Annotated in this window: 53 protein-coding genes and 3 tRNA genes (2 of these 56 cut by a window edge); 15 read left to right on the top strand and 41 right to left on the bottom strand. The window is 65.6% G+C overall.

The genetic code is table 11. The features are described 5' to 3' along the window. The 4 genes in view from msbA to F595_RS13405 are tightly spaced (at most 27 nt apart) and all read right to left on the bottom strand, a layout consistent with a single transcriptional unit that may run on beyond the window. A protein-coding gene (msbA, locus tag F595_RS0107995) for a lipid A export permease/ATP-binding protein MsbA (protein WP_022956348.1) crosses the window boundary here: on the bottom strand, positions 1-1,105 show its 5' portion. The gene continues 665 nt to the left of window position 1, outside the view; the window shows 1,105 of its 1,770 coding nt (coding positions 1-1,105); the start codon lies at positions 1,103-1,105; its stop codon lies off the left edge, out of view. Between the two features lie 10 nt (positions 1,106-1,115). Next, positions 1,116-1,541, bottom strand: a complete 426-nt coding sequence (locus F595_RS0107990) for an ExbD/TolR family protein (RefSeq protein WP_022956347.1) — start codon at positions 1,539-1,541, stop codon at positions 1,116-1,118. Then, positions 1,538-2,170 (bottom strand): MotA/TolQ/ExbB proton channel family protein, encoded by a 633-nt coding sequence (locus F595_RS0107985; RefSeq protein ID WP_022956346.1) that lies wholly within the window; start codon positions 2,168-2,170, stop codon positions 1,538-1,540. Before F595_RS0107985 ends, F595_RS0107990 begins: the two co-directional genes overlap by 4 nt. A gap of 27 nt (positions 2,171-2,197) precedes the next feature. Then, a complete protein-coding gene (locus tag F595_RS13405) occupies positions 2,198-4,567 on the bottom strand; it encodes a DNA internalization-related competence protein ComEC/Rec2 (RefSeq protein WP_022956345.1) in 2,370 nt (789 codons plus the stop codon). An 83-nt stretch (positions 4,568-4,650) separates the two neighbouring features. Here F595_RS13405 and F595_RS0107975 point away from each other — a divergent pair, with 83 nt between their 5' ends. Beyond that, positions 4,651-5,226 (top strand): DUF2062 domain-containing protein, encoded by a 576-nt coding sequence (locus tag F595_RS0107975; protein WP_022956344.1) that lies wholly within the window; start codon positions 4,651-4,653, stop codon positions 5,224-5,226. Here the strand turns inward: F595_RS0107975 and F595_RS0107970 are convergent. Both F595_RS0107970 and F595_RS0107965 read right to left on the bottom strand, forming a co-directional pair. Further along, positions 5,216-5,896 (bottom strand): ABC transporter ATP-binding protein, encoded by a 681-nt coding sequence (locus F595_RS0107970; protein WP_022956343.1) that lies wholly within the window; start codon positions 5,894-5,896, stop codon positions 5,216-5,218. The genes F595_RS0107975 and F595_RS0107970 overlap by 11 nt on opposite strands. After that, entirely contained in the window at positions 5,889-7,124 is a 1,236-nt protein-coding gene (locus F595_RS0107965) for a lipoprotein-releasing ABC transporter permease subunit (RefSeq protein ID WP_040568403.1), read from the bottom strand. Before F595_RS0107965 ends, F595_RS0107970 begins: the two co-directional genes overlap by 8 nt. A gap of 118 nt (positions 7,125-7,242) precedes the next feature. Here F595_RS0107965 and F595_RS0107960 point away from each other — a divergent pair, with 118 nt between their 5' ends. Further along, positions 7,243-7,962 (top strand): glycerophosphodiester phosphodiesterase, encoded by a 720-nt coding sequence (locus tag F595_RS0107960; protein ID WP_022956341.1) that lies wholly within the window; start codon positions 7,243-7,245, stop codon positions 7,960-7,962. A gap of 42 nt (positions 7,963-8,004) precedes the next feature. Here F595_RS0107960 and F595_RS13400 read toward each other — a convergent pair whose 3' ends face one another. From F595_RS13400 to F595_RS0107925, 7 genes are all read right to left on the bottom strand, one after another. Continuing rightward, a complete protein-coding gene (locus tag F595_RS13400) occupies positions 8,005-8,850 on the bottom strand; it encodes a M48 family metallopeptidase (protein WP_022956340.1) in 846 nt (281 codons plus the stop codon). 22 nt (positions 8,851-8,872) lie between these two features. Beyond that, positions 8,873-10,495, bottom strand: a complete 1,623-nt coding sequence (locus F595_RS0107950) for a glycerol-3-phosphate dehydrogenase/oxidase (protein WP_022956339.1) — start codon at positions 10,493-10,495, stop codon at positions 8,873-8,875. Between the two features lie 95 nt (positions 10,496-10,590). Next, on the bottom strand, positions 10,591-11,412 hold the full coding sequence (gene murI, locus F595_RS0107945) for a glutamate racemase (RefSeq protein WP_022956338.1): 822 nt from the start codon (positions 11,410-11,412) through the stop codon (positions 10,591-10,593). Between the two features lie 101 nt (positions 11,413-11,513). Next, positions 11,514-11,589 (bottom strand) — tRNA-Gly (locus F595_RS0107940). Positions 11,590-11,703: 114 nt separating this feature from the next. Further along, positions 11,704-12,264 (bottom strand): CDP-diacylglycerol--glycerol-3-phosphate 3-phosphatidyltransferase, encoded by a 561-nt coding sequence (gene pgsA / locus F595_RS0107935; protein WP_022956337.1) that lies wholly within the window; start codon positions 12,262-12,264, stop codon positions 11,704-11,706. Between the two features lie 43 nt (positions 12,265-12,307). Next, positions 12,308-14,149: an excinuclease ABC subunit UvrC gene (uvrC, locus tag F595_RS0107930; RefSeq protein WP_022956336.1), complete on the bottom strand. Its 1,842-nt coding sequence runs from the start codon at positions 14,147-14,149 to the stop codon at positions 12,308-12,310. A gap of 5 nt (positions 14,150-14,154) precedes the next feature. After that, the gene (locus F595_RS0107925) at positions 14,155-14,793 is read right to left on the bottom strand and encodes a response regulator (RefSeq protein WP_022956335.1); all 639 of its coding nucleotides are present in this window, start codon (positions 14,791-14,793) and stop codon (positions 14,155-14,157) included. 193 nt (positions 14,794-14,986) lie between these two features. Between F595_RS0107925 and F595_RS0107920 the strand changes: the two genes are divergently transcribed. Then, a complete protein-coding gene (locus F595_RS0107920; RefSeq protein WP_022956334.1) occupies positions 14,987-15,928 on the top strand; it encodes a serine hydrolase in 942 nt (313 codons plus the stop codon). On the opposite strand, the gene F595_RS14230 is transcribed toward F595_RS0107920, so the two are convergent. Further along, complete coding sequence (locus F595_RS14230; RefSeq protein ID WP_022956333.1) at positions 15,916-16,677, bottom strand: M48 family metallopeptidase; 762 nt, start codon at positions 16,675-16,677, stop codon at positions 15,916-15,918. The two genes, F595_RS0107920 and F595_RS14230, sit on opposite strands and share 13 nt — an antisense overlap. Positions 16,678-16,680: 3 nt before the next feature. Continuing rightward, positions 16,681-18,501, bottom strand: coding sequence for a DNA helicase RecQ (gene recQ / locus F595_RS0107910; protein ID WP_084682918.1), 1,821 nt, complete (start codon positions 18,499-18,501; stop codon positions 16,681-16,683). Positions 18,502-18,587: 86 nt separating this feature from the next. On the opposite strand from recQ, the gene F595_RS0107905 reads away from it, so the two are divergent. Further along, on the top strand, positions 18,588-19,154 hold the full coding sequence (locus F595_RS0107905; RefSeq protein ID WP_022956331.1) for a YecA/YgfB family protein: 567 nt from the start codon (positions 18,588-18,590) through the stop codon (positions 19,152-19,154). 42 nt (positions 19,155-19,196) lie between these two features. On the opposite strand, the gene trhO is transcribed toward F595_RS0107905, so the two are convergent. Then, entirely contained in the window at positions 19,197-20,141 is a 945-nt protein-coding gene (gene trhO, locus F595_RS0107900) for an oxygen-dependent tRNA uridine(34) hydroxylase TrhO (RefSeq protein WP_022956330.1), read from the bottom strand. Beyond that, complete coding sequence (locus F595_RS0107895; RefSeq protein WP_228126949.1) at positions 20,134-20,463, bottom strand: BolA family protein; 330 nt, start codon at positions 20,461-20,463, stop codon at positions 20,134-20,136. The genes trhO and F595_RS0107895 overlap by 8 nt, the downstream gene beginning before the upstream one ends. A 131-nt stretch (positions 20,464-20,594) precedes the next feature. Between F595_RS0107895 and F595_RS13390 the strand changes: the two genes are divergently transcribed. Then, on the top strand, positions 20,595-21,548 hold the full coding sequence (locus F595_RS13390; RefSeq protein ID WP_022956328.1) for a fatty acid desaturase family protein: 954 nt from the start codon (positions 20,595-20,597) through the stop codon (positions 21,546-21,548). 36 nt (positions 21,549-21,584) lie between these two features. On the opposite strand, the gene F595_RS0107885 is transcribed toward F595_RS13390, so the two are convergent. Both F595_RS0107885 and F595_RS0107880 read right to left on the bottom strand, forming a co-directional pair. Then, entirely contained in the window at positions 21,585-22,997 is a 1,413-nt protein-coding gene (locus F595_RS0107885; protein ID WP_022956327.1) for a sodium:solute symporter family protein, read from the bottom strand. A 47-nt stretch (positions 22,998-23,044) separates the two neighbouring features. Further along, the gene (locus F595_RS0107880) at positions 23,045-24,097 is read right to left on the bottom strand and encodes a 4-phosphoerythronate dehydrogenase (RefSeq protein WP_407635951.1); all 1,053 of its coding nucleotides are present in this window, start codon (positions 24,095-24,097) and stop codon (positions 23,045-23,047) included. Between the two features lie 219 nt (positions 24,098-24,316). Here F595_RS0107880 and F595_RS14225 point away from each other — a divergent pair, with 219 nt between their 5' ends. Further along, positions 24,317-25,177, top strand: a complete 861-nt coding sequence (locus F595_RS14225) for an NUDIX hydrolase (RefSeq protein ID WP_022956325.1) — start codon at positions 24,317-24,319, stop codon at positions 25,175-25,177. Continuing rightward, positions 25,174-26,595, top strand: coding sequence for an MATE family efflux transporter (locus tag F595_RS13380; RefSeq protein ID WP_022956324.1), 1,422 nt, complete (start codon positions 25,174-25,176; stop codon positions 26,593-26,595). The genes F595_RS14225 and F595_RS13380 overlap by 4 nt, the downstream gene beginning before the upstream one ends. Before the next feature lie 120 nt (positions 26,596-26,715). On the opposite strand, the gene tusA is transcribed toward F595_RS13380, so the two are convergent. Genes tusA through F595_RS0107850 form a run of 4 tightly spaced genes read right to left on the bottom strand, consistent with a single transcriptional unit; the run spans position 26,716 to position 30,150 of the window. Beyond that, on the bottom strand, positions 26,716-26,970 hold the full coding sequence (tusA, locus tag F595_RS0107865; RefSeq protein WP_022956323.1) for a sulfurtransferase TusA: 255 nt from the start codon (positions 26,968-26,970) through the stop codon (positions 26,716-26,718). Between the two features lie 2 nt (positions 26,971-26,972). After that, positions 26,973-28,226, bottom strand: coding sequence for an MFS transporter (locus F595_RS0107860; RefSeq protein WP_022956322.1), 1,254 nt, complete (start codon positions 28,224-28,226; stop codon positions 26,973-26,975). Between the two features lie 44 nt (positions 28,227-28,270). Continuing rightward, the gene (purU, locus tag F595_RS0107855; protein WP_022956321.1) at positions 28,271-29,128 is read right to left on the bottom strand and encodes a formyltetrahydrofolate deformylase; all 858 of its coding nucleotides are present in this window, start codon (positions 29,126-29,128) and stop codon (positions 28,271-28,273) included. Further along, entirely contained in the window at positions 29,125-30,150 is a 1,026-nt protein-coding gene (locus F595_RS0107850) for an AraC family transcriptional regulator (protein WP_022956320.1), read from the bottom strand. The genes purU and F595_RS0107850 overlap by 4 nt, the downstream gene beginning before the upstream one ends. Positions 30,151-30,320: 170 nt before the next feature. Here F595_RS0107850 and F595_RS13375 point away from each other — a divergent pair, with 170 nt between their 5' ends. Both F595_RS13375 and F595_RS0107840 read left to right on the top strand, forming a co-directional pair. Then, positions 30,321-30,755 carry an HIT domain-containing protein gene (locus tag F595_RS13375; protein ID WP_022956319.1) on the top strand — a complete coding sequence of 145 codons (435 nt, stop codon included), beginning with the start codon at positions 30,321-30,323 and terminating at the stop codon, positions 30,753-30,755. Continuing rightward, on the top strand, positions 30,756-31,526 hold the full coding sequence (locus F595_RS0107840; RefSeq protein ID WP_022956318.1) for a sulfite exporter TauE/SafE family protein: 771 nt from the start codon (positions 30,756-30,758) through the stop codon (positions 31,524-31,526). Between the two features lie 39 nt (positions 31,527-31,565). On the opposite strand, the gene F595_RS0107835 is transcribed toward F595_RS0107840, so the two are convergent. From F595_RS0107835 to F595_RS0107820, 4 genes are all read right to left on the bottom strand, one after another. Continuing rightward, positions 31,566-32,324, bottom strand: coding sequence for a class II aldolase/adducin family protein (locus F595_RS0107835; RefSeq protein ID WP_022956317.1), 759 nt, complete (start codon positions 32,322-32,324; stop codon positions 31,566-31,568). 151 nt (positions 32,325-32,475) lie between these two features. Continuing rightward, positions 32,476-33,384, bottom strand: coding sequence for a 3-hydroxyisobutyrate dehydrogenase (gene mmsB, locus F595_RS0107830; protein WP_022956316.1), 909 nt, complete (start codon positions 33,382-33,384; stop codon positions 32,476-32,478). A 69-nt stretch (positions 33,385-33,453) separates the two neighbouring features. Next, the gene (locus tag F595_RS0107825) at positions 33,454-34,614 is read right to left on the bottom strand and encodes an acyl-CoA dehydrogenase family protein (protein ID WP_022956315.1); all 1,161 of its coding nucleotides are present in this window, start codon (positions 34,612-34,614) and stop codon (positions 33,454-33,456) included. Between the two features lie 17 nt (positions 34,615-34,631). Further along, positions 34,632-36,137 (bottom strand): CoA-acylating methylmalonate-semialdehyde dehydrogenase, encoded by a 1,506-nt coding sequence (locus tag F595_RS0107820; RefSeq protein ID WP_022956314.1) that lies wholly within the window; start codon positions 36,135-36,137, stop codon positions 34,632-34,634. Positions 36,138-36,253: 116 nt separating this feature from the next. Here F595_RS0107820 and F595_RS13370 point away from each other — a divergent pair, with 116 nt between their 5' ends. The 4 genes from F595_RS13370 to F595_RS13365 all read left to right on the top strand — a co-directional run bounded on the left by F595_RS13370 (position 36,254) and on the right by F595_RS13365 (position 40,826). Next, positions 36,254-37,150, top strand: a complete 897-nt coding sequence (locus F595_RS13370) for a LysR family transcriptional regulator (protein ID WP_407635950.1) — start codon at positions 36,254-36,256, stop codon at positions 37,148-37,150. A 107-nt stretch (positions 37,151-37,257) separates the two neighbouring features. Continuing rightward, positions 37,258-38,376 (top strand): S-(hydroxymethyl)glutathione dehydrogenase/class III alcohol dehydrogenase, encoded by a 1,119-nt coding sequence (locus F595_RS0107810; RefSeq protein ID WP_022956312.1) that lies wholly within the window; start codon positions 37,258-37,260, stop codon positions 38,374-38,376. 1 nt (position 38,377) lies between these two features. Next, the gene (fghA, locus tag F595_RS0107805) at positions 38,378-39,229 is read left to right on the top strand and encodes an S-formylglutathione hydrolase (protein ID WP_022956311.1); all 852 of its coding nucleotides are present in this window, start codon (positions 38,378-38,380) and stop codon (positions 39,227-39,229) included. A 16-nt stretch (positions 39,230-39,245) separates the two neighbouring features. Then, positions 39,246-40,826 (top strand): DUF4394 domain-containing protein, encoded by a 1,581-nt coding sequence (locus tag F595_RS13365; protein ID WP_022956310.1) that lies wholly within the window; start codon positions 39,246-39,248, stop codon positions 40,824-40,826. Positions 40,827-40,867: 41 nt separating this feature from the next. Here F595_RS13365 and F595_RS13360 read toward each other — a convergent pair whose 3' ends face one another. Further along, the gene (locus tag F595_RS13360; protein WP_022956309.1) at positions 40,868-41,944 is read right to left on the bottom strand and encodes a mechanosensitive ion channel family protein; all 1,077 of its coding nucleotides are present in this window, start codon (positions 41,942-41,944) and stop codon (positions 40,868-40,870) included. Positions 41,945-42,090: 146 nt separating this feature from the next. On the opposite strand from F595_RS13360, the gene F595_RS0107790 reads away from it, so the two are divergent. Both F595_RS0107790 and F595_RS0107785 read left to right on the top strand, forming a co-directional pair. Then, positions 42,091-42,181, top strand: a tRNA-Ser gene (locus F595_RS0107790). A 95-nt stretch (positions 42,182-42,276) separates the two neighbouring features. Further along, positions 42,277-42,353 (top strand) — tRNA-Arg (locus tag F595_RS0107785). A gap of 67 nt (positions 42,354-42,420) precedes the next feature. Here F595_RS0107785 and F595_RS13355 read toward each other — a convergent pair. From F595_RS13355 to kdsA, 13 genes are all read right to left on the bottom strand, one after another. Further along, positions 42,421-44,835 (bottom strand): TonB-dependent receptor, encoded by a 2,415-nt coding sequence (locus F595_RS13355; protein WP_084682891.1) that lies wholly within the window; start codon positions 44,833-44,835, stop codon positions 42,421-42,423. Further along, positions 44,832-46,721, bottom strand: coding sequence for a sensor histidine kinase (locus F595_RS0107775; protein ID WP_022956307.1), 1,890 nt, complete (start codon positions 46,719-46,721; stop codon positions 44,832-44,834). Before F595_RS0107775 ends, F595_RS13355 begins: the two co-directional genes overlap by 4 nt. Positions 46,722-46,724: 3 nt before the next feature. After that, the gene (locus F595_RS0107770) at positions 46,725-47,414 is read right to left on the bottom strand and encodes a response regulator transcription factor (RefSeq protein WP_169446988.1); all 690 of its coding nucleotides are present in this window, start codon (positions 47,412-47,414) and stop codon (positions 46,725-46,727) included. A 94-nt stretch (positions 47,415-47,508) separates the two neighbouring features. Continuing rightward, positions 47,509-48,198 carry a response regulator transcription factor gene (locus F595_RS0107765; RefSeq protein ID WP_022956305.1) on the bottom strand — a complete coding sequence of 230 codons (690 nt, stop codon included), beginning with the start codon at positions 48,196-48,198 and terminating at the stop codon, positions 47,509-47,511. Then, entirely contained in the window at positions 48,183-50,060 is a 1,878-nt protein-coding gene (locus tag F595_RS0107760; RefSeq protein ID WP_022956304.1) for a sensor histidine kinase, read from the bottom strand. Before F595_RS0107760 ends, F595_RS0107765 begins: the two co-directional genes overlap by 16 nt. Positions 50,061-50,243: 183 nt before the next feature. After that, complete coding sequence (locus F595_RS0107755) at positions 50,244-50,915, bottom strand: protein-L-isoaspartate(D-aspartate) O-methyltransferase (RefSeq protein ID WP_022956303.1); 672 nt, start codon at positions 50,913-50,915, stop codon at positions 50,244-50,246. Positions 50,916-50,953: 38 nt separating this feature from the next. Then, on the bottom strand, positions 50,954-51,730 hold the full coding sequence (gene surE / locus F595_RS0107750; RefSeq protein WP_026913366.1) for a 5'/3'-nucleotidase SurE: 777 nt from the start codon (positions 51,728-51,730) through the stop codon (positions 50,954-50,956). Further along, positions 51,708-52,844, bottom strand: a complete 1,137-nt coding sequence (gene truD, locus F595_RS13350) for a tRNA pseudouridine(13) synthase TruD (RefSeq protein ID WP_022956301.1) — start codon at positions 52,842-52,844, stop codon at positions 51,708-51,710. Before truD ends, surE begins: the two co-directional genes overlap by 23 nt. Then, on the bottom strand, positions 52,832-53,332 hold the full coding sequence (ispF, locus tag F595_RS0107740; RefSeq protein ID WP_022956300.1) for a 2-C-methyl-D-erythritol 2,4-cyclodiphosphate synthase: 501 nt from the start codon (positions 53,330-53,332) through the stop codon (positions 52,832-52,834). The genes truD and ispF overlap by 13 nt, the downstream gene beginning before the upstream one ends. Further along, positions 53,329-54,039 (bottom strand): 2-C-methyl-D-erythritol 4-phosphate cytidylyltransferase, encoded by a 711-nt coding sequence (ispD, locus tag F595_RS13345; RefSeq protein ID WP_022956299.1) that lies wholly within the window; start codon positions 54,037-54,039, stop codon positions 53,329-53,331. The genes ispF and ispD overlap by 4 nt, the downstream gene beginning before the upstream one ends. Positions 54,040-54,042: 3 nt before the next feature. Next, positions 54,043-54,462, bottom strand: coding sequence for a cell division protein FtsB (gene ftsB, locus F595_RS13340; RefSeq protein WP_022956298.1), 420 nt, complete (start codon positions 54,460-54,462; stop codon positions 54,043-54,045). 2 nt (positions 54,463-54,464) lie between these two features. Continuing rightward, the gene (gene eno / locus F595_RS0107725; protein ID WP_022956297.1) at positions 54,465-55,760 is read right to left on the bottom strand and encodes a phosphopyruvate hydratase; all 1,296 of its coding nucleotides are present in this window, start codon (positions 55,758-55,760) and stop codon (positions 54,465-54,467) included. Between the two features lie 58 nt (positions 55,761-55,818). Further along, positions 55,819-56,480: the 3' portion of a 3-deoxy-8-phosphooctulonate synthase gene (gene kdsA / locus F595_RS0107720; protein WP_022956296.1), read on the bottom strand. It continues 187 nt past the right edge of the window; only the last 662 of its 849 coding nucleotides appear in the window; the start codon falls outside the window, past its right edge; it ends in the stop codon at positions 55,819-55,821.

The raw sequence follows: 56,480 nt of genomic DNA, 5'->3' as shown, positions 1-56,480 counted from the left end.
TCTTGCCGGCCGGGACCGTCAGCGAGAAATCCTTCAGCACCGGCTGCGCGGCGTCATAGCCGAACGAGACCTGGCGGAACTCGATGTCGCCCTGCAGGCGACCGATGTGGCGCTGACCGGTATCGCGCTCGTTGTCGAGATCCAGCACCTCGAATACCGACTGGGCGGCGGCGATGCCGCGCTGTAGCTTCTCGTTGACCTCGGTCAGCGACTTGATGGGCTTGGCAAGCAGGCCGGCGGCGGTGATGTAGGCGACAAACTCGCCTGGCGATGTCTCGCCGGAAATGCCGGGCTGCAGGGCCACCCACACCACCACGGCCATGGCCACCGCCATCAGCAGCTGCACCAGCGGGGTGTTGATGGCGCCGGTGACCACCATCTTCATGCCGTTCTTGAGGTTTTTCAGCGAGGCCTGGTCAAAGCGGTTGCGCTCGTAGGCCTCGCCGCCGTAGGTCTTGACCACCTGGAAGCCGCTGATGGTCTCGCTGGCGATGTGGTTCACATCCCCCATGGTCCGTTGCATGCGCTTGGCCAGCTTGCGGAAGCGCTTGCTCGCCGTGCGCACCAGCAAGGCAGCAAACGGGCCGACCAGCAGCAGCGACAGGGACAGCTTCCAGTTGGTCCAGAACAGGTAGGCGAACAGGCCGATGGCGATGGTGCCCTCGCGGATGATGGTCTTGAGTGCCTCGGTGGCGGCGGCGGTGACCTGCTCGACGTTGTAGATCAGCTTGGCGGCAATGTGTCCCGGGCTGTTGCTGTGGTAGTAGCTCGCTGGCAGCACCAACAGCTTGTCAAAGAGGTCCATGCGCAACGCATAGACGACATGACGTGCGACCATGGACATGAAGTAGGTGCCCATGAACGAACCGACGCCGCGAAAGAAGAACAGCACCACGATCAGTACCGGGAACAGGTTCTTGGCGCTCTGATCCTTTTCCTGGATGGCCTCGATGATGTACTTGAGCAGCTGCGCCGCAGCCCACTCGGTCTGGGCATTGATCAGGAAGCCGACCACGGCCAGCAGGAACAGTTTCCAGTAGCGCCGGGTATAGCCCAGCAGCCGCTTGTAGGCCTGCCAGCTGGTCAGCGGAGATGCGGTCATCATGAGTCCTGGGTCAGGGCTTGGCGGTCGCCGCGCTGCGGGTACCGATGCCTAGGTTGCGGAAGCCGAGCTGGCCGGCGAGATCCATCACCGTGACCACGGCCTGATGGGGTGCGTTGCCATCGGCAGTGATCACGAACGGCATGTCACGCTGCGTGCCGGCAGCAGCCTCGATGGCGGCGCGCAGATCTGCCGGGGCGGAGGTTGCCAGGGCCTTGCCATTGACCGCGAACTGGCCGCTGCCATTCACGGACACTTCCAGCGGTCTGGCCTTGACCACGGGGGCCTGGCTGTCCGCCTGGGGCAGCTGGATCTGCAGCTTGCCGGTCTTGGTGAAGCTGGTCGTGAGCATGAAGAAGATGATCAGGAACAGCAGACAGTCGATGAGCGGCGTCAGGTTGAGCTCGAGGCTGTCCTCGACCGGACGGCGCAGCTTCACTCCGCGACTCCGGTCAGGTCGACCTCGCGATCGCCATGCATCATGTCGACCAGACGCACGGCCTGCTGTTCCATGGCCACCATCAGGCTGGCAATGTGACGCTGGTAGTAGCGATGCATGATCATTGCCGGAATCGCCACGAAGATGCCGCCAGCCGTGGTCACCAGCGCCTTGGAAATGCCGGCGGCGAGCGCCGTCGGATCGCCGAGACCACCGGAGCTGGCGACCAGGAAGGCGTCGATGATGCCGACCACCGTGCCCAGCAGACCCAGCAGCGGCGCAATCAGTGCCAGCGTGCCGAGCAGCGTCAGGTAGCGTTCGAGTTCATGCACGACACCGCTGGAGGCATCCTCGATGGCCTCCTTCATGATGGCGCGACCATGATGGGCATTGGCAATGCCGGCAGACAGCAGCACGCCCAGCGGCGAGGAGTCATGCACCGACTGCAGGGCGGCCTGGTCAAGCTTGCCGGCCTCGACCTGGGTCCAGACATTGGCCAGCAGGTCAGGAGGTGCCACCCGCGTGCGCCGCAGCGTCCAGGATCGCTCCAGAATGATGGCCAGCGCCAGCACCGACGCGACGATCAGCGGCAGCATCAGCAAACCGCCGGATTTCACCAGTTCCCACACGGAGACATCTCCCTCAGATCAGGCCTGCTACTCTACGGGAAAGGCCGTCAGTGCGCCAAGCGCCGATCCGCTGTCCGGTCCGTTTCTCCGCCAGTAGCCACCTTCATCGACACGCCAGACCTGCGGTCGCGCATCGGGCCATGACTCCGCCGCACCGAAACGGTAGCGCAAGGCACCACTGGCATCGCTGCGCCAGCCTGGAATGCCGGCCTGTCGCAGGCGCGCCATCACCACCGGCGCCGGGTGCCGATAGCGGTTGCGGTAGCCCAGGGTCGCCACGACCTCGCGCGGACGGATGGCAGCAAGAAACGCCGGCGTGGTCGACGTCCTGCTGCCGTGATGACCCAGCACCAGCAGATCCGCCTTCAGCTTCTCGCCGGGCATGGCAGCCAGCAGACCTCGCTCACCCGCCGCCTCCAGATCTCCGGGCAGCAGCAGCACCTGCCCTGCCACCGTGATGCGCAGCACGCAGGAGTTGTCGTTGTCCGATGCCATGGGGCTGTTCGGCAACGGCCACAGCACCTCGAAACGCACACCGTCCCAGAGCCAGTACTGGCCGGCGACACAGTCCAGCCGTTGCCCGGGTGGCGCCAGACCGGCATCCTGCACCGCCTGCGGCCACGGGCCCAGCCAGGCAGCCACCGGCAATGCCGTCAGCACGGAACGCGCGCCGCCACTGTGATCGGAATCGTCATGGCTGAGGATCAGCCGGTGCAGGCTGGCAACACCGGCCCAGGCCAGATAGGGCACGATGACACGGCTGCCGGCATCGGCACGCGTCCCCTGCGGCGGCCCGGTGTCCAGCAGGGCATGGTGGCTGCGCGTCTGCAGGTGAATGGCAAGGCCCTGGCCGACATCCAGCACCGTCATCTGCAGCTCGCCCTCGCGCAGGGCCGGGCGGGCAAAGACCACCGGCAGCATGAACACCAGTGCCAGCAGCCTGCCGGGCAGGCGCCGGGGCAGCAAGGCACATGCCACCGCCAGCAGCAGCCAGAAACCGGACAGCCCGGGCAGGCTCCAGCGCGACGCGGCAAGTGGCCAGTCGGCAACCTGCTGCAGGAAGGCATCCAGCCAGACCGTCAGCTGCACCGACAGCGCCCACAGTGCCAGCCCGGCTTCCGGCCACAGGGCATGCAGCAGCAGACCGAGCATGGCGGTCGGGACCACCGCGAAGGTCACCCAGGGAATGGCCAGCAGGTTGACCGGCAGACTGACCCAGGAGATGCGCGCGAACACCACCAGCGACAGCGGCAGCAGGCCCCAGGTTGCCAGCCACTGCGCCCGCAGCGCGGCACGCCAGCCCGCCTCCTCGCCCGGCGCCATGCCGCCCAGCATGAGCAGGGCCACGGCCGCAAAGGACAGCCACAGCCCCACGGCATGAACACCCAGCGGATCGCAGGCAAGCACCACGGCCAGCGCCGTCAGAAGCATCTGCCAGCCACTCCACTCCCCCGGCCACCAGCGCATCCAGGTGATGATGCCCAGCATCAGCAAGGTACGTTGCGCCGGAAGCTCGAGCCCCGCGAGGACACCATAGGCGAATGCGGCGAGCAATCCGGCCAGACCTGCCACACGGGGTACCGGCTGCCAGTTCACCAGCCGGCGGCTGCGCGCCCAGCCCGCGGCGGCGATACGGCCGACCAGCCATGCCACCATGGTGATGTGCACGCCGGAAATCGCCACCAGATGCGTGACCCCGGTGCGCGCATAGCGCTCCCAGGCCGCATCGGACATGCCCGCTCTGTCTCCGGTGAGCAAGGCAAGCACCGTGCCTGCCGCATCCGGCTGCTCCGGAAACGCCGCCAGCAGGCGCTCGCGGACAGCAAGGCGAAGGCCGTCCAGCGAGACTGGCGCGAGCTGCTCTCGCTGCCCTGCGCGAATCTGCCCGGTCGCCGTCACGCCGTTCTGATGCCACCAGCGCTCACTGTCGAAAGCGCCGGGATTGACCAGCCCGCGTGGTCGCCGCAAGCGCAGCTGCAGCAGCCAGACCTCGCCCGGACGCAGCGCGGGTGCATCACGCCAGTTCAGCATCCAGCGTGTGCCTGCCTGCCAGCACGGGCCCGGCGCCAGGGGCTCTGCAGCAATGCGCCAGCCGGCCTGCGCCAAGGGCTCGGGCAGGCCGGCCAGACGCACGCGCACCTGCCAGCTGCCCGGCTCGCAGTGCGCCGGCAGCCAGTCCGCCAGCTGACGCCCCGCCACCTGGGTGGCATAGGCTCCGGACAGGGCAAAGGCTGCCAGAGGCAGGGCCAGCGCCAGCCGCCAGGACAGACCACGGCAGCAGGCCAGCGCCGCCGCGACCACCCCGATCGACAGCCACAGCCAGGGGCCCGGCAGCTCATGCCAGACCAGCAGGGACATCACGCCAAGCACCCAGCCGAATAGCCATTTCTCGATCATGTCGGGTGCCCCGGCGTGCCATTCAGCGATGGCCCGAGGTCAGTGTAGACTAGCGCCCGTCATCCAGCCTGTTCGCCTGAACCATGCCCAAAGCCCTGCTGCGCCGCTACCTGCCGGATCCGGACAAGATCCTCGCTTCGCCGTCACTGGGCTTTCTCGGCAGCCGCCTGCGTGATCCGGGTATCTGGCACCTTAACCGGCGCTCCGCATCGGGTGCGGTATTCTGGGGACTGTTCTGCGCCTTCCTGCCCATGCCCATGCAGATGGTGCCGGCAGCCGTCGGCGTGGTGGCATTCCGGGTCAATCTGCCGCTGACCATGGTGCTGGTCTGGCTGACCAACCCGCTGACCTGGCTGCCCTGCATGTACCTGGCCTATACCGTTGGCACCTGGTTCACCGGCACGCCCGGCCTCGGCATGGAGGCCCTGGGCAATGTCATCGACCAGATCAGCAACAGTCTGCCCGGGGTAGGCTCGGGTCAGGGACTGGAGGCTGGAACACCGTTGCGTGCCTACCTCGGCACGTTCGTCCTGGGCAGCCTGGTCACCGGGCTGGGACTGGGTCTCGCCGGCTATGTGGCCATGCGCAGCTACTGGCGCTGGCATGTGGTACGCGCCTGGCAGCAGCGGTGCCGGCAGCGGCAGTCGCTCAGTCGCTGAGCAGCCGCCCGGCATCCATGACCAGGCGGCGATGCGCCAGGGCTGCCAGGCGCTCTTCATGCGTCACGATGACAAAGCTGGTGGCCAGCGACTCGTTGAGCTCGACAATCAGGTCGTGCACGGCATCAGCCGTCTCGCGATCGAGGTTGCCGGTGGGCTCGTCCGCCAGCACCACGGCCGGGCGCGTCACCAGGGCCCGCGCCAGCGCCACGCGCTGACGTTCGCCACCGGACAGTTCGGAGGGCTTGTGCAGGCGCCGCGCAGCCAGGCCGACACGGTCCAGCAGCTCGTCTGCCGCACGCTGCGCCTGCGCCACCGCCAGCCCGCCGAGAATCGCCGGCAACGCCACGTTCTCGCGCGCCGTGAACTCCGGCAACAGGTGATGCAGCTGATAGACGAAGCCCAGATGGCGATTGCGCAGACGGCTGCGCAGCTTCTCGTCCGCCGCGCTGAAGTTCTCGCCCATGAGCAGGATGCTGCCACGCGTGGGCCGCTCCAGTCCGCCCATCAGGTGCATCAGCGTGGTCTTGCCGGAGCCCGAACGCCCCACGATGGCGACCCGCTCGCCCCTGGCAATGCTCAGTGACACGCCGTTGAGCACCTGCACGCTGAGCGGTCCCTCGCTGAAGGCCTGATGCACATCCTGCACCACCAGTACCGGCTCACTCATGACGCAGGGCCTCCGCAGGCTGGATGCGACCGGCTTGGCGGGCCGGATACAGGGTGGCCAGGAAGCTCAGGCCGAAGGCCGTGCAACTGACCCAGAGCACATCACTCCCTTTCAGATGCGACGGCAGGTAGTTGACGAAATAGGCATCGAACAGGGCCACGCCGGAGAGCCGCTCGTAGAAACTGGCGAGATCACTGACCGTCAGCGACAGCAGCACGCCGAGGGCCACGCCGGCAACCGTGCCGCCGAAGCCGACCGCCGTGCCCTGCACCAGGAAAATGCGCTGGATCATGCCCGGCGTGGCACCCAGCGTGCGCAGGATGGCGATGTCGGACTTCTTGTCATTGACCACCATGACCAGGCTGGACACGATGTTGAATGCCGCCACTGCGACAATCAGCAGCAGCAGCAGGGCCATCATGGCCTTTTCCATCTTGATGGCGTTGAACAGATTGCCCTGGGTGAAGCTCCAGTCGGAGCCGTAGAACATCGGCGGCAGGCGGCTCAGCACCTGCTCGTTGACGGCACGTGCCTGGAACAGGTCATTGACCTTGATGCGCACGCCCTGCACGCGATCACCGATGCGCAGCAGACGCCCGGCATCCGCGTAATGCACATAGGCCAGCATGCCGTCGACCTCGGCACCGACCTTGAAGATGCCGGTGACGGTGAAGCGCTTGAAGCGGGGAATCACGCCGGCGGCACTCAGGGAGGCCTCCGGCAGCACCAGGGTCACGGCATCGCCGATGCCGACGCCCAGCGTCGACGCCAGCTGGCGTCCCAGCACGATGCCGAACTCGCCATCACGCAGGCTGTCCATGGTGCCGCTTTCCATGTAGTCCGGCAGGATGGAAACGCGCTTCTCGCGCGCCGGCTCGATGCCGGTGACCATGGCTCCGCTGACCTGGCCATTGGCAGTCAGCATGCCCTGGACCTGGGTCATCGGTGCCGCCGCCGCCACGCCGGCCACCGACTCGACCTCGCGCACTAGGCTCTGCCAGTTGGCGACCGGCTCGGTGGCCGTCAGCGTGGCGTGCGGCACCATGCCGAGAATGCGCTGGCGCAGTTCGCGGTCAAAGCCGTTCATCACCGACAACACGGTAATGAGCACGGCAACACCGAGCATGAGGCCGATCATCGAGCTCAGCGACATGAAGGAGATGAAGCGCTCGCGGCGCCTGGCCCGTGTGTAGCGCAGGCCTATGAAAACGGAGAGTGGTGTATACATAGTGCCGGCGATTAGACCATAGCTGCCAGATGGCGTCACACCCGACACGCCTGAACCGGGCCACGGTTGACGCCGCAGCGGCAGGCATCACCACCAACCACTCAGCAAGGAGCATGTCATGCGACTCATCGGCCACCGTGGCGCCCGTGGCGAGGCCCCGGAAAACACCCTGAGCGGCTTCCGTCACCTGCGCCAGCTCGGCCTGCGCGCCGTCGAGTTCGACATCCAGGTCAGCGCCGACAACGAGCTGGTGGTGATTCACGACCCGCGACTCGAGCGCACCACCAGCGGCCACGGTCCGGTTCGCGACCGGACGGCCGATGCCATGACGGCACTGGACGCCTGCCACAAGCCCTTCCCGTCCTGGCCAGACAGTGACGGCGTGCCGCGACTCGAGGACGTGCTGGCACTGCTCGACGATTTCGAGCATCTGGAACTGGAGGTGAAGTCACAGACACCGGAAGAGGAGTCCGTGGTCATCGCGCGACTTCCCGAACTCTGGCAGCGCTTCCGGCTCGCCGGCCGCGCACGCACCACCTCGTTCAACCCGCGCTATCTGCAGGGCATGCGCGAGGCCGCACCGGACATCGCGCGCGGCTTCCTGTTCGAGGCCGACTTCCACGGCGATGCGTTGCAGGTCGCGCAGGCGCTGGGCTGCTCCTCGCTGGGGCCGCACCAGTCACGCTGCCAGCCGGCGCTGGTGCAGGCGGCGCATGATGCCGGCCTGATCGTGTCAACCTGGACCGTGAACGACGCCGGCCGCGCCCGGGAGCTGGACGCCATGGGTGTCGACGGCCTGATCACGGATATCCCGAGTCAGGCCCTGGGCTGGCTCTGACGGCCATGCCACGCCGCCAGATGCTGTGCCCGGGTGGTGTGCTCAGGTGCGAGGCACCACGGCCGGAGCGCGCACGCCCTGGCGCCGGGCCTGCTCATAGAGTGGCATGACGCGCGGAATGGCGGCCTGCAGGCTCTGGATGCGCTGACCGCTGCCCGGGTGCGTGCTCAGGAAGGATCCGGAGCTGCCACCGGTGGCGGCAGCCATCTTCTGCCACAGCGTCACCGCCGCATTCGGGTTGTAGCCGGCACGCGCCAGCAGTTCGAGCCCCAGCACATCCGCCTCGGTTTCCTGGCCACGGCTGTGCGGCAGGCTGAGCCCGACCTGGGCCGCCGTCTGCAGCAGCTGGCCGGTACCCTGCGACATGCCGGTGACGGCTCCGATCAGGTTGATGCCTGCGCTCTGGGCATAGGCATGCGACATGCGCTCGCGGCCATGCTCGCGCAGGGCGTGCGCCATCTCGTGCCCCATGATGGCGGCGATCTCGTCATCAGTGAGCTTGAGCTTGGTGATGATGCCGGTGAAGAACATGATCTTGCCGCCTGGCGCGCAATAGGCATTGAGCTCCTCGCGCGTCTCCAGGTTGACCTCCCACTGCCAGCCCAGGGCATCGTTGCGGAACGCGGCAACGCCGGGAATCAGGCGATCGGCGATCTTGCGGATGCGCTCCAGGTTGGCCTTGTCGGTGTTGAGCCGGTTCTTGCTGCGCGCCTGGGTCAGCTCCTCGCGATAGGACTGCACGGCCATGGCATCGACCTGTGCCGATGACAGCAGCAGCAGCTGCGAACGATTGACCCCCACTGCCCCGGTCTGGGTCGTGTTGACACAGGCCACCAGCACCGCAGCAGACATCCCGGCAACCGCCGTACGCCACACCCACCGACTCATTGCATTCTCCTTGCAGCCATTTTCAGGATGGCAATCCGTAGTTACGACGCCAGAGCGTGCGGAAACGTGCACGCTCGTCAGCGATTCTTTCACTGTCCCAGCCCAGCTCCTCGGCAAGTATGGCATCGAGTTCGGCAATCGTGTCCAGACCGCCCTCCGGCAGCAGCAGACCCAGTCGTACCCGGCGCAGCAGAAGGTCGTCAAGATGCACCACCTGCTCGTGACGACAGGCCCAGCGCAGCTCCGCCAGCCAGGTGCCGAGACCGGGATGCACGGGCCGCCACTCGGCAGGCGGCATTTGTGCCAGGAAGTCTGCCAGCAGACGCCCGTAACGTCCGCTCAGCCGCTCGCGGTCGGCCAGGGCGATCCGGGCAGGCCAGACCGGCTCAGGTACCGGCGCAAACACCAGGCCACCATCGTCACGGATATCACGTCCCAGGTGGCGAGCGGCGGCCTTGAGCGCATCCAGCGCAATCAGGCGGAAGGTGGTGAGCTTGCCGCCGGTCACCGTGATCAGGCCGTCATTGTCCCAGACGGCGTGGCTGCGGCGTTCCTTCGACGGATCGCTGCCATCGCCTGCGGCAATAATGGGGCGCACGCCGGACCAGGTGGCAATGACATCCTCGGCGCTGACCCTGGCCTGCGGAAAACGGGCATTGGCACCTGCCAGCAGGTAGTCGACCTCGTGCTGGTCCAGGACCGCCTCGACATTGAGATCGTCGCGATGATCCAGGTCGGTGGTACCGACAATGGTGCGTCCTTCCCAGGGGTAGATGAACATCACGCGCTGATCGACCGGATGGTGGCAGAGCAGCGCCTCCGTCACCGGCAAACGCTCGGCGGCGAACACCAGATGGCTGCCGCGCAGCGGACGTACCCGCACCTCGCTGACCAGCTGACCGCGCAGACGGTCGGCCCAGGCCCCCGTGGCATTGATGACGCAGGCAGCGGACACCTCGTGCAGCGCCCCGCCCTGCTCCGACAAGGGGTGCCGGCCATCGGCGCCGGGCAGTGCCGTCATGGCGTCAGCCACGTCACGCAGGCGCACGCCGGCAACGCGCTGGCCGTCGCGCAGAACCTCGACCGCCTGCACGTAATTGATGCGCACCAGGCCGTCGGCATCGGCCTCGTCCAGCACACGCAGCACCAGACGGGAGTCGTCCACCACGGCATCGGTGTACCGCGAGGCGCCCGTCAGATCGGTGGCGACATGACCGGGAAAGCGGGCCAGAAAACTGTCACTGCGGAAATAGCGGTAATCGCGGACCCGCGCCAGCAGGTCATAGACCGTGAGCAGGATCTGGAACAGCCAGCGCCCCGGGAAGCGCCGCCGGAAATGCGCGAAATGGTAGCCCATGCGACTGACCAGACCGGGCGCCTCGCGCAGCAGGCGCTCGCGCTCGCTGAGCGAGTGCCAGGTCAGCATGATGTCGCCTTGCGACAGGTAGCGGATGCCGCCATGAACCATCTTGGAGGAACGGCTGGAAGTGCCCCAGCTGTAGTCGGCCTGGTCGATGAGCAATGTCCTGAGACCCCGTCGCACCGCCTCGCGGGCCACGCCGGCACCCGTGATGCCACCGCCGATGACCACCACATCCCAGCGTGTGGCGCACACTGACGCCAGCATCGCTTCACGCGACTCCATGGTTTCCGTCTCCTGTCGGATGCAAAAGCAGACAACCAGTGTAGTCAGAAATCAGCGGGAGCCGGTATCACAAAAACCGACTGATGGTTCACGTGCTACCAGCGCACCTGCTCGACGTGCTTGAACTCGCGCCCGAGGAAACGGCTGCCGATGGTCTGGAAGCGCAGCGGAATGTCCGTCACCACATAGTCGTAGCGGGGCTCGCCACGCTGCGGGTTGTGCAGACCCATCTCGGCCAGCACCTGCGCGGTCTGTTCGGCGATGGTGATGGCCGAGTCCACCAGCTTGATGCCGGGGCCGGCAACGTCCTGCAGCAGCGGCTTGAGCAGCGGATAGTGCGTGCAGCCCAGAACCAGCGCATCAATCTGCTCGACGAACACCGGCTTCAGGTATTCACGCGCGGTCAGGCGGGTGACTTCATGATCCAGCCAGCCCTCCTCGACCAGGGGCACGAACAACGGGCAGGCCTGGGAATGCACGTGCACGCCCGGACTCAGGGCATGGATGCTGCGCGCATAGGCATTGGAGTTGATGGTGGTCGGCGTGCCGATGACGCCGATGCCCTTGCGACTGATGTCGACAGCGGCACGGGCACCGGCGTCGATGACATCCAGCACCGGCACGTTGGCACGCTGACGCACGGCCTCGCCAGCCACCGCCGCCATGGTGTTGCAGGCGATGATGAGCAGCTTGACGTCGCGCGCCATCAGGAAGTCGGCGATCTGGGTGGTGAAGCTCTGGATGGTGTCGACCGACTTCACGCCATAGGGCACGCGCGCGGTGTCACCGAAGTAGATGATGTCCTCGAACGGCAGCCGCTCCATGAGCGCACGCACCACGGTGAGACCGCCAATGCCGGAGTCGAAGACGCCGATGGGTGAACGCGCACTCGCGGAGCGGGATACCGTGACCGTCATACATCACCTGGACAACTGTTCTGGCCGCGAGAATAGCAAATGCCGTCGCCGCCAGAAACGAAAAACCCCTGAGCGGCGAGCCGTTCAGGGGTTCCGGAATCTGGAGCGGGAAACGAGACTCGAACTCGCGACCCCGACCTTGGCAAGGTCGTGCTCTACCAACTGAGCTATTCCCGCATCATCACCGAGGCATGCAATGCATCAGGACAGGCCGGCATTCTAGTGGCAGGGATTTTTCTGTCAATACGCGGCTGGCAGCAGTCTCGCCGACTGCCGAAAAAAAACGCAGCCTCAGTCAGCCTCGCGCAATTCAGGCCAGGCGGCGGAGAGATAGATGCACATGGACCACAGCGTCAGCACCACGGCCAGGTACATCAGACCCCAGCCCAGCAGATTGAGACGCGCATCATCAAGCAGCAGCACCGTGATGGACACCATCTGTGCCGCCGTCTTCCACTTGCCGATGCTGCTGACCGCAACCTGGGCGCGCTTGCCGAGTTCGGCCATCCACTCGCGCAAGGCCGAAATGGTGATCTCGCGGGAAATGATGACAATGGCCGGAATCACGATCCAGACGTTGGCATGCCACTCCACCAGCAGGATCAGCGCTGCCGCCACCATGAGCTTGTCCGCCACCGGGTCGAGGAAGCGTCCGAAGGCGGAACCCTGGTTGAGGCTGCGCGCCAGATAGCCATCAAACCAGTCGGTGATCGCGGCCAAGGCGAAGATGAACGCCACGGTCTCGTGACGCCACGCGAAGTCCGTGTAGGCCAGCACCAGCATCACGGGAATCAGGGCGACTCGCGACACGGTGAGTATGTTCGGGATGTTCCAGAGTGAACGGGTGGCCAACACCTTCTCCTGATCGGCTGCTGCAGCGACTATGCCCGCAAGCCTAGTGACTGTGCAAGGCGGCGTGGATGACCTGCGCCAGCGCCGGACTGATGCCTGGCACCGTGGCCAGATCACGGGCACTGGCACGACGCACCTCCTGCAGGCCGCCGAAGTGCTGGATCAGCGCGCGCCTGCGCGCCGGCCCCACGCCTGGAATGCTTTCCAGCGAGGACTGCGTGCGCGCCTTCTGCCGGCGTTCGCGATGGCCGGTGATGGCGAAGCGGTGGGCCTCGTCACGGATGTGCTGGATGAGATGCAGGGCCGGCGAGTCAGCGCCCAGCTCCAGCGCTTCGCCGTCGGGGAAGTGCAGGGTCTCGAGACCGGGCTTGCGGCCCTCCCCCTTGGCGATGCCGATCAGCTGCACGCCACTGACCGCCAGTTCGTCGAGCACGCGCACCGCCTGTGCCAGCTGGCCCTTGCCGCCGTCGATGAACAGGATGTCAGGCAGACTGCCCTCGCCCTGGACCAGACGACTGTAGCGCCGCGTCAGTGCCTGGTGCATGGCGGCGTAGTCATCACCGGGCGTGATGCCCTCGATGTTGAAGCGCCGGTAGTCGCTCTTGCGCGGCCCCTGGCCATCGAACACCACGCAGGACGCCACCGTGGCCTCGCCCTGGGTATGGCTGATGTCGAAGCACTCCATGCGCGTGACGGGATCGTCCCGACCCAGCACCGACTGCAGCTCGGCGTAGCGCCGGGCAATCTGGCTGCGGTCCGCCAGGCTGGCGCCCAGCGCCGCCTCCGCGTTGCGTTGCGCCATCTCCAGCCAGGCCGCGCGCACGTCACGCACACGTGACTTGATCTCGACCTCACGCCCGTAGTGCTGACGCAGCGCGGCGGCAAGCACCTCGGCATCGGCCAGCTCCACCGGCAGGATGATCTCGCGCGGCAGATCGCGGCCGGATTCGGCCTGCAGGTAATACGACGGCAGAAACTCGCCGAGGATGTCGGCCACGGCGGTCTCGCCGAACACCGGCGGCGCCCAGCCGCGGGTGCCGAGGACACGGCCGTCACGCACGTACAGCACCTGCAGGGACACGCCACCGGGCTGGGCGGCCACGCCGAACACGTCCGCCGAGCCGATGTCACGATGCACGAACTGCTGCTCCTGGACACGCCGCAGGGCAGCGAGCTGATCCCGGCAGACCGCCGCGGTCTCGAAGTCCAGGCTCTCGGCAGCCATGTTCATGCGCGCAATGAGGTTGTCAGTGACCTCCTCGTTGCGGCCCTCGAGAAACAGACGGGTGTTGTCGACATCGCGCCGGTAGTCCTCGGCGGACACGTAACCGACACAGGGCGCGCGGCAGCGCTTGATCTGGTACTGCAGGCAGGGGCGCTGACGGTTGCGGAAGGTGTTGTCGTCGCACTGGCGCACCATGAACAGCTTCTGCAGCAGATGCAGACTTTCGCGCACCGCCCCGGAGCCGGGGAAGGGTCCGAAGTAGCGACCGGGCTGGCTGCGCGGCCCGCGGTGGAAACCGAGCCGTGGCCAGGCCTCGCCTTCTGACAGGAACACGTAGGGGTAGCTTTTGTCGTCACGCAGCAGGATGTTGTAGGGCGGCTTGAGCGCCTTGATCAGGGTCTGCTCGAGCAGCAGGGCCTCGGTTTCCGAACCGGTGAGGGTGATCTCGATGTCATGGATGCGCGCCACCAGGGCACGCGTCTTGGGGCTGTCGACCTGCTTGAGGAAATACGACGACACCCGCTGCTTGAGACCGCGGGCCTTGCCCACGTAAAGCACGCTGCCATCCTCGGCCAGCATGCGGTAGACGCCGGGGCTGCCGGGCAGGGTTCTCAGCCTGTCCCGGATGCGCTGCAGCCGGGACTCGTCCGCATCCGCCATCGGCTTCAGGTCATCACGCCGTGCTGCATGGCCAGCCGGGTCAACGCGATGTCGTTGTCGACACCCAGCTTCTGCAGCAGACGGGAGCGGTAGGTGCTGACGGTCTTGGGGCTGAGGAAAAGCTGGTCGGCGATGTCCTGGATGCGCTTGCCGGCGATGAGGCTGAGCAGCACCTGCATCTCGCGCTCGGAAAGCTGCCGGAACGGATTCACGTCCGGGTCCGGAGCATGCTGCTGCAACACCAGCTGCTGGGCCAGTGCCGGACTGATGTAGCGCTGCCCGCTGGCGGCACGACGTATCGCCAGCACCAGGTCATCGAGCTCGGCGCCCTTGGTCAGGTAGCCGGCCACGCCGGCCTGCAGCAGCCGGCTGGGCAGGGGGCCGTCCTCGGTGACCGACAGGATGACGATGCGCAGCTCCGGCCACTGCCTGATCAGGCGCAGGCTGGCCTCCATGCCACCCATGCCCGGCATGTTCAGGTCCATGAGCAGGACGTGCGGCTGCTGCTCGCGCACCAGCTGCAGGGCCTCTTCCCCGCTGCAACCGGTGGCCACGACCTGGATGCCGGGGACGTCTGCCAGCATGCGCGACAGACTGAGCCGGATCAGGTTGTGGTCATCAACAATGGCGACACGTATGGACACAATCGGACTCGCAAAAACGTGGCAACAGACTGTAAAGGCTGAAGGGATTATGCTACAAAAAGCTGGGATGATGCATCCAGCCTCTGCCACCTTCCTGCTGCACGCCGGAGCCTCCCGATCAAGCCGCGCCGTATGGGTTTTCAACTCCCTTCATCTGCGCCGCGGATATCCTTGACCTGACGGAATTACACACATGACGACGCGTTTCCGTGCCCCAGCGCACTTCCTGCTGGCCTTCCTGCTTTCCGCCATCTCCGCCTGGCTGGTTTCCACGCCCGCCCAGGCCCAGACGCCCGCCGCCCAGAAGCCGGTCCAGCTCAGTGCTGCCGAAATCGCCGCCGAGCAGCGTCGTCGCAAGCCGGCCGACATCCGCAACAGCCTGGCCATGCCGCTCGCCATCGAGTCGCGTGCCGCCCTGATCGCCAATGCCCGCACCGGTGAAACGCTGTACGGCAAGAACATGCATCAGCACATGCCGATTGCCTCGATCACCAAGCTGATGACCGCGATGGTGGTGCTCGACTCGGGTGCCGACCTGAATGATCCGATCACCATCACCAACGAGGATGTCGATCACCTGCGCAACACCACCTCGCGTCTGAGCGTGGGCACCACCCTCACCCGTGCCGACATGCTGCTGCTGGCCCTGATGGCGTCCGAGAACCGCGCGGCCTCGGCACTCGCCCGCACCTACCCGGGCGGGCTGCAGGCTGCCATCACGGCCATGAACCGCAAGGCACGCCAGCTCGGCATGCACGACTCACGCTTCCGGGACGGCAGCGGCCTGAATGGTGACAACCAGTCGACACCGGCCGATCTGGTGAAGATGGTGCAAGCCGCCTACCGCTACCCGGACATCCGCGCCTTCTCGACCATGCCCGAATACCAGGTGCACGGCAAAGGCGGTCAGCTGCTGCAGTACCGCAACACCAACAGCCTGGTGAAGAAGCCGGAATGGGACATCGGCGTGTCCAAGACCGGTTTCATCAATGAAGCCGGCCGTTGCCTGGTGATGATGGCCAACATCAACAACACGCCCACGGTGATCGTGCTGCTGGACTCCTTCGGCAAGTACACCCGCATCGGTGACGCCAACCGCGTCAAGAAGTGGCTGGAGCTGGCTTACCGCAGCTGAGCGCGCAGCCGCTCCGCCCAGACCTTCATCTCCTGCTGACAGGCCTTCCAGCCTGGATAGACACGGTCCTGCCATTGCTTGAAGGCAGGACTGTGGTTGAACTCGCGCAAGTGGCACAACTCGTGGCAGATGACGTAGTCGATGCAGTGCTCGGGTACTGACAGCAGCTGGGTGTTGAGCGTGATCCTGCCCGACCGCGAACAGCTGCCCCAACGTGAGCGCATGCTGCGCAGCGTCAGGCCCGCTGGCTGCCAGTCCGGCCCCAGGCGCAGGCACTGGCTGTGCAGGCGGCGCGGCAGCTCATGCGCGGCCTGCTCACCCTGCCAGCGCTGCAGCGCTTTCAGCAATCGCTCCGGCTGGCGCCAGAGCGACGGTGCCACCACCATGGCCTGCGCCTCGGCATCCAGCCACAGCAGGGAGCGAGACCTGCCACGACCTGTCTCTGCAGACCGCTCAGAGGCTGCCAGGCCACCCGGCGCCTCGCCTGGCCCGGCTTCGCGCACGCTCAGGGCCTGCCCGAGATGCCACCAGCCACGGCCCTCGCCCCAGGCTGGCGGAGCCGGCTCGGGACGACGCGACGCAATGGCCTCCAGATGCCGGCGAATCCAGTCCTGACGCTCGTGCAGAAACGCGTCGATGTCGCGCTGCGGCAACCGCAACGGCGCCCTGACCTGCACCAGACCGTCCTGGCGAATCTGGATGGCCAGGGTCTTGCGGGCACTGCGCACCAGGTCGTAGGGAATGCTCATGGCTCAGGCCAGCGCGTCCACATGCTCGCGAATGACCGCCAGGAACGCCTCGCCGTAGCGCGACAGCTTGCTGTCGCCGATGCCGCCGATCTGGCGCATCTCCTGCAGGCTGAGCGGCATGTGCTCGACCATGGCCAGCAGCGTGCTGTCGTGGAAGATGACGTAGGGCGGCACCCCCTGCGCCTCGGCCAGCGCTCTGCGGCAGGCGCGCAGCGCCAGCCACAGCGGCTGGTCGGCACTGTCGACAGCGACTGCCGCCTTGCTGCGGCCACGTGCCTGGCGCTGGGCCGTGAGCGTGTCGCGATCCTGCCGCAGGGTCAGACTCACCTCGCCCTTGAGCAGGCTGCGGCAGGAGGGATCCAGACGCAAGGTACCGAAGCCGTCGCCATCGACCTGCAGCAGCCCTTTGGCGAGCAGCTGCCGGAACACGCTGCGCCAGCTCTTCAGGGCCAGTGACTGGCCCTGACCGAACAGCGGCAGCTGGTCATGCTGATTGGCCGCGACCCGCTCCGAGCGCTTGCCGGTCAGCACCTCGACCACGTACTCGACGCCATAGCGCTGCCCGGTGCGATACACCGCCGACAGCGCCAGCCGCGACGGCTCGGTGGCGTCCCAGGTGGCGACCGGCTCGCTGCAGGTGTCGCAGTAGCCGCAGGGCTGCGGCAGGTGCTCGTCGAAATAGCGCAGCAGCAGCTGGCGCCGGCAGTCGGTGGTCTCGCAAAGCTGCAGCATCGCGTCGATGCGTCGGCGCTCGTGCCGCTTGTGCTCCTCGCTGCCCTCGGACTGCATCAGCATCTGCTGGTGCTTGATGACATCCTGCAGACCGTAGAACAGACAGACCGTCGAAGGCAGGCCATCGCGGCCGGCACGTCCGGTTTCCTGGTAATAGGCCTCCAGACTCTTGGGCAGGTCGAGGTGGGCGACAAAGCGCACGTTGGGCTTGTCGATGCCCATGCCGAACGCGATGGTGGCGACGACAATGATGCCCTCTTCACGCAGGAAGCGGGTCTGGTTGGCCTCGCGTACCTGGGCCGGCAAACCGGCATGGTAGGGCAAGGCCGGAAAACCCTGGGCCTGCAAGGCAGCCGCGACTTTCTCGACCTTGGCCCGTGACAGGCAGTAGACCACGCCGGCATCGCCGGGATGCTCGCGACGTATGAAGTCGGTGAGCTGCTCCATGGCATTCAGGCGCGGCAGGATGCGGTAGAACAGGTTGGGGCGATCGAAGCTGCTGAGAAACACCGGGGCCGACTCAAGACGGAGCAGCCGGATGATGTCCGCCCGGGTGCGCAGGTCGGCAGTCGCAGTCAGGGCCAGACGCGGCACCTGCGGGAACTGCTCGGCCAGCACGGCAAGGCCGAGGTAGTCGGCGCGGAAGTCGTGCCCCCATTGCGAGACGCAGTGCGCCTCGTCGATGGCGAACAGGGATATCGGCACGCGCTGCAGCAGATCCAGCGTGCGCGCGGTGACCAGACGCTCCGGAGCCATGTAGAGCAGGTCGAGACGTCCGTCGAGCAGCTGCGACTCGATGGCACGCGCCTCGTGCGCGTCCAGGCTGCTGCTCAGGTAGGCGGCACGCACGCCCAGCTGCAGCAGCGTGGCGACCTGGTCCTGCATCAGGGAGATCAGCGGCGAGATGACGATGGCGGTACCCGGCCGCATCAGTGCCGGCACCTGGTAGCACAGCGACTTGCCGCCGCCGGTGGGCATCAGCACCAGCGCATCCTGACCGGAGGCGATGGTGGCCACCACCTCGGCCTGACGCCCCCGGAAGACGTCGTAGCCCCAGACGCGACGCAGCACCTCCTCTGCCTGCCTCATGATTGCCGCATTGTCAGGCATATGCCCGGTCACCCCTGTCGCTGCCACTCCCCGCCCCCTACAATCCAGCTTTACCGCCGGAGAATGTCATGCACGAACAATACGCCCTGCCAGCCCAGACCCTGGACGCCCTGGAGGAGTTCCTCGACAGCGACGCCAACAGCCACGGTCTGGATTTCCATGGCGCGCACGGCTTTCTCACCGCCATCACCATCGGCCCCCGCGGTCAGCTCGATGGCGAGGCCCTGGCCTGCTTCTTCGAAGACGAAGCCGCCAGCGAGGATGCGGCCCGCACGGCCGAGATCCACGCCCAGCTGCAGGCCTGGCAGAAGAGCATTCATGCCGTGCTCTACCACGGTGCCCGACTCGAGCTGCCCTGCCCGCTGCTGTCGGACATCAACCAGCCCAATGAACTCACCGACTGGTGCATCGGCTTCATGGAAGGCCTGTTCCTGGACGAGGACCGCTGGTATGGCGAACACGAGGATGATATCGCGGATCTGACCCTGCCCATGGTGGTCATTTCAGACCTCATCGACGATCCGGACCTGCAGATCCTGCGTCGCGACCGCAAGCTGCTCAAGGAAATGACCCTGCAGATCCCCGAGCTGATCACCGAGATCTACCTGCTGTTCCACGCACCGAGCAACGTCTGAGCGGAATCGGTCACCGGCGTGCCGCAGGCGCGCCGGCGTCAGTCACTCGCCACGGCCACGACGCGCCCGCTCTGCCGCCAGCCCGTGCTGCAGACGGCGCTCGGCGAAGCGGGCACGCTGCTCGTCGGTCAGGCTGTCATGGCAGGCCGGGCAGCTGATGCCCTCCTCGTAGTGCTCCGAGGCCATGTCTTCCGGCGTGACCGGACGACGACAGCCGTAGCACATGGCCGATGCGCCGACCTTGAGCCCGTGTGTCACGCCGACGCGCTCGTCGAACACGAAACATTCGCCGCGCCACAGGCTCTCGCCTTCGGGCACCTCTTCCAGGTATTTCAGGATGCCACCCTTGAGGTGATAGACCGTCTCGAAGCCCTGCTGACGCATGTAGCTCGACGCCTTTTCGCAGCGGATGCCGCCAGTGCAGAACATGGCCACCTTGCGGTGCCGCTGCGGATCCAGCCGGGTCGCGACATAGTCGGGAAACTCGCGGAACGTGCGCGTGCCAGGGTCAACGGCGCCCTCGAAACTGCCGATGGCGATCTCGTAATCGTTGCGCGTGTCGATCACCACGACCTCGGGATCACTGATCAGGGCATTCCAGTCCTGCGGATCCACGTAGGTACCAACCACGGCCGTCGGGTCCACGAAGGGCACGCCCAGGGTGACGATCTCCTTCTTGAGCTTGATCTTGAGACGCACGAAGGGATGACTGTCGGCAAACGACTCCTTGTGCTCCAATGCCGCCAGGCGCGGATCAGCGCGCAGCCAGGCCAGCACCCGGTCAATGCCTTCGCGGCTGCCTGAAATGGTGCCGTTGATGCCTTCTCGAGCCAGCAGCAGCGTGCCGCGGATGCCCGCGCCTTCGCACAACGCCTTCAAGGGCGCTTGCAGATCGGCAAAATCATCGAGCCGCGCGAAGTGGTAGAGCGCGGCCACCACGACGGCGGGCGTTGCGTCGCCAGTGGCGGTGGCAACTGCTTCAGCCATGCTTGCTGCCTCCACGGCAGGCAGGACTGTCCGGCGCCTGGCCAACCCGGGCCCATTCGGCGGGCGTGTAGATGTGCAGCGCGAGGGCATGCAGGCCCTGCTGCATCTCCTCCTGCATCAGGGCGTAGACACGCTGGTGACGGGCCACGGCGCGCACGCCCTCAAACTTGGCAGACACCAGGGTGACCTTGTAATGGGTCTCGGTGCCCGGGCCGCCATGCTGATGGGACTCGTTCTCCACCGTCAGCAGCGACGGATCGAAATTGGCCTGCAGCAGATCCTGCAGACGCTGGGCACGTGCAGGCAAAGAGACATTGGTCACCACGGGCGACTCCTGGGCATCGATCAGATTTCAATTATAAGACGCTGACGACTTGCCTGCGCGGCTGATCGCGGTAAGATAGGACTGTTCATTACATTTATTTTCATTTGTTGATATCAAAGAGTAATTAAATGAGATACGTCCTGGACCCGGCGCTGCGCGCCGAACTGACCCGTAAATCCGACTGGCGTGGCGCCTGGGAAACCGCCAAGGACTGGCTGCTGATCAGTGCAGGCTTCGCGATCAGCGTGATCTGGCCGCATCCGCTGGCCTGGCTGGCATCACTGCTGCTGCTCGCCGCCGGACAGGCCGGACTGGCCATTCTGCAGCACGAGGCCTCGCACCGCTCGCTGTTCGCCAGTGCCCGCCTCAACGATCTGGTCGGCGACTGGCTGGCAGCCCAGCCGTTGCTGCAGAACATGGCGGGCTACCGTGCCTATCACATGACACACCACAGACTCGCCGGTACCGCCGACGATCCCGACCTGATCATGACGGAGCAGTATCCGGTCAGCCCGGCCAGCCTGCGCCGCAAGCTGCTGCGTGACGTCAGCGGCCTGACCGGCATCAAGTCGGTGATCGGCCTCATCGGCATGCAGATCGGCTACTGGCATTACGAGCTCACCGGTCGCGTGGTGCGTGCCGAGCCCAGGCCACAGGGCATCAGGGGATTTGCAGGCGCCTTCATGGCTCGCAAAAGCTGGATCGCCTGGCTGTGGCAAGCGATCTTCATCGGTGTGCTGACCGCACTGGGCCATCCAGAGGTTTACCTGCTCTGGCTGATCGCCTTCCTGTTCGTGCTGCCGGTGTGCATGCGCGTGCGCCAGATTGCCGATCACGCCGTGGTCGCCGACCCGCACAGCACGGATGCCCTGATGCACGCGCGCAGCAGCCGGGCGAGCTGGTGGGAACGCTGGCTGCTGGCACCGCACAACGAGCACTACCACCTCGAGCACCACCTGCTGCCCACCGCACCCTGCTGGAACCTGCCCAGACTGCATGAGGCATTGGCAAACGATGGCGTGATTCCGGCGCAGAACCAGGGTGGCAGCCTGGTCAGCGTGCTGAAGCAGGCGACGCGCTGACGCTGTTGCCGCGCCAGCCCGTCATTCACGAATCATTCAGGCCGGTGCGCGTTCCTTGGAACAGTACGAACCGACCAGCATGCCCAGGATGGCGGCGCCCAGACCGGCCAGCTGCGGCGGGCAGATGCCTTCGGGTGCGACGATCTCGAGACCGATCCAGACCGTGATGCCGGCAATCATGGAAGTCAGGGCGCCGGCACGGTTGGCGCGCGACCAGTAGATGCCGGCGACCAGCGGCACGAAGGCAGCACACAGCGTGACCTTGTAGGCGTTCTCGACCATTTCGAAGATGCTGGAGTCGGACTGCACGGCAAACCACATGATGAAGATGCCGAACACCAGCACCACCAGACGCAGGGTCCACAGGAACTGGTGATCGGTCTGCTGCGGCAGCAGCGGACGCAACAGGTTCTCGGTGAACACCGTGGATGGTGCCAGCAAGGTGCCGGACGCCGTGGACATGATGGCGGACAGCAGCGCACCGAAGAACAGCACCTGCATGATCAGCGGCAGGTCCTGCTGGATGAAGGTTGGCAGCACCTGCTGGCTGTCGACGGCCATGACCCGCTCCACCAGGGTCGGATCAATCACCACGGCGGCATAGGTGAGGAACAGCGGCACCATGCAGAACACCAGGTAGCCGACGCCACCCAGTACCGAACCGGCGACGGCGATGTTCTCGTTTTTCGACGAGTTCATGCGCTGGAACACGTCCTGCTGGGGAATGGAACCCAGCGCCAGCGTCACGAAGGCACCGACAAAGGCCAGGATGGCCGCCAGGTCCCAGCCAGGCCAGAAGCCGTCGAACTTGCCGGCAGCGCGAGCATGATCGATCACCACGTCAACGCCACCCGCCTTGCCGGCGACCACCCAGGCAATGATCAGCAGACTGATGATGATGATGATCATCTGCACGAAGCTGGTGATGGCCACGGACCACATGCCGCCGAACATGGTGTAGAAAATGACGATGGCCGCACCGATCATGATGCCCTGGTCATGGCTGATGCTGCCGCCGCTGAGGCTGGTGAACACCACGCCCAGCGCGATCATCTGCGCCGACACCCAGCCCAGGTAGGACAGCATGATGGCGGTGGAGGCGACGACCTCGGCCTCGCGCCCGAACTTCTGCCGGAAGAAGTCACCGATGGTCAGCATGTTGCGGCGATACAGCGCCCGGGCAAAGAACAGGCCGGCGAAGATCAGGCAGAAGGCGGCACCGATGGGGTCGGCCACGATGCCGCCGATGCCCTCCTCGAGAAAGGTCGGCGGTGCGCCCAGCACGGACTCCGAGCCGAACCAGGTCGCGAACATGGTGGCAGTGACGATGCTGAGCGGCAGGCTGCGGCCGGCAGACACGAAGTCACGGGAGTTGTGCACCCGCAAGCTGGCCAGCAGACCGACGGCGACAGACAGCACCAGATAGGCGATGACAAAGGTGTTGAGCATGACCGGATGCACCCCGTGTACGTGTCGGCGAAACGAAGAAGCGAATGCTAGCAGCTGAAGCCGAGAGCGATAAGCACGTCACGCAGCGGATCGTCCGGCGCCAGGGTCAATGTCCAGGACGTGAACTCGCGACGGGCGGCATAGTGCTTGCGCAAGGCGTCAAAGGCCTGGACGGGATCCGATGTCAGCACGGAGTCACGCAGGCGAACATCGTCCCCGACCAGGTCGATCACCTGCCCGAGCAGGAAGGCCAGTCGCCGGATCGAGGACATCCCGGCCGTGGCTGGCGGCAACAGGGGTGAGGCACCGTCGTGGCCAGGCAATGCCGCTGACAGGCTGGCACCGTCCGGCGCGGAGCGGCCCAGATGGGCAGCTGCAGCCTGCACCACCTGCCAGGTCCCACGCCACTTGCCCTCGACGCTGTGACCGGCGACATGCGGCGAGCCCAGCCTGACGTGCGCAACCAGCGCGGGAGACAGGCGCGGCTCCTCGGGCCAGACATCCAGCACGCACGGTCCGTTCTCATTCTCAAGCCAGTGCCGCAATGCCTCACCGGCGATGGCATCGCCGCGACCGGCATTGATCAGCCATGCCCCTGGTCGCAGACGGCGCAGGGCGGCGTCGTCGATCATCCGCCAGGTGGGGTGTGGCCCGCTGCGCGTCAGCGGCGTGTGCAGCGTGACGATGTCGGATGCTGCCAGCAGGTCAGGCAAGGCATGCAGGGTCACGTCGGGAAACCCGGGAAGCTCTCGAGCATGTGCCGGATCACAGGCAATCAGGCGCAGACCGAGCGGACGCATCAGGGTCGCCACCTGCTGGCCGACATGGCCGAATCCGACAATGCCCAGCGTGCGGCCATCCAGAGACCGGTCACGCTCCGCCGCCAGCTGCACAATCACTGCCAGTACCCACTCGGCGACGGCTCGGGCATTGCATCCCGGCGCCGAGGCCACGGTGATGCCATGAGCCGCGCAATACGGTAGATCAACGTGATCCGTGCCGATGGTCGCCGTCCCGACAAAACGCACGCGGCTGCCAGCGAGCAGGCTGGCATCGACCCGGGTCACGGAGCGCACCAGCAGCACGTCGGCATCCGCCACGTCCGTCGCCGAAAGCTGCCGGCCCGGCAAGCGCCGGATGCGCACCGGCAACGCCGGCATCAGCGCCTGCCAGCAGGCCTCGACCCCCGGCATGTTTTCATCCGCCACCACCTGCAACTCGTCTGATCGCATGTTCTGTCCCTGCCCCGTCCTGCTGCGAGTATGCCATCGGGGTTTGCTACACTGCCGACTTTCCTGACCAGCCCAGAGGACTCGCCCTTGCTGTCATCCCCCCTCGCCGACCGGGTCATCGCCTTCCTGCACAGCATGCCGCGCTTCGTGCCCGACAGCGAGTTGCGCCTGTGGCTGGACGGCCGCGCCCTGGGCTGGGTTCGTCCTGCGCTTGCCGAGGCGCTGCAGGCGCAGAGCCCGGAACGCATCCGGCTTGACGACAGCGGACTTCATGTCAATGCAGGCGATACCTGCGAGACACGCAGCCAGCATCTGCAGACCTGGATGATTGCGTTGCGGGATCAGGGCCTGCTGCTGAACTGGCGCGACGAGAACATGCTGCTGACCGTCACCGGCCAGCCCTACCTGGTCATGGAGCGTGCCGCCTTTCGCAGCCTGGGCCTGTGCACGCCTTCCGTGCACATGAACGGCTGGGTGGCGACGCCGGATGGTGTCGCGCTCTGGGTTGCCGAGCGCAGTCCGCACAAGTTCGTCGACCCGGGCAAGCTCGACAATCTGGTCGGTGGCGGCGTCAGCGCCGGCGAGTCACTGGCCACCGGGCTGGAGCGGGAGGCCTGGGAAGAGGCCGGCCTGCACTTCCGTCGCGTGCCCTCGCCTGCAAGCCGGCTGCACATCCATCGCCGCCTGGGCGAAGGTGTGCAGGAGGAATGGATTGCCGTCTTCGACCACTGGCTGCCAGCCCACTTCCTGCCCACCAACCAGGACGGTGAAGTGGCCGATGCCCGTCTGCTGCCCGTGGCACAGGCGCTGGCCATGGTGCTGGACGGCCATTTCACCTGGGATGCGGGCCTGGTCATTCTGGACGGCCTGCTGCGCCAGCGTCATTTCGGACCCGACGGCGTTCGTATCGAAGAAACCTTGCGCACACTCGGCTACCGGGGCCAATGAGCACGCCGCGCCCGGCCCTGGCCGAGCTGCGCCAGCTGCTCTGGCTCGCCGCCCCGATTTTCATCAGCCAGTTTTCGCAGGCTGCCTACGGCTTCATCGACACGGTGATGTCGGGCCAGGTGTCGGCACTGGATCTGGCGGCCGTCGCGGTGGGTTCCAGCATCTGGCTGCCGCTGTTCCTGCTCACCACCGGCACCTTGCTGGCCACCACCCCGCTCGTGGCGGAGGCCCATGGCGCCGAGCAGCCGGAGCGCATCCAGCAGATCACCCACCAGGCGCTCTGGCTGGCACTGCTGGTCGGCATCACCGGGTTGCTGCTGATACGTCATGCCTGGCCGCTGTTCGACTGGCTGGGCGTGGAGCCGGCCCTGCGCGACCTGACCCGGGCCTATCTGGAGGGCGTGTCCTGGGGCATGCCGGCGGTCGGTCTGTTCTTCGTGCTGCGCTGCTACTGCGAAGCCCAGGGCCGGCCGGTACCGGTGATGCTGATCAGCCTGCTCGGCCTGGGCCTGAACGTTGCCGCCAATGCGTTGTTCATCGAAGGCAGTGCCGCCTGGGGCCTGGACTGGGGCATCCCGGCCATGGGCGGACCTGGTTGCGGCTGGGGCACCGCCGTAGTGATGTGGGGCATGAGCCTGGTGCTGCTCGCCTACGTGCTGCTGGCGCCCGTGTTTGCGCCGGTGCGCCTGTTGCGCCGGCATCTGCGCCCGCACTGGCCGGAGATCCGCCACATTGCCGCCCTCGGCCTGCCCATCGGTCTGGCCATCTTTTTCGAGGTCAGCTCGTTCTCGCTGGTGGCGGTACTGATCAGCCCGTCCGGCGCCATCGTGGTGGCCGGTCACCAGGTCGCCCTGTCGGTGACCTCGATCATCTTCATGGTGCCGCTGAGCCTGGCCATTGCCCTCACCATACGTACCGGACAGCAGCTGGGCGCACGCGATCTGGCGGGCATCTTCCTGACCCGCCGTGTCGGTCTCACCACCACCACGCTGATCGCCTGCACCTCGGCCCTGCTGCTTTATGCCAGCCGGGACAGCATTGCCAGCTGGTTCAGCGAGGATCTGGCAGTACGTGCCCTGGCCGCACACCTGCTGCTGTTCGCGGTCGCCTACCAGATCTTCGATGCCCTGCAGGTTGGTGCGGCCGGCTGCCTGCGCGGCCTGCAGGACACCCGCAGCCCGATGCTGCTGACCCTGGTCGCCTACTGGGGCGTGGCCATCCCGTTCGGCATCGTCGCCGGCAGCACGGACTGGCTGGGCCAGGTCTGGGGGGCGTCAGGCTACTGGACGGGTCTGGTGCTGGGGCTGGGCGTGGCCTGCGTGCTGCTGAACTGGCAGCTGCACCGGCGCCTCAGGCGCATGACGGATGAGTGGGCAGATACCTTGGGCAACGGAGCGGATGGAGAGCTTGGATCGTAAGCCGGCTGTGATGGGGTGCAAGCGGGAAAACCGTGCGAGGCAGGGATGCCGAGCCGAGCCCCAGGGATGGGTTCACGCGTGTTTTCCAGCATGCACCCCATCACAGCGGGCAGACGCAGCTCAGCCGCCCTTCCTCAACCGGTAGTGATACTCCCCCGGCGCCCGCTCCTCGCCAGACAGCAGCTCATGCCCCAGGAACTGGCAGAACTTAGGAATGTCGCGCTGGGTCGAGGGATCGGTGGCCCAGACCACGAGCTCATCGCCAGCGGCGAGTTCGCGGACCTTCTTGTGCAGCATCATGACCGGCTCGGGACAGCGCAGGCCGCGCGCATCCAGCAAGGGCAGATCGGCAGGGGCAGCGGCAAACGTGGACATGCTCAGGCGGGCTCAGGCGACAGTTGATCCGGCTCGCGAGTATAACGCCAGGCCGGCCACAGCAGGAGCAGGCCGGCAAGACCCGCCACCAGGAAGTGGCTGGCATAGCCGATCTGCTCCACCAGCAGTCCGGCAGGCAGATAGAACAGGCCGCCGAACACCGCCAGCAGGCTGACCTGCAGCGTGAAATCAACGCCGGCATGTGACTGGCGGGCCCGGTCCATCACCGCCGACAGCAGCGCTGCCATGGCCATGCCGCCAAGCAGGTGCTCGGCCGCGTTGATCACCACGATGAGCTGGGTCGAGCTCAGACCGGCAAGACCCTGGCCGGTGGCCGGCCAGGCATAGCTGGCAAACAGCAGGCTTTGCACGGCGGCGAAGGCGACCATGCCGGTACGCCGTCCGAGACGGGTCACCAGCCAGCCACCCAGCATGGCGCCGGTGATGGTGGTGACGGCACCGGCCATGCTGACCTGCAGGCCGATATCCGCCAGGCTCATGCCCTGATCGACCATCATCGGCTTGACCATGGCCGAGGCCAGTGATTCGGCGACCTTGTAGGTGACCAGCACCCAGATCCAGCCCTCCAGCCCCGGACGCCGGAAGAAGTCTCGCCAGATCTGCCAGACCGGGTCATGCGCGTGAGCACGCACTTCAGGCAGCACCGGTGGCTCGCGGTAAAGGACGACCGGCAGCAGCAGCAGGCAGGAGAAGCCGATCAGCACGATGAACGAGAGCTGCCAGCCCAGCGTGTCGAGCACGTAAAGCAGCAAGCCGCCACCAATGATGATGCCTACCCGGTACGAGGACACCTGTATGCCGTTGCCGAGGCCGCGCTCATGAGGCGCCAGGATGCGCACTGCCAGCCCGTCAGTGGCCACGTCCTGGGTGGCGGCGAACAGATTGACCAGGAACAGCAACGCGAACAGGGTGTAGACACCGGTCGGATCGCGCAGGCTGGCGGGATCGAACGCGGCAAGTCCGACCAGAACGCCGATCAGCCCCAGATTCATGGGCAGGATCCAGCTCCGGCGGTAGCCCAGACGTGGCCAGTAATAGCGGTCTACCCAAGGCGCCCAGAACACCTTGAGCGCCCACGGGATGGCAAGCAGTCCGCTGAGACTGATCAGCGACAACGGCGCCTCGTAGGTACGCAGAATCGCCGGCAATGCCTGCGTGTAGATGCCGAACGGAATGCCCTGCGCCAGGTAGAGCGCGAGCAGCAGGCCAAGCCGGGTCGGCAGCGATGCGTTCATGTCACCTCGATGTGGTCGTTGTCTGCCGGGGGCAGCCAAACCACTCAGGCAAAGACGATGGTCTTGTTGCCGTGCACCAGAATGCGGTCCTCGACATGCCAGCGCACGGCACGCGCAAGCACATGGCGCTCAACGGTCTCACCCATTTCACGCAGGGTCGGCACCTCGTCGCGATGCGACACACGTTCGACATCCTGCTCGATGATCGGCCCCTGATCGAGGTCGGCGGTGACGTAGTGCGCGGTCGCGCCGATCAGCTTGACGCCCTTGTCGTAGGCCTGCTGATAGGGGTTGGCACCAACGAATGCGGGCAGGAAGGAGTGGTGGATGTTGATGATGCGGTTGGGCCAGCGCGCGGTGAACTCGGCACTGAGAATCTGCATGTAGCGCGCCAGCACGATCAGGTCGACACCCGCCAGCAGCGCCTCGATGCGCGCCTCGGCATCGACCTTGGTGGCCGCCGTGACCGGCACGTGATGGAACGGCACGCCGAAGTTCTCGACGTCGCCGCGCAGGTCATCGTGGTTGCTGATCACCGCGACGATCTCGCAGGGCAGCGAGCCGCGCGACCAGCGCCAGAGCAGCTCCATCATGGCATGGTCGTATTTCGACACCAGGATGGCGACCTTCTTGCGCTCGGCGGCATAGCTGATATGCCACTTCATGCCGTAGCGCGCCGCCACGGCCTCCTGGAAGGCCTGCTCCAGATGCTCGCGACTCAGCCGCAGGTGCCCGGTCTGGAACTCCATGCGCATGAAGTAGGTGCCGCCCTCCGGTGCCGTCGCGTGCTGGTCGAGGTCGGTGATGTTGGCACCGTGGTTGTAGAGAAAGCTGGAAACCGCGCTCACAATGCCGGGGGCGTCCGGGCAGTTGATGAGCAGGCGAGCCGTGGTGTCCGTCATGGTGAAACCTGTCCTAGCAGTTGGCGCCGGCAAGCGGCCGGGGTCATCCCGGTCCATTTCTTGAAGGCGCGGTGGAAAGCGCTGGCCTCGGAGAAACCCATCATGAGGGCGATCTCGTCGACCGACAAGGCCGGCTTGGCGAGGTAGAAGCGGGCCACGTCCTCGCGCATGCGGTCCTTGATGACCTGGTAGCTGGTGCCCTCCTCCTTGAGACGGCGGCGCAGCGTTTGCGGCGTCACGTTGAGACGGGCGCAGACCTCGGCGAACTCGGGGAACTGGTTGCCGTAACCCTGGCTGAGCAGACGCCGGATCTGGTCGGTGATGCGCTCGGGCCGGGCCCGGCCGCCGACGATCACAGCCACCGAGTCCTTGAGGAAGTGCGACAGCGACAGCGGGGTCTGGGCCAGAGGCAAGGTCAGCCAGGAGCCGGGAAAGCGGATGCAGTTCTCGCTCATGCCGTAGTTGACCGGGCAGCGGAACAGGCCCTCGAACTCGGCGGCATGCGCCGGCGGATCACAGACCAGCTCGATCACCAGCGGGTCCAGGCGACGTCCGACCAGCCAGCTCCAGAAGCGCAGCGAGACGAAGATCATGGCTTCCATGATCGTGGATTCGTGGGGCAGCTGGTCAGTCAGTGTCACCGACAGGCGTCCCTCGTTGTCGACCACCTCGAAACGCAGCGCCAGCGACGACTGCAGCAGGCCGTAGAACTGCGTGGAACGCTGGATGGCCTTGCCCAGGTTGGCACAATTGATGACCGCATGCGCCATCATCGAGAAGGTGCCGGGACGCGAGGACGTGTCCGGCGCCAGGCCAAGAAACTCGTCGCGGGTCTGCTCCATGACCGCCTGCAGCAGGGTGGTCAGCTCGGTCACCGACATCAGGCCGTCAGCTTCCTGCAGTCGGGCCGGATCCAGGCCATGCTGCCGGAACAGCGCGTCCAGGGACATGCCCTGCCGGGCAGCGCCGGCGAGGAGCTGTCTGACGTAGGTGATGCTGATGGAGTTGCGGGGGCGCGACATGGGCAGGCCGTGGCTACCAGGGAACAACGAAGCCGGAGAGTAGCAAATGCCGCGCCCGCCTGCATGAGGACAGTGTCGGCACGCGCGCCCTTCGACGTTGGTCCGGTCGGGCTGGCAGTCCCGCCGACGGCTACTTACACTGCAGCGGATCGCATCTGGAGTCCTGGTCCATGTTCACTCTGCATCCCCGTCTGGCCGCCGACACGGTGGTCCTGGGCGACTTCCCACTCAGCCAGCTGCTGCTGATGAATGACGCCAGCTACCCCTGGCTGATCCTGGTGCCGCGCCGCGCCGACATCCGCGAAGTCCATGAACTGTCGGATGCCGATCAGCTGCAGCTGATCCGCGAATCGTCCTGGGTCAGCGAACGTCTGGCGCTGCAGCTGCAGGCCACCAAGATGAATGTTGCCAACCTCGGCAACATGGTGCCGCAGCTGCACTGGCACGTCATCGCCCGCTTCGAGGGCGACCCGGCCTGGCCCAAGCCGGTCTGGGGCCAGCTGCCCGCTGAACCGTATACCGATGAGGAGCTGCTGGAGACCCTGCACATCCTCAAGTCGGCGCTGCCCGTGGATGGCCGCATCGGACTGAACTGGGCGTTGTAAGTGCTGACAGGCCCGGACTGGCTGGCGCTGCTGCCGCCGGAGATGTCGCTGCCAGTGGCCGTCGTGCTGGTGGCCAGTGCCGCCCTGACGGCGGCTCTGACCGCCGGCCTGGGCATTGGTGGCGGCGTGCTGCTGCTCGGCATCATGGCCTTGCTGGTGCCGGCCTCGGCACTGATCGCCACCCACGGCGTGGTCCAGATCGGCTCGAATGTCGGACGTACCGCGCTGATGTGGCGCCATGTCGAACGGCGCCTGCTGCTGCCCTTCGTGCTCGGCGCGGTGATCGGTGCGGCCAGCGGTGGCGCCATTGCCTGGCAACTGCCGGAGGCGCTGCTCAACGGCGCGCTGGGGCTGTTCATTCTCTACGCGGTCTGGGGACGCTGGCCGGCGATGCGCGCCACCGGCCTGTGGCTGGGCGGCAGCCTGATCAGCTTCCTGAGCATGTTCGTGGGCGCCACCGGACCGTTGGTGGCAGCACTGATGAAGACGCACCAGCTCGATCGCTTGCGTCACATGGCCACCTTCTCGGCCTGCATGAGCCTGCAGCACGGACTGAAGATCCTTGCCTTCGGACTCTTCGGTTTTCAGTTCGGCCCCTGGTGGCCACTGCTGATCGCGATGATCGCCAGCGGCTTTGCCGGCACCTGGCTGGGTGAGCGCTGGCTGCGCGGTCGTGCCGAAGACGGCTTTCAGCGCGGACTCAATCTCCTGCTGACACTGATGGCGCTGCAGCTGCTGTGGCAGTCCGTGGCAGACCTGTCCGCACGCTGACCGCTGCCGCGGTTCGACGAGCGACTCCGGATGCACACGTCAGGTCGCGTAACCCGGATCCAGCCGTTCCGCCTTGCGCAGCAGCGCCGGCCACACGAATGCCCCGCCGAGTCCGCCGGTCTGCACCCGCATGGCCTCGGCCACGCCGGCAACGATGCGCGGATCGACCGCAATCAGCTCGCTGCCGCCAGCCTGGGCGGCAAGCTGGATCTGGCACGCCGACTCGAACACGTACATGTGCAGGAAGGCATCCGCGATGCTGCGCCCGCAGGTGAGCAGACCGTGGTTGCGCAACATGAGGAAGTTGGCCTGGCCAAGATCGGCCTGCAGACGTGGCTTCTCGTCCGGGCGGAAGGCCACACCTTCGTAGTCATGGTAGGCCAGCGAGGCCAGCACGAAGGTCGACTGCTGCGAGATCGGCAGCACGCCATCGCGCTGGGCACTGACCGCAACCCCGGCCCGGGTGTGCGTATGCAGCACGCACTGCGCATCCTCGCGTGCCTCATGGATGGCGCTGTGAATGACGAAACCGGCCGGGTTCACCGGAAACGGCGACTCGCCGATGACGTTGCAGTCGGCATCGATTCGGATCAGGGACGAGGCGGTGATCTCGTCAAACATGAGTCCGTAGGGGTTGATCAGGAAATGGTGCTCCGGTCCGGGCAGACGCACCGAGATGTGCGTGAACACCAGATCGCTCCAGCCATACGCCGCGACCAGACGGTAGCAGGCAGCAAGGTCGCAGCGCAGCTGCCACTCCTCATCCGAAACGCGACCCTTGAGTGAAGGCATGTCCATCACGACGCTCCCGGTTTACGTGTCTGTGATCGGGAGTTTATCCCCAATAGCTGTGGACAAGTTCGTGCAAAACTTGCCATGAAACGCATGAAACCCGCGCCAGCCGTGGCGTTCACGCGTTCGAGCGTTTTTTCCGCGATGCCGGCTTGATTCAGCCGGCGCGTTGCAGCAGGCGAAGGATACTGGAGAAATCCGCCCCGCCCTGACCGCTGGCGCTGTGAACGGCGTAGAGCTGGCGCGCCAGACCCCCGAGCGGAATCGCCGCACCCGCTGCGAGTGCGGCTTCCTCGGCCAGGCCCAGGTCCTTGAGCATGAGGTCACTGCCGAAGCCGCCGCTGTAGCCACGCGACGCCGGCACGCCATCCATCACGCCCGGCATGGGGTTGTACTTCTGCAGCGACCAGTTGTCTCCGGAACTCTGCTTCATGATCTCCGACAGCACGGCCGGGTCCATGCCGTTGGCCACGCCCAGATTGAGGGCTTCTGCTGTACCGATCATGTGGATGGCGAGCAGCATGTTGTTGCACACCTTGGCGACCTGGCCGGCACCGCTGGCGCCGGCATGGAAGATGTTGCGGCCCATGGCCGCCAGCAGCGGCCGTGCGGCATCGACACAGGCCGGTTCACCGCCGACCATGAAGGTCAGGGTAGCGGCAGCCGCGCCGGCCGTGCCGCCGGACACCGGGGCGTCGATCATCGACAGACCGCGCGCCTGCGCAGCGACGGCGACCTTGCGCGCGCTGGCCGGCGCGATGGTGCTGCAGTCGATGACGCGGGTGCCAGCCGGCAGGCTGGCCAGAAGACCTGGATTCGCCGCACTGCCATCGCCCAGGTACAGGCTCTCGACATGACGACTGGCCGGCAGCATGGAGATCACCACGCCGGCACCAGTCACCGCTTCGGCGGCAGTGGCCACCACGCGAATGCCATGCGTTGCCACACTGTCACGAGCACTGGCCGAGAGGTCGGTGGCGACCACCGGGAAGCCGGCCTTGCCGAGATTGACGGCCATCGGGCCGCCCATGTTGCCAAGGCCGATGAAGGCGATGTGTTCGGTCATCTGTCTCTCCTGGCCTTGTCGCCCAAAGGTGAGCGGCCGTTGTGAAGTCGTAGGCGGACGGGTTCGCCGTCAGCGAATGGTGTCGGTCGCGTCGGCGGCCAGCATCCGGCGCGCGATGATCACGCGCATGATCTCGTTGGTGCCCTCGAGGATCTGGTGCACGCGGGCATCACGGACCAGACGCTCGAGCGGGTAGTCCTTGAGGTAGCCGTAGCCGCCATGCAGCTGCAGGGCCTCGTTGCAGACCCGGAAACCGGCGTCGGTGGCGAAGCGCTTGGCCATGGCGCAGTAGGTGGTTGCCTCGGCGTGACCCGCGTCGAGCTTGCTGGCCGCGAGGCGGATCATCTGCCGGGCGGCCACGAGGTCGGTGGCCATGTCGGCGAGGCGGAACTGCAGCGCCTGGAACTCGGCCAGCGCCTGACCGAACTGGCGACGCTCGCCGAGGTAACGCTGTGCCGCGTTGAGCGCTCCTTGCGCAGCGCCCACCGAGCAGGTGGCGATGTTGATGCGTCCGCCATCCAGCCCCTTCATGGCGATGCGAAAGCCCTCGCCCTCCTCGCCCAGGCGGTTGGCCACCGGCACGCGCACGTCATCGAAGAAGATCGCGCGTGTCGGCTGACTGTTCCAGCCCATCTTGTGTTCCTTCTTGCCGTAGCGAATGCCTGGCGTGTCAGCAGGCACCGCCAGCGCGCTGATGCCCTTGGCGCCCGGTCCGCCGGTTCGCGCCATCACCACCAGCAGGTCGGTGTCGCCGGCACCGGAAATGAACATCTTGCTGCCCGTGAGCACGTAGTGGTCGCCGTCACGGCGTGCCACGGTCTTCAGGTTGGCCGCATCGGAGCCGGCATCAGGCTCGGTCAGGCAGTACGAGGCGAGCTGCTCACCCGAGGTCAGGCGCGGACCCCACGCGGCCTGCAGCGCATCCTGCCCCCAGGTGCAAAGCATCCAGGTAGCCATGTTGTGAATGGTGAAAAAGGCGGCCGTGGACGGGTCGGCGGCCGCCAGCTCCTCGAACACCAGCGCGGCGTCGAGACGACTCAGACCGAGCCCGCCCTGCGCTTCCGGCGAGTACAGGCCGCAGAAGCCGAGCTGGCCGCCCTGGCGCAGGGCCTGCAACGGAAAGGTCTGTTCCAGATCCCACTGCGCGGCATGTGGCGCCAGCTCGTTGGCGGCAAAGTCGCGAGCCAGCTGCTGGAACGCCAGCTGGTCATCATTGAGTTCGAAATTCACCTCGATGCTCCTGGCGCTCAGCGCAGGCTGATGGTGGTGTTGACGCTGCTCACGGCATCCTCGTCGAACCAGCGCGCGGTGACGGTCTTGGTCTGCGTGTAGAACAGCACGACCTGCTTGCCGTAGGGGCCGAGGTCACCGAGCTTGGAGCCGCGCGAGCCGGTGAACGAGAACAGCGGCACCGGCACCGGAATGGGCACGTTGATGCCGACCTGGCCGACGTCGATCTCCTCCTGGAAGTGCCGGGCCGCGCCGCCGGAGCGGGTGAACAGGCCGGTGCCGTTGCCGTTGGGGTTGGCGTTGATGAGCGCGATGGCATCCTCCAGCGTCTCCACCTCGACCACGCACAGCACCGGCCCGAAGATCTCCTGGTCATAGATGCGCATGCCCGGCTTCACGCCGGCGAACAGCGTGGGGCCGACGAAGTTGCCGTTCTCGTAGCCCGGCACGGCGGGCTTGCGACCATCGAGCACGAGACGCGCGCCATCCTCGATGCCGGTGGCGATCAGGCCCTCGATGCGCGCCAGCGCGGCGCAGGAGATGACCGGACCGATCTCCACGCCCTTGTCATGGCCGGCACCAACCTTCAGTGTCTTGGCACGCTCGGCGATTTCGTCCACCCACGCGCGCGCCTCGCCCACCAGCACCACCACCGATGACGCCATGCAGCGCTGACCAGCCGCGCCGAAGCCGGCACCGACCAGTGCATTGAGCGTCTGCTCCTTGGGGGCATCCGGCAGCACCACCACATGATTCTTCGCACCCATCATGCACTGGGCGCGCTTGCCGTTCAGCGACGCCCGGTTGTAGACATGCGTGCCCACGCGGGTCGAGCCCACGAACGAGATCGCCTTGATGTCCGGGTGATCGCAGAGACCGTTCACGATGTCTTCCGCGCCATGCACGACATTGAGCACGCCGGCCGGAATGCCGGCCTCGATGGCCAGCTCGACCAGACGCATGGTGCTCATGGGGTCCTGCTCGGACGGCTTGAGCACGAAGGTGTTGCCGCAGGCAATCGCCATCGGGAACATCCACAGCGGGATCATGGCCGGAAAGTTGAACGGCGTGATGCCTGCGCAGACGCCCAGCGGCTGCTGCAGCGTGTAGGTGTCCACGCCATTGGCGACATTGTTGGCCAGCTCGCCCATCTGCAGCGAACCGATGTTGGCCGCGTGCTCGACCACTTCGAGACCGCGGAAGATGTCGCCCTCGGCATCCGGCAGGGTCTTGCCCTGCTCGGCGGTGAGAATGGCGGCGATCTCGCCCATGTTTTCGCGGATCAGCTGCTGATACTTCAGAAAGATGCGGGCACGCGCACCAATCGGTGTCTTGCGCCAGGTCCTGAACGCGGCCTTGGCAGCGGCGACAGCGGCGTCCAGCTCCTCGGACGTGGCCAGCGGCACGCGTGCCAGCACCTGCTGCGTGGCCGGGTTGACGACATCACGCCATTGCGTGGTCCTGGACTCGACGAACTCGCCGTTGATGAGCAGCTTGACGGTGGGGATGGCGGACGTGGTCATGGCGTTCTGGCCTGGGTTGTGAGGACTGTGTTTCCAGCATATTCCGGATAATATGCACAATGAAGACACAATAAATCCGGTTTGATATGCAAAAAAGCACATCACTGACCAGCAACATGAACTGGGACGACTTGCGGGTCTTTCTCGCGGTGCTGCGTCATGGCAGCGCCAGCCAGGCCGCCCGCCAGCTCGGCCTCAACCACACCACGGTGGCGCGCCGCATCCGCCTGCTCGAAGAGGCACTGGGCACGCTGCTGTTTGAGCGCTCGCGCAGTCACGGCTTCACCCTGACCCGCGACGGCCAGCAGCTGGTGCCGCATGCCGAGGCCGTCGAACAGGCACTGCAGGCCGCCAGCGAACGCGTGTCGGGCTCGGGCAGCGCGCTCGCCGGGCATGTCCGGATAGGCTGCACGGAAGCCTTCGGCAGCCATTTCGTGGTGCCCGAGCTGACCCGCTTCCAGGACAGTCACCCCGACATCAGCATCGACGTGCTGCCGGTGCCGCATTTCATCAGCCTGTCGCGGCGCGAGGCCGACATCGCCATCACCCTGGAGCGTCCGGCGCGTGGCCCCTATGTCACTCGCAAGCTCTGCGACTACCGGCTGGCCCTCTACGCGACCCCGGACTACCTCGCGCGTGAGGCACCGATCCGCAGCCGTGGCGATCTTGCCCGCCACCGGTTCGTGAACTACGTGCAGGACCTGGCGTTCAGCGCGCAGCTGCTCTACCTCGACGAAGTCGCGCCTGGCGCACGCAGCCCGCTGCGCAGCACCAGCGTGCTGGCCCAGCACCAGGCCGTGCTGCAGAGCCGCGCACTGGGCATCCTGCCCTGCTTCCTGGCTGCCGATGACCCGCGCCTGCAGGTGGTACTCGCGGACGAGGTGCAGCTGCAACGCCAGTTCTGGATGTCCTACAGCGAAGACCTGCGCCGCCTGCGACGCATCACCACGGTGGCCGAATACCTGCACGAGCGCGCCCGCGCCCGGGAGGACTGGCTGCTGCAGAGGGCATGAGAACACCCCGCCACTGGCTGACACCCGGCCATGTCCGCGTGACGCTGCCCCGGGGAACTTGCTATGTTCCGACAACTGATTGATTCGACCTCCCGGAGATACCCCCCATGAAGACCCGCGCCGCCGTCGCCTGGAAAGCCGGCCAGCCCCTGACCATCGAAACCGTTGATCTGGCAGGCCCGAAAGCCGGCGAGGTGCTGGTCGAGATCAAGGCCACCGGCATCTGTCACACCGACTGGTACACGCTCAGCGGCGCCGATCCCGAAGGCCTGTTCCCGGCCATCCTCGGCCACGAAGGTGCCGGCGTCGTGGTCGATGTCGGCCCGGGTGTCAAATCGCTGCGCAAGGGTGATCACGTGATTCCGCTGTACACGCCGGAATGCCGCGAGTGCAAGTTCTGTCTGTCGCAGAAGACCAACCTCTGCCAGGCCATCCGCAGCACCCAGGGTCGCGGCCTCATGCCCGACGCCACCAGCCGCTTTTCGCTCAACGGCCAGGACCTGTTTCACTACATGGGCACCTCGACGTTCTCCAACTACATCGTGGTGCCGGAAATCGCGCTCGCCAAGATCCGTGAGGACGCCCCCTTCGACAAGGTTTGCTACATCGGCTGCGGCGTCACCACCGGCATCGGTGCCGTGCTGTTCACGGCCAAGGTCGAGGCCGGCGCCAATGTCGTGGTCTTCGGTCTCGGCGGCATCGGCCTGAACGTCATCCAGGGTGCGAAGATGGTCGGCGCCGGCAAGATCATCGGCGTCGACCTCAACCCCGAGCGCGAAAAGATGGCGCGCGAGTTCGGCATGACGCACTTCCTGAACCCCAAGGAGGTCGAGGCCGCCGGGGGCAACATCGTCGATGCCATCGTGCAGCTCACCGATGGCGGCGCCGACTACAGCTTCGAATGCATCGGCAACACCACGGTCATGCGCCAGGCGCTGGAATGCACGCACAAGGGCTGGGGCCGCAGCATCATCATCGGCGTGGCGGAAGCCGGCGCCGAAATCAGCACCCGCCCCTTCCAGCTGGTCACCGGACGCAAGTGGGAAGGCTCGGCCTTCGGCGGCGCGCGCGGCCGCACCGACGTGCCGAAGATTGTCGACTGGTACATGGAAGGAAGGATCAACATCGACTCGCTGATCACCCACAAGCTCAGGCTCGAGGACATCAACGAAGGCTTTGCGCTGATGAAGCGCGGCGAATCCATCCGTTCGGTGGTGGAGTTCTGAGGTGGCGCTGACGACACGCAGCACGCATGCCTGCTTCGGCGGACGCCAGGGCTTCTACACCATGGACTCGGCCGCCATCGGGCTGTCCATGCGCTTCTCGGTGTTCGAGCCGCCGCAAGCGCTGGCTGGCGAGCATGTGCCCGTGCTGTTCTACCTGGCCGGCCTCACCTGCACGGAAGAAACCGTCATGATCAAGGCCGGCGCCCAGCGTATCGCCGCGGAGCTCGGCCTGATGCTGGTCAGCTGCGACACCAGCCCCCGCGATGTCACCCTGCCCGGTGATCGCGAGCACTGGGATTTCGGCATCGGCGCCGGCTTCTACCTCGATGCCACCGAGGCCCCCTGGTCAGCGCATTACCGCATGGCCACGCATGTCGCTCGGGAGCTGCCCGATCACGTGTGCGCACATTTCCCTGCCGACCCGGCACGCATGGGCATCTTCGGCCACTCCATGGGAGGCCATGGCGCCCTGACCCTGGGACTCAGGCATCCGGAGCGCTTCCGCAGCGTGTCGGCACTGGCACCGATCTGCGCCCCCATGCAGTGCCCCTGGGGCATCAAGGCCTTCACCGGCTATCTGGGCACTGACTGCGCGGCCTGGCGTGCGCATGACGCGACCGCGCTGGTGCAGGATGGCCATCGCACATCGCACATTCTCATCGACCAGGGCGAGGCCGACCAGTTTCTCGTCAACCAGCTGCACCCCGACCTGTTCGAGGCCGCCTGCCACGCGTCGGGACAGCCCCTGACACTGCGTCGCCATGCCGGCTATGATCACGGCTACTATTTCATCAGCACGGTCATTGCCGATCATCTGGCGCATCACGCCCGCGAACTCGGCGTCACACACTGAACAGCAGGGAAAGCCCATGACAACACGCACACTGACACTCACCGCTCTGGCGCTGGGTCTGACCTTCGCGATCACCGGCTGCAACGAGGACGACCGCATCGAGGATCTCTTCGAGCCGGGCGACACGGTCGCGCTGACCGTCGACAACCGGCTGATCACGTTTGACCGCGCCCGCGCAGACATCATCGCCACCGACGTACCGATCACCGGACTGGCCAGCGGAGAAACCTTGATCGGCATCGATTACCGTACCCGCAATGGCCTGCTTTACGGCCTCACGCGCAACGCGGTGTATCAGCTCTCCCTGCGCGGCGTGGCCAGCAACCGCAGGGCGCTGAGCACGCCGCTCACCGGCACCGACTTCGGGGTCGACTTCAATCCGGTGGCGGACTTGCTGCGCGTGATCTCCAACGGTGACACCAGCCAGGTGGTCAATGTCGACACGGGCAGCGTCAGCAACAGCCCGACCATCAACGAGACCGGCACGGGCACCCGCAACATGAACGCCGCCGCCTACACCAACGCCTTTGCCCGGCCGGTGAGCACCACGCTGTATGCGCTCGACACGTTCAATGACCGGCTGGTGGTGCAGAACGCCAGCACCAGCACGCTCAGCAACCCGGTGTCGCTGGGCCTCGACGCGGATTCGGTGAGCGGCTTCGACATCGACGGCAGCAACAACATCGGCTATGCCGCCCTGCAGGTAGCCGGTGTCACCAGCCTGTTCCGGATCGATCTGACGGCTACCACCAATGCCGCCACGCGTATCGCGAAACTGGGCTCCGGCAGCCGCCCCCTCAAGGGACTTGCCTTGATGCCGCGTGATGCCATGGCCTATGGCCTTGTCGTCGGGAGCAACAGCCTGGTGGTGTTCGATCCGGCCAGTCCGGCACAGATCCTCGACACCCTGTCCGTGTCGGGCCTGACCTCGGGTGAGATCCTGGTCGGCATCGATTTCCGTCCGGCTGACGGCCGGCTGTACGGACTGACCAGCCAGAACCGGCTGTATCGTCTGGGCACGGACACGGGGTCCGCCACGCTGGTCAGCAGCCTGAGCGGGGCCAGCCTCAGCGGCACCCGTTTCTCAGTCGACTTCAACCCGGCTGCCGACCGGCTACGCGTGATTTCCAGCACGGGGCAGAACTTGCGCATCAACGTGGACACCGGGGCGACCACCATCGACACGCCGATCAACCGCAGCGACACACCCGCCCTGCCCACCCCGCAGCTTGTTGCCGCCGCCTACACCAACAGCATCCGACCGGCGCCGGCCAGCACTACCCTGTATCATGTGGACCGCAGCGAGAACCGGCTGACCCGGTCACCCAACCCGAACGCGGGACAGGTTGCCCGGGAGGGTGTACTGACGGACCCCGCACTGGGCACGACGCCCGGCTTCGACATCGCTGGCGGCGCCAACGGGCTTCCGCTGATCATGGCCACGACCAGCGGTCAGGGATCGCGTCTGTTCAGCGTCAAGCTGGTCACCGATGCCGTCTCGGCATCCGGCACACTGACCGCCTATCCGGGCACCAGCAATCGCGTGGGGGGAACGAGCGGCCCCCAGCTCAGCGACATCGCCATCACCTTCGAATAAGTCGCCCGATGCCGGGAGTTTCATCTCCCGGCATCGCCTCTTCACGCCCCCGGCTTGTCCTCCACCAGCGTGCCGCCTTGCACGATCATGGTCTGCGTCGGGTAGGCAAACTCGATGCCTTCCTCGCCAAAGCGCTTGAAGATTGCCAGATTGACCGTGTGCAGGGCATCCATGCTGTCATCGAAGAGCGGATTGCTGATCCAGAACACCACCTCGAAATCCAGCGAGGACGGGCCGAAGGTCTTGAAGTGGGCGCGCTCGAAACGCGTGTTGGGCACGCTCTCGATGATGCCGCGAATGATGCCGGGGATGCGTGCCAGCTGCTCCGGCGAGGTCTGGTAGACCACGCCCAGCGTGAACAGCATGCGACGCTCGTGCATGCGTTTGAAGTTTCGTATGCGCGACTTCAGCAGATCCCCGTTGGACATGATGATCTGCTCGCCGGTACTGCTGCGCAGACGCGTGGTCTTGAGCCCGACATGCTCGACCGAGCCAGTGAAGCTGTCGACGGTGATCACGTCACCAATCACGAACGGCTTGTCGATCACGATGGACAGGCTGGCGAAGAGATCGCCCAGGATGTTCTGCACCGCCAGCGCCACCGCGATGCCGCCAACACCCAGACCGGCCACCATGGCGGTGACGTTGACCCCGAGGTTGTCGAGCATGAGCAGCAGGATCAGCGTCCACAGCAGCATCTTGCCGACGAAGTTGACTGCTGCAAGGCTGGTGGCGGCACCCGGGGTGGGCGAGTTCTGCCGGTAGCGATCGAGCCAGAAGTTGAAGGCCCCGCTGAACCAGAGTCCGACCTGCAGGAAGGCCGAGATCGTGGCCAGCGTCACCAGCCCCTTCTCCAGGTGAGGTGCCAGCGTCAGCAGACGCGTGCCGATGAGCAGCGTGACGCCGAAGATCAGCAGCTGCTTGGTGCGTCGCAGCATGGCGACCACGAACAGGCGCGGATCACGCTGCCCGCTGCGCGGCTGGCGCAGGTCGGACCACAACCGGTCAGCCCCCCACTTGATCGCCGCCACCAGCAGGTTGATGCTGAGTGCCAGCAACAGCGCATGACTCCAGTCCTGCAAAGTGTTGCCCAGCCAGACGGTTGTCAGGTCCAACATCGTGCTTCTCCATAATTCACGCGATGCGCGAGTATAACGCTCGCCAGTGCCCCCGGAGAGACCGCCATACTGCCTGCGCTTGCTCGAAATACCGGCAGTCGCGCCTTTTCAAGCGGGATCGACATGGGTATGATCGCTGGCTTGTCGGAGAGTTGACCGAGAGGCCGAAGGTGCTCCCCTGCTAAGGGAGTAGGGGCCAAAAGCTCCTCAAGGGTTCGAATCCCTTACTCTCCGCCATTACATCGCACGTGCTGGTGCGATCGCCTGAAATTCAGGCAAGGCAGTGCTTGACGCTGCCAAGGTCGATGCGTAAGATTCGCGGCCTCAGCAACGCGCCCATAGCTCAGCTGGATAGAGCACCAGGCTACGAACTTGGGGGTCGGGAGTTCGAATCTCTCTGGGCGCGCCATATGAAACAAAGGGTTAACCGGAAACGGTTAGCCCTTTGTGCTTTCTGGGGTTTGCTGGCCGATGCCTCACTGCCCCCAGCGCGCATCCAAGGTAATGCCGTAGGTGCGCGGATCACCGGCAAAGCCGGCATAGTCCCCTAGACCGTAAAGCCCTGACACCGACGCCAGGTATTCCTCGTCGAAGACATTGCGCACCCAGGCCTCGATGCCCCAGGCGCCACTGGCACGACGCGCGCCAAGGCGAACATCGGTGATCTGGTAGGCGTCAATGAAGCTGTTCCGGCTCTGCTCGACAGCAGCAAACGTACCGGAACGGAAGCGGTGATCAACCCCGACATGGCCCATGAAGCCCTGCCCTAGCGCGAAGGTCTGCTGCACGCCGGCATGACCGCTCCAGCGCGGTGCCTGGTACAGCTGCCGGCCGCTAAGATCCTTGTCACTGACACCGGTATCCTCGTTCGGCGCGCGCCGGAAATCCTGGCTGATGGCGCGGTTGTAGGCCACCCCCAGCGCCAGCGACAGGCCATGGCGAAACAGTGCCGAGACATCGAGTTCGGCACCCTGCAGGCGCACCTTGGGAATGCTGATGACGTTGTTCTGGCGCGGACTGTCGACGAGGCCGTCTCCGTCGTCGTAGGTCAGCGCCTGGAAGTTGCGCACATCGGTGTGATAGAGCACCAGGCCGGCAGTCAGGCGCTGCGCCGGCCAGTTGCCTCGCCAGCCCAGTTCGGCGCCTTCGGCGATCTCGGCTGCGAACTGTGGCGCGATGCGCGGACTCAGCGCGTCCAGGTTGATGCCCCCGCTCTTGTAGCCACGGCTGACACCGGCATGCAGCTGATGCCGGTCGCTGAGCTGATGCTGCAGGGTGACACGGCCGGACACGCCTTCATCCTCACGGCTGTCATGACGCTCGAACGGGGGACCGACCAGGCTGTCGATCAGGCCGTCAAAAGTGAGCGGCCCCAGATCGACACCCAGAACATCCTCCAGCGGGGCCAGCGAATTGGTCAGCGACAGCGGACTGGCTCCGGGATTGCCACCGGAGCGACTGCGACTGATGTCGACCTCGCGCCGGCTCAAGGTGTAGCGCAGCCCGGTGGTCAGCGTGGTGTCGTCACGCAGCAGCCAGTCCACCGAGCCAAAACCGGAGTAGCTGTCAGAGAGCTGGCGATAGGGACGAGACACGGCCAGGCCATCCAGGGTTTGCGGCGGCAGGATGGCATTGATCAGGAAACCGCTGTTCTGCCGGGTGGCGAACGGCAGCCGCTGACGCAGCAGCCCGCCTAGGGTCCAGAGCGCGATCTCGTCACCGAGCACGCCAACCTCCTTACCGGCGACATCTTGGCGCAGCCAGGAGACACCGAGCACGGAACGCGCACGGGCGTAGTCGGCCTGCCAGCGAAACTCCTGGCCAAGCTGATGCGAGTCCGACGTCACAAAGCCTGTCACCAGGCGCAGGGAGGCACCATCATCATTGCGTGCCGGATCATAGGCCAGCGACCGCGCACTGGTCAGGCTGATCAGCTGATGCCGAGGGGCCAGGTCCCATTCCGTGGCCACGGTCACGCCCTGCTGCTGCAGGCGCCCCATGGGAGTCACGTCCTTGTCCGCCACCCGGTCGTACGGATTCGTGCCTGGCCGCTCATAGCCCATGTAGTCGTCGGATGCCTGGATGCCCGGTCGCACCGGGCCGAGCAGCTGCGAGGCACAGCAGCGCTCGTCGAGTTCGTCATGCTCCAGCTTCACGCGCACACGCAGACGGGCATCCGGCGTCCACAGCAGCTGGCCGCGCAGGCCGAGCCGGTCCTGGTCGTTGAGCCGGCTGCCGTCGAAGACATTCTCGATGAGTCCGTCACGGCGCTGGGTATAGAGACTGAAGCGACCGGCCAGCTGCTCCGCCAGCAGCGGCCCCGTCACGGCGGCTGTGAGCTGCTGATAGCCCAGATTGCCCAGGGAAAGCGCGCCCTCGGCGCCGGGAATGAACGACGGCGCCCGGGTGCGCAACTCGAGCTCTCCGGCGGTGCTGCCGAAACCCCGGGTGGCACCGGACGGCCCGCGCAGCAGCGTGACGTCCTCGAGATCGTACAGCCCGAACGCGCCATAGGCCTGGCGCGCCAGATAGACACCATCGCTGAACAGACCGACGCTGCTGTCGAGGCCATCGTTGGCCTGGTTGTTGCCCAGACCGCGAATGCTGAAGCCGGTGGTCCGGGGGTTGGAGGCCTGGGTGGTCAGACCGGGGAGACGTCCGTCCAGATCGGTCAGGTTGTTGAGTCCCGCCTGCACCAGTGTTTCGCCGGAGACGGTCACGCGGGATTCGGCTGGCTGCTCGACAGCCGCGCTTGCCGTTACCGTGATTTCGGTCAGCGTGGCGCCTGGCGTCGCGGCATCGGATACGCCATCGGGTGCAGACACGGCGTCATCAGACCGTGCCAGACCGCCAGCCAGCAGCAAGGGCATGGCTGCGAGCAGGCACCTCATCGCGGCAGCCACACCGTGAACACCACCTCGCCCTGCTCTGCCACGTACGCGATACGCCCCCCCAGGCGCGGCAGCACGCTGGATACCCAGTACAGGCCGAGGCCCATGCCGGACTGGGTCATCGCGCCATCGGCACGATAGTACTTGCGAAACAGACGCTCCGGACTCGGAAAACCTGCCATGCCCGGTGGATTGCGCACCTGCAGGCTGAATCCATCCGCCGCGCTGGACAGGATCACCCGAATCCGGTCTGCGGGCGGCGAGTACTTGAGGGCATTGTCAACGAGATTGCGAATCGCCATCAGCAGCAGATCGGCATCCACGTTGGCAACCAGTACCCCGGGAAGAACGGCCTGCACGCGGCTGGCCTGCGGGTGCTCGTCGATGAAGTCGCGCAAGAGTCCGGCCACATCCGCCTCCGCCTTCCGTATGGGCAGGACACCATGGTCGATGTTGTCGACCTCCAGACTGCGTTGCAGGACATCATCGATCAGGGTGACGGACGCGGAAATGCGGCGCAGACGCCGCTGCTGACCGTCATCCGACAGTTCATGCAGAAGGTTGCCGACGGCCAGCCGGATGTGATTCAGCGGATTGCGCACCTCATGCAGAATGAGGCTGAGAAAGCTGGTGGACTCGGCAAAGCGGTCCTGCTCCTCGACCAGACGCCGGCTGGTTTCCTGCTGCGTTACCTGCAGCGCCAGCTTCTCCCGTATCTGCAGCAGCGTGTTGTAGCCCAGCAGCAGCAGCACAATGAACAGGGTGATGAGGCTGTGCGGCAGAATCGCGTAGAACACCATGAAGTCGGGCAGACTGAACCGGAACACCAGAGCAAAAATCCAGATCAGTGTCATCACGTTGGAGAACACCAGCAGACTGCGGAACAGCACCAGCATCCAGAAATTGTCATGCCGTGCGCGCACCACCAGCAGCATGCCCCAGAGGGCGAGACACAGGAGGAACACATTGGTGACCTGCAGATACAGGTCATGACGACCGGAGAGCCAGAAATAGGCCCAGACCGGAATCATCCAGATGCCTGCACGGTAGGGCATAAGCCAGATGCCCGAGATATGGAACAGACGCATCAGTCGGCCGTAGAAACCGCAGACGGCAAGCACCAGCAGGCTGAACGCAAGCGGATAGACATGATCGAGCAGACCGGCGGCATCAGGCAGCACATAGCGCGCCACGAAGCCGAACTGGATGGCGCTGAACAGCAGCGAGGAGAGATCGACCAGCACGCTGAAGCCCCAGAGTGCATCCCCGGTGACTACCCAGGCCGTCAGGCAGAGCATGAGCATGATCAGCGTCAGCCCCAGGGTGAGCCCGATCACGGCACCGAGCAAGGCATCGTGCTGCAGTGCCGCGCGCAGCGGAATGACGCGCACGTCGAGACTGGCCGTGGGGCTTCTGACCATGACATAGACCGTGGACGGCCTGCCTTCCGCCACGGTCGTCAGCGGAAAGTCGATGTTGAATGTCTGCAACGCACGCACATTGAAGGGGTGGCGCAGGCCAGCCTGCTGCGCCAGCCAGCGGCCGTCCGTCGAGCGCTGGAACAGGGTCACCTCGCGCAGGTAAGCGGGCAGGACCTGCAGGACCAGAGGCTCCTGCGCCGGCGCGATCTCCAGTCGCAACCAGACCGTACGCTGGCTGTTGCCGATCGTCAGCAAGTTGTCGAAGGGGGTGTATGCCAGTCGCTGCGCATCCTCGACATCGAATGCCGGGTAATCACTGAGCGCATAGGCGCGGACGGTGGCCGCATCCCGGACATCGTCGCGGAGCTGCGGCATCGACACCAGGGCCAGCAGCAGCAGGAAGAACAGCAGGCAGCTGATCGCCAGACGCAGCATCGGATCATGACGGGCGGCGAGGTCAGTCATGGCTCAGCCCGCACTCAGGGGAATGTTGAGCTTGTAGCCGTAACCGCGAATGGCAGAGACGCAGCTGGACACGCCGAGTGCCGTCGCCACCTTGCTGCGCAGCCGGCTGACAAGAACATACAGACTCTCGCGGGATATCTCGCTGTCGCCATCGCGGTTCAGGCGGAAGCGCAGAAACTCGATGTCCGCCTCCTGGTTGACGGACAGCATCAGCAGCTCAAGCAGCAGGTACTCGCTGGCCGTGAGATCGAGTTGCGTGCCGGTGTCCGTCACCAGCCGCTGCTGAGCACGTGACAGCAGGAAGCGGGATGGCCTGGCGGGTGCCAGGCGTGCCGTGAGCTTGGCGAGCACGGCGAGCAGCTCGTCAGGCTGCACCGGCTTGGCGATGTAGACGTCGGCGCCGGATTGGTAACCCTCGGCACGGTCGCTGTGACGACCGCGTGCCGTGACCATGACGATGCCGACATAGGGATGGCTCTGGCGAAGACGCCGCGCAATCGAGAAGCCGTCCTCATGCGGCAGATTGACATCGAGAATCACGATGTCGACCGGACTCCCCCGGAGAATCTCGTTGAGCTGCTCGCCGCAGTCAGCGCCACGCACGATGTAGCCATGGCGCTCCAGCAGCAGGCACATTTCCTCGACCACCAGAGGGTTGTCTTCGACCAGCGTGATTTGAATGGGTGCCGACATGCCTTGCTGAATCCAGAAATCCGCGAAAAGCCACATTGTCCCGGGTCGGCACGCCATGGGCAGCGACCACGGCGAGCATACCATCAGGTAGCACTCAGTCCATGCGCACGGGCACCGTGAGACGATAGCCGTACCCCCGGATCGAGGACAGCAGACTGCTGACACCGAGTCCCCGGCTGATCTTGGTCTTGAGGCGGCTGATCACCACGTAGAGACTGTCACGGGACATGTCCTCGTCGCCGCGACGGCTGAGCATCAGGCGCAGATACTCGGCATCCGCCTCCTTGTTGGGTGACAGCATCAGCGTCTCCAGCAGCAGCAGCTCGCTCATGGTCAGCCCGACCGAGGCGCCGGCGCCGTTGCGCAGCAGCTGGTGCTGGCGGCACAGGCTGAGCTGATCCTCGTTGCGCGGCACCAGCCGGCGACTCATGGTCTCGAGCACGGCAAGCAGCTCCTCCGGCTGCACGGGCTTGGTGATGTAGACATCCGCACCTGCCTGATAACCCAGGGTGCGATCGGCATGACGAGTTCGTGCGGTGAGCATGATGATGCCCAGCCCGGGATGGCTGCGCCGCAGGCGCTTGGCGATCGAGTAGCCATCCTCGTGCGGCAGGTTGATGTCGAGGACAACCACGTCAATCTCATGGGAACACAGCAGCTCGTTGAGCTGTTCGCCGCAGTCAGCCAGGTGGACAGGAAAGCCCTTCAGGGAGAGGAAACAGGCCATTTCCTCACGAACGACCTGATTGTCCTCGACGAGGGCAAGACTCAGCGTGGCAGACATAGCAGAAACTCGATCCTGTCCGTTGCAATGGCACAGCTGATGCGGGCGTTGAGCAGGCGCGTGACCAGCTTGATCCAGTATAGCCCCAAGCCCATGCCGCTCATCGGTGTCGCGCCCGGCGTGCGGTAATACTTGTCGAACACGCGCTGCGGATCGGGCATGCCGCTGACACCGACCGCATTGGTGACGCGAAGGCTGACTGTCTCCTGCGCAATCTCAACGCGCAGACGGATTGGCGAGTCCGCTGGTGAATACTTCAGCGCATTGTCGATGAGGTTGGCAAGAATCAGCCGCAGCACCGTGGCATCGCTGTTGATGATGGCGACACGCACGTCGCCCTCGAGCTCGATCCGGGACGCGCGCGACAGCATGTCCTGCCGGATCAGTGGCATCAGATCCATGGGCTGGCAGTCTATGCGCACGGCCCCCTGCTCCGCGGTATCGACCTCGATGCTCAGATTCAGTACGCGATCCATGTCATTGACCGCATCCCGGATGCGCGCCAGACGCACACCATCGCGCTCGGGCCGGGATTCGGCAGACATGTTGTACTCGACCATGCGGATGCTGTTCAGGGGATTTCTGAGTTCATGCATCATCATGCCGAGAAATGCCGAGGTATCCTGGTGACGCAGCTTTTCCTGGGAAAGATGCTGTTCGGCAAGCGCCGAGCGCAGACGTCCCTCCTGGTGCTCGCGAACATCGAGGCGGGTCTTGCGCAGCAGCATCACCATCAGCATGGCAAGCACGAACAGATTGCCCAGCACGGACGGATACAGCTGCTGCAGGCCGATGGCACCGCCATCCAGCAGCAGGGGCCAGACCCAGTGCATGGCATGCACCATGAACAGACCGAACATCACGCGGAATGTCCACAGCAGCCAGGCGTCATGATGCCGCGCCTTGATCAGGATGCTGATCCCCCACAGGTTCTGCAACAGGATCAGTGCATGGTTTCCGCTCAGCGCAAGCGCATCATGACCCAGGAACATGGCCAGGCACAGCGCAGGAAAGATCACCAGCCCGGCCCGGTAGGCCGCTACCGTCCACCCCGGCAGGCCGAAGACGCGAAACACGCGAGGGAAGGTCAGAGACACGCAGAACTGCAACAGACAGCTGCAGAAAACCACGATGCGATCCGCAACACCACCGACGTTTGGCAACAGGTATTTCGAGGCCAGTCCGAGCAGGAAATAGAAGAGGATAAGCGCGGCGAGATCGAGAATGAGATGGTAGAGCCAGACCTCGTCACGAGTCAGCAGCCACAACGCCAGGGATGACAGCATCAGGATCAGGACCACGCCCAGCGCAAGGCCGGCCGTGAAGTTCATCAGGCCATCCTGGTACTGGGCATCCTCGCGCTGCAGCACACGTGCCATCGAGAATGCCGTCGGGGTATCGATGCGCGCATAGATGACCGTCTCGCGCCGCACATCGGTGCGCACCGGTACGACGTAGTTGAGCAGGGGCAGCTCGCGTGTGACGAAGGCATGATGCAGGCCACCACGCTGCGTCTGCCATTGTCCTGCCTCATCACGCTGGAACACCGTGACATCGCGCAGATAGGCCGGCTCGAACTGCAGTACCCAGCCGCGGTCTGGCAGCGGCGGCAGGATAAGCCGCAACCACAGGTGCTCGTCGCGATTGCCGCGAGACAGCCCGCCCTGGAACGGCTGAAAGCTGACCTGCCGTACCTCCTCGAGCCCGAGACTGCGGCTAGCGTCGGCAAGGAAGCTGCGCGCGATGATGCGATCACCGGATACGGGCGAATAACTTGTCAGGCTCAACACCCAGCCGATCGCCAGCACCACCAGCAAGACGGCGATGACAGAGCGGCGCTGCACCGCATCAACAAGGCTCATGAAGAACCCGCCATCGCGGACTTGAAGGTTGTTTCGCTCACCTGCATGCTCCGGAGAACCTGTGTCGATTGTTCACACGGACTCCCCACGAATCTTGCAAAAACTTGCATGACTTGCGGCGCGATGAAAAAAACACCGAAAAAGCCCCCCGGTTGTCCTGCCGGAGACATGGGCGGGTTGGTCTCAGACCACCCCGCCCAGCATGGGCACGAAGTTGACCGGTTCGACGACCTGCTGCTGCAGACCGTCCGCCAAGCGGGTGACCAGCACCAGCTGCTGGCTTTGCGGACCGCCCACCGGCAGCACCAGTCGGCCGCCAGGTGCAAGCAGGTCAGTGAGACTGGACGGCACGCCAAGCGCCGCTGCCGTGCCGATGATGGCATCGTAACCACCCTCGCCCGGCCAGCCCTGCAGGCCGTCGGCATGGCGCAGGCGAACGTTGTGCAGACCAAGCGCAGACAGCCGCTCGCGCGCCTTGTCCTGCAGCGCCTTGATGCGTTCGATGGAATGCACGATGCCGGCAACCTGGGCCAGCACGGCGGTCTGGTAGCCGGAACCGGTGCCGATCTCCAGCACCTTGGTGAGCGGACCGGTGGTCAGCAGCAGCTCGGTCATGCGCGCGACGATGTAGGGCTGCGACAGGGTCTGGCTGTGGCCGATCGGCAGCGCGGTGTCCTCGTAGGCACGATGCGCGAGCGCCTCATCGACGAAGATGTGGCGCGGCGTCTGGCGCAGGATGTCGAGCACGCGCTGGTCACGGATGCCTTGCGCGATCAGTCGGGTGATCAAGCGGTCACGGGTGCGTGGCGACGTGAAGCCCGACCCCTGCAGGTCGAAGGAATGGCCTGGATTCATCTGCTCTTGTTCTTGATCACGGGCAAGCCGGAACTGTATCACGTGGCGGGACGGGTGGCAGCCTGCAGCCAGTCGCCGACGACATCCATTACGCCATAGCGGGTCATGTCGGAGTCCAGCGGGGTGACACTGACAAAGCCCTGCCGGATGGCGTGGAAGTCAGTGCCCTCGGCATGGTCCAGCGGCTCGCCGGAAGCGCCGATCCAGTACACGGTGTTGCCGCGCGGATCCTTGAGGCGGAGCACGTCCTCGCCACGATCGCGGTGGCCGAGACGGGTCAGGCGCACGCCCTTGTGACTGGCCAGATCGCCGTCCGGCACATTGATGTTGAGTACGGTGCGCGGCGGCAGGTTGAGTCCAGACCAGCTCTGCAGCAGCCGTCCGATCTGCTGCGCCGCGGGCCGGTAGGCCTCGATGCCCAGCGACTTGGCGCGCTCGGCGACCAGTGACACGGCAATCGACGGACGCCCGAGGAATCGCCCCTCCATGGCTGCCGCCACGGTGCCGGAATAGATCACGTCGTCTCCGAGATTGGCACCGGCATTGATGCCGGACACGATGATGTCCGGCATGTCCTCGAGCAGACCGTTGAGGGCCAGGTGGACACAGTCAGCCGGCGTGCCGTTGACCGACAGGAAGCCGTTGCTGAGACGATGCACGCGCAACGGGCGATCCAGGGTCAGCGCGCTGGAGAAGGCACTGCGCTCCATGTCAGGCGCCACCACGGTGACCTGGCCGAGCGTGGCCAGCACCTCGGCCATGGCCGCCAGGCCGGGGGCCTGCACGCCATCGTCATTGCTTAGCAGAAAGCGCAGCGGATTCGGGCTCATGGGCATTTTCCAGGTCAAACAAAGTGGATAGCACGCTGGTGGCAAAGGCGCCGGAGGTCAAGGTGAAACCCAGGGACAGGACATCTTTTTCCGGCCACTGCCAGCTCAGATCCTGCACACGCAGGCGCAGGGCGCGGCGCATAACCGGCACGCGCGCAGCGGCCAGATCGGACACGATGTCTGCCCAGGGGGCCAGTAGCCGCGCCTCCAGCTCGGCAGCGCGTTCGCCTACCAGGGCATCACCATCACCCGGCAAGGGCCCGGTGACATGCAGCTCGCCGGCAGCCAGACGCGATGGCACGGCGGCATCGTCAGCCTCGGCCCGAAACACGGCGCTGCGCCCGTCCAGCTGCAGCACGTCGCCAGGCAGAAGGCTCTGCCAGCTGCCGTCCTGCACGCGTGCCGCCAGTACCTGGTTGAACAAGGCCGAGCGCACGGCTGACAGCCACAGGCTGTCGCGGGTGTCACGGCGACGGCGGCGGCCGGCACGGCGATCCGCCAGCAAGGCCAGACCGCGCGCGATGTTGCGGCCGTCATGGCCGAAGCGCTGCGGGCCGAAATAGTTGGGCACACCGGAAGTTGCCAATATCTGCAGACGGGCATCGACTGCCGCACGGTCAGCGTTCACCTGACGCAGCGTGATCTCGAAGCGGTTGCCGGCGTGGACGCCACGGCGCAGCTTTCTTTGGCAACGCTGGCAGGCCAGCACACGGTAGACGCCAGCATCCGCCGTGTCCGGACCAGCTGGGGTCTGCCAACCCTCGCCCAGCGGCCATGCTCCGTCACCATGCCAGTGCACGCTGAACCACTGCCGGGTCAGGGCACGGCGGTCCTTGAGACCGGAAAAACTGACGGCATCACGCGCCACGTCGAGTACCCGTGCCAGCTCGAGAGCGACCTGATCGGTATTGAGGTGGCGCTTCTCGACCCAGAGCCAGAGATGCTCTCCAGGCCCTGACCCCGAGTCCGGCGAGGGTCCGGTCCCGGGCTCGAAACCGAGCTGCTCATCGACCACGAAGTCATCGGCGCACTGCTTGAGAATGGCCGTGCCCAGCACCGGCCATGGTGACGGGCAGGTCGAGGCCGTCAGGCCGGCCACAGCATCACCACGGCATGCGCCTCGATGCCTTCACGGCGTCCGACGAAGCCGAGCTTCTCGGTGGTGGTGGCCTTGACGCTGACCTGGTCATACGCCACGCCGAGATCCTCGGCGATGCGCTCGCGCATCAGCGCAATGTGAGGTGCCAGCCTGGGGCGCTCGGCCAGCACGGTGACATCGGCATTGGCCACGACGAAGCCACGAGCATGGATCAGCGCAACGACATGGCGCAGCAGCACGCGGCTGTCGGCGCCGGAATAGGCGGCATCGGTATCCGGGAAGTGCTTGCCGATGTCACCCAGGGCCAGCGCACCCAGCAGGGCATCGGCCAGGGCATGCAGGGCCACGTCGCCATCGGAATGGGCAATCAGGCCCTGCTCGTGGGGAATGCGCACCCCGGCCAGGGTGACGTGATCACCGTCGCCAAAGCGATGCACATCGATGCCGTGGCCGACACGCGGCAGACGGGGCTGATCAGGATGGCTCATGCAGATACTCCGGATCGGGACTGGGCAGCCAGCAGGGCTTCGGCCAGTGCCAGATCCTCGGCAAAGGTTATCTTGAGGTTGTCGCGGGCACCCGATACCAGCAGCGGCGACAGGCCCAGGCGCTCCATGGCGGAGGCCTCGTCAGTGACCACGGCCCCGGCTGCGCGCGCCGCCAGCAGGGCATCATGAAGGCTGCCGAGCCGGAACATCTGAGGCGTCAACGCATGCCAGAGACCGTCCCGCTCGACCGTGGCCTGCACCTGCCCTGCCGCGTCCGCCCGCTTCATGGTGTCACGCACCGGGTTGGCAAGCAGGCCGCCGACCGGATGATCCTGCACCGCCGCCATCAGTCGCCGCACGTCTTCGGCACGAATCAGAGGACGCGCCACGTCATGAACCAGGACCCAGTCGCTGTCGGCGGCACCGCCATGGCGCAAGGCATCCAGACCAGCCAGCACCGAGTCCATGCGCTCGCCACCACCGGTGACAAAACGCAGGCGCTGGGGACGGGCATAGGCAAGCTCACGTGCTCGTGTGTCATCGGCCGCCACCGGCACCACCAGGTGCGCGATCGCAGGGATGGCTGAGAGCCTGTCCAGCGTGTGCTGCTGGATGGGCATGCCCGCCAGCGGCAGGTACTGCTTGGGAAGGTCGGCGCCGAAACGACGGCCGGCACCGGCAGCGGGAATCACCGCGTGCACGGCCATGCGTCAGGGCGTCTCGCCGGCAGCGCTGGAAGGAGCGGCTGACACCGGCGCCGTGGTGGCGGTCGGTGCCAGCGGCTTCACCGTCACCGGCGTGGCCGGGCGCACATCCGCCGTGGCCGAGCCGGCCAGCGGCTTGCCGGAGATCAGGTAGAAGGTCTCGTCGTCCTTGATCATGCCGAGATCAAGCCGGGCGCGCTCCTCGATGGCTTCGCGACCGTTCTTGAGATCGTTGACCTCGGCCTCCAGCACCTGGTTGCGGTGCCTGAGCTTGAGATTCTCGGCCTGCTGCTCGGCCACCGCCTGCTTCAGGCGATGCACGTCGAGAATGCCGCCCTCGCCGAACCAGAGCGTGGCCTGCAGGATCAGGAAGATGCCCGCGGCCAACCAGAGCAGCAAACGGCCAAGGCTGGACGCGGGTGTCATGCTCAGTTCAGGCCCTTGAACTCGGCCTTGCCGCGGTAGGGAGCGCTGTAGTCCAGTTCCTGCTCGATGCGCAGCAGCTGGTTGTACTTGGCGACGCGGTCGGAACGGCACAGCGAGCCGGTCTTGATCTGGCCGGCGCCGGTGGCAACAGCCAGGTCGGCGATGGTGGCGTCCTCGGTTTCACCGGAACGATGCGAGATCACCGTGGTGTAGCCATTGGCCTTGGCCAGGTAGATCGCATCCAGGGTCTCGGTCAGCGAGCCGATCTGGTTGAACTTGATCAGGATGGAGTTGCCCACGCCCTGGTTGATGCCCTTCTGCAGGATCTTGGGGTTGGTCACGAACAGGTCGTCACCCACCAGCTGCACGCGATGGCCCAGCTTCTCGGTGAGGATCTTCCAGCCAGCCCAATCGGACTCGTCGAGGCCGTCCTCGATGGAGATGATCGGGTAGCGGTCGCAGAGACCGGCCAGGTAATCGACGAACTCGGCCGAGGTGAAGGCCTTGTTGCCCTCGCCTTCGAGCACGTACTTGCCATCGTGGTAGAACTCGGAGGACGCGCAGTCCAGCGCCAGCATGACGTTTTCACCCGCCTTGTAGCCGGCGATGCCGATGGCCTCGACGATGACCTGCAGCGCCTCTTCGTTGCTGCTCAGGTTGGGCGCGAAGCCGCCCTCGTCACCGACGGCAGTGTTGAGACCGCGTTTCTTCAGCACGCCCTTGAGCGCGTGGAAGATCTCGGCGCCACAGCGCAGGGCCTCGGCGAACGAGGTGAAACCCACCGGTTCGATCATGAATTCCTGGATGTCGACGGTGTTGTCGGCGTGCTCGCCGCCGTTGATGATGTTCATCATCGGCACCGGCATGGTGTAGTGGGTATTGCTGCGCAGCGAGGCAATGTAGGCGTACAGCGGCTGGCCCTTGGCCTGCGCGGCAGCCTTGGCGATGGCCAGCGACACGGCAAGGATGGCATTGGCGCCGAGCTTGGACTTGGTCTCGGTGCCGTCCAGGGCGATCATGGCATGGTCCAGGCCGGACTGGTCGAACACGCTCTTGCCGACCAGCAGCTCGCGGATCGGGCCGTTGATGTTGGCGACGGCGTTGAGCACGCCCTTGCCGAGGTAGCGCGACTTGTCGCCGTCACGCAGCTCCAGGGCTTCGCGCGAACCGGTGGAGGCGCCGCTGGGCGCCGTGGCGCGGCCCATGATGCCGTTGTCGAGAATGACATCGGCCTCGACCGTGGGGTTGCCGCGGGAATCCATGATTTCGCGACCGCGAATGTCAACGATGGTTGCCATCTGTCTCATCTCCAGTGCAATGAACGAGGCCCGTTGCCGGGCACTGCAACAACAAGTCTTAGTGGGTGTCCAGGGTCGGGAAGCTCTTGACCAGGTCATCGACGGCCTTGACCTGGGTCAGGAAGGCCTCGAGCTGGGACAGGCGCAGGGCGCAAGGGCCGTCGCACTTGGCGACTTCCGGCTCCGGATGCGCTTCCAGGAACAGACCGGCCAGGCGCTGGGTCATGCCCGCCAGAGCCAGCTCGGTGACCTGGGCACGACGTCCGCCGGCCGCATTGGGCAGACCGCCCGGCATCTGCAGCGAGTGGGTGACGTCGAAGAACACCGGGTAGTTGAACTTCTTCATGATGCCGAAGCCGAGCATGTCGACAACCAGGTTGTTGTAGCCGAACGAGGAACCGCGCTCGCACAGGATGAGCTGGTCGTTGCCGGCCTCTTCGCACTTGGCGAGGATGTGCTTCATCTCATGCGGCGCCAGGAACTGGGCCTTCTTGATGTTGATGATGGCGTTGGTGCGCGCCATCGCCACCACCAGATCGGTCTGCCGCGACAGGAAGGCCGGCAGCTGGATGATGTCGGCAACTTCGGCCACTGGAGCGGCCTGGTGCGGCTCGTGCACGTCGGTGATCACCGGCACGCCGAAGGTCTTCTTGATCTCCTCGAAGATCTTCAGGCCCTCATCCAGGCCCGGGCCGCGGTAGGAATGCATGGACGAGCGGT

This window comes from Perlucidibaca piscinae DSM 21586 (genome assembly GCF_000420045.1).
Taxonomy (GTDB): domain Bacteria; phylum Pseudomonadota; class Gammaproteobacteria; order Pseudomonadales; family Moraxellaceae; genus Perlucidibaca; species Perlucidibaca piscinae.
This window is presented reverse-complemented; position numbering and strand designations above follow the sequence as displayed.

Excerpts from the sequence above, each read along its gene's own strand:
- F595_RS13405 (WP_022956345.1), bottom strand. The coding sequence starts at position 4,567 with ATGATCGAGAAATGGCTATTCGGCTGGGTGCTTGGCGTGATGTCCCTG.
- F595_RS0107975 (WP_022956344.1), top strand. The coding sequence starts at position 4,651 with ATGCCCAAAGCCCTGCTGCGCCGCTACCTGCCGGATCCGGACAAGATC.
- F595_RS0107970 (WP_022956343.1), bottom strand. The coding sequence starts at position 5,896 with ATGAGTGAGCCGGTACTGGTGGTGCAGGATGTGCATCAGGCCTTCAGC.
- F595_RS0107965 (WP_040568403.1), bottom strand. The coding sequence starts at position 7,124 with ATGTATACACCACTCTCCGTTTTCATAGGCCTGCGCTACACACGGGCC.
- F595_RS0107960 (WP_022956341.1), top strand. The coding sequence starts at position 7,243 with ATGCGACTCATCGGCCACCGTGGCGCCCGTGGCGAGGCCCCGGAAAAC.
- F595_RS13400 (WP_022956340.1), bottom strand. The coding sequence starts at position 8,850 with ATGAGTCGGTGGGTGTGGCGTACGGCGGTTGCCGGGATGTCTGCTGCG.
- F595_RS0107950 (WP_022956339.1), bottom strand. The coding sequence starts at position 10,495 with ATGGAGTCGCGTGAAGCGATGCTGGCGTCAGTGTGCGCCACACGCTGG.
- murI (WP_022956338.1), bottom strand. The coding sequence starts at position 11,412 with ATGACGGTCACGGTATCCCGCTCCGCGAGTGCGCGTTCACCCATCGGC.
- uvrC (WP_022956336.1), bottom strand. The coding sequence starts at position 14,149 with ATGGCGGATGCGGACGAGTCCCGGCTGCAGCGCATCCGGGACAGGCTG.
- F595_RS0107920 (WP_022956334.1), top strand. The coding sequence starts at position 14,987 with ATGACGACGCGTTTCCGTGCCCCAGCGCACTTCCTGCTGGCCTTCCTG.
- F595_RS14230 (WP_022956333.1), bottom strand. The coding sequence starts at position 16,677 with ATGAGCATTCCCTACGACCTGGTGCGCAGTGCCCGCAAGACCCTGGCC.
- F595_RS0107905 (WP_022956331.1), top strand. The coding sequence starts at position 18,588 with ATGCACGAACAATACGCCCTGCCAGCCCAGACCCTGGACGCCCTGGAG.
- trhO (WP_022956330.1), bottom strand. The coding sequence starts at position 20,141 with ATGGCTGAAGCAGTTGCCACCGCCACTGGCGACGCAACGCCCGCCGTC.
- F595_RS13390 (WP_022956328.1), top strand. The coding sequence starts at position 20,595 with ATGAGATACGTCCTGGACCCGGCGCTGCGCGCCGAACTGACCCGTAAA.
- F595_RS0107885 (WP_022956327.1), bottom strand. The coding sequence starts at position 22,997 with ATGCTCAACACCTTTGTCATCGCCTATCTGGTGCTGTCTGTCGCCGTC.
- F595_RS13380 (WP_022956324.1), top strand. The coding sequence starts at position 25,174 with ATGAGCACGCCGCGCCCGGCCCTGGCCGAGCTGCGCCAGCTGCTCTGG.
- tusA (WP_022956323.1), bottom strand. The coding sequence starts at position 26,970 with ATGTCCACGTTTGCCGCTGCCCCTGCCGATCTGCCCTTGCTGGATGCG.
- F595_RS0107860 (WP_022956322.1), bottom strand. The coding sequence starts at position 28,226 with ATGAACGCATCGCTGCCGACCCGGCTTGGCCTGCTGCTCGCGCTCTAC.
- purU (WP_022956321.1), bottom strand. The coding sequence starts at position 29,128 with ATGACGGACACCACGGCTCGCCTGCTCATCAACTGCCCGGACGCCCCC.
- F595_RS0107850 (WP_022956320.1), bottom strand. The coding sequence starts at position 30,150 with ATGTCGCGCCCCCGCAACTCCATCAGCATCACCTACGTCAGACAGCTC.
- F595_RS13375 (WP_022956319.1), top strand. The coding sequence starts at position 30,321 with ATGTTCACTCTGCATCCCCGTCTGGCCGCCGACACGGTGGTCCTGGGC.
- F595_RS0107835 (WP_022956317.1), bottom strand. The coding sequence starts at position 32,324 with ATGGACATGCCTTCACTCAAGGGTCGCGTTTCGGATGAGGAGTGGCAG.
- mmsB (WP_022956316.1), bottom strand. The coding sequence starts at position 33,384 with ATGACCGAACACATCGCCTTCATCGGCCTTGGCAACATGGGCGGCCCG.
- F595_RS0107820 (WP_022956314.1), bottom strand. The coding sequence starts at position 36,137 with ATGACCACGTCCGCCATCCCCACCGTCAAGCTGCTCATCAACGGCGAG.
- F595_RS13370 (WP_407635950.1), top strand. The coding sequence starts at position 36,254 with ATGAACTGGGACGACTTGCGGGTCTTTCTCGCGGTGCTGCGTCATGGC.
- F595_RS0107810 (WP_022956312.1), top strand. The coding sequence starts at position 37,258 with ATGAAGACCCGCGCCGCCGTCGCCTGGAAAGCCGGCCAGCCCCTGACC.
- F595_RS13365 (WP_022956310.1), top strand. The coding sequence starts at position 39,246 with ATGACAACACGCACACTGACACTCACCGCTCTGGCGCTGGGTCTGACC.
- F595_RS13360 (WP_022956309.1), bottom strand. The coding sequence starts at position 41,944 with ATGTTGGACCTGACAACCGTCTGGCTGGGCAACACTTTGCAGGACTGG.
- F595_RS13355 (WP_084682891.1), bottom strand. The coding sequence starts at position 44,835 with ATGAGGTGCCTGCTCGCAGCCATGCCCTTGCTGCTGGCTGGCGGTCTG.
- F595_RS0107775 (WP_022956307.1), bottom strand. The coding sequence starts at position 46,721 with ATGACTGACCTCGCCGCCCGTCATGATCCGATGCTGCGTCTGGCGATC.
- F595_RS0107770 (WP_169446988.1), bottom strand. The coding sequence starts at position 47,414 with ATGTCGGCACCCATTCAAATCACGCTGGTCGAAGACAACCCTCTGGTG.
- F595_RS0107765 (WP_022956305.1), bottom strand. The coding sequence starts at position 48,198 with ATGTCTGCCACGCTGAGTCTTGCCCTCGTCGAGGACAATCAGGTCGTT.
- F595_RS0107760 (WP_022956304.1), bottom strand. The coding sequence starts at position 50,060 with ATGAGCCTTGTTGATGCGGTGCAGCGCCGCTCTGTCATCGCCGTCTTG.
- F595_RS0107755 (WP_022956303.1), bottom strand. The coding sequence starts at position 50,915 with ATGAATCCAGGCCATTCCTTCGACCTGCAGGGGTCGGGCTTCACGTCG.
- ispF (WP_022956300.1), bottom strand. The coding sequence starts at position 53,332 with ATGAGCCATCCTGATCAGCCCCGTCTGCCGCGTGTCGGCCACGGCATC.
- ispD (WP_022956299.1), bottom strand. The coding sequence starts at position 54,039 with ATGGCCGTGCACGCGGTGATTCCCGCTGCCGGTGCCGGCCGTCGTTTC.
- ftsB (WP_022956298.1), bottom strand. The coding sequence starts at position 54,462 with ATGACACCCGCGTCCAGCCTTGGCCGTTTGCTGCTCTGGTTGGCCGCG.
- eno (WP_022956297.1), bottom strand. The coding sequence starts at position 55,760 with ATGGCAACCATCGTTGACATTCGCGGTCGCGAAATCATGGATTCCCGC.